Genomic DNA, 55,978 nt, shown 5'->3' on the forward strand with positions numbered 1-55,978 from the left:
GTTCAAGGCGTTAACCTGGGCGTATGCAGGAACTTGATCCCGATGACCCCCGTCCGCCCTACCAGCAGGTTGCGAACGCTCTACGTGCAGCGATCTTGACGCGGACGCTGACCCCAGGCGAGAAGCTTCCCTCTGGAGCGGAGCTGGCGAAGCGCTACAGCGTTGCGCGGATGACCGTGCAGCAGGCGATCCGCATCCTGCGTGACGAGGGGCTAGTGGTTTCTCGGCAAGGGAGTGGCGTCTTCGTCCGAGAGCGCACGGAGCGGCCGATTGGGCTGCGTCCGCACTTGGAGCACGCGTTCGAGCAGGACAACGTCACCCTGGACTTTGCTGGCTTCTCGGGGGAGACGCTGCACGGTGCAATTACTGAGCCCCTCGACAAGATCCGGGTTGGTCGGCTCCGTCCCGATTCGATCCGGGTGCGCCTACTCGTTCCGGATACGGAAATGCCCTGGTCTCTACCTGCGAAGGTTGAAGACCTGTCGGACAGTCCAGCGTTCCGGAAGCGCGCCGCGGGCATCATGCAGCGGCACACGCACGCAATCGTGGAGTCAGTGAACGAGTTGGGCAGGCGCGGGCTGATCGCCGACGCGACCGCCGAACTCCGGGTGTATCCCGCCGTGCCGTTGTTCAAGCTGTACCTGATCAACCAGCTCGAAGCGTTCTTCGGCTACTACCCCGTGCAAGAGCACACGGTCCCGCTAGACGGCGAGGACACGCCAATGTGGGATCTGATGGGTAAGGACGCCACGCTGTTGCACTACGCAACTGAGCCTGGCGACGAGTCGCTGAGTGGGATCTTCGTGCAGCAATCGCAGATGTGGTTCGACAGCGTGTGGAGCACGGTCGGCCGAGAGGTTTCGCCGTGACCGCCGCCGGGATTCTCGCAGGCTGTCGACACGTGCTGTTGGACTTCGACGGCCCCGTCTGCGCCGTGTTTGGAGGGTTGCCGGACCGAGTTGTAGCCGACGAGTTGCGAGGGTTCCTTGACGGGGAGCTTCCTGGGTCGGTCGCCCAGAGTCGAGACCCGTTCGACGTCCTCAAGCATGCAGCCGAGCAGGACGACCAGCCCGCACTAGTCGAAGGCAAGTTGCGGGAGCTGGAAGTTCGAGCCATCGCCAGCGCTCCGGCCACGCCGGGAGTAGAAGCCCTTTTACGGACTCTGCGAGAACGGGAGCAGCGAGTGTTCATCGTGTCGAACAACTCGCAGGCGGCGGTTTTGGCATACCTCGACATGTACGAGATGCGCCCACTTGTCGAGGGCATCAGTGCCCGCGAGGGTGCAGACCCGGCGCTCTTGAAGCCTCATCCGTTCTTGCTGAACCAGGCGTTGACCGCGATGGAAGCGCGCCTCGGCGACACGGTCATGATCGGAGATTCGCTGACGGATGTTTTCGCGGCTCAAGCGGTCGGCATTCCAGTGATCGCTTATGCGAACAAGCGCGGCAAGCGGGAGCTACTGGAAGCACACCAGCCCACTGCCGTCATCGAGCACATGAGCGAACTCAGGAGCTAGCACGCGGGCTTCGGCTGGATACGGCGAGCGGTGTTTCACCCATCTTCTTGCTCGCGGTGCGCCCGCAGATCCAGGCGAAGCCTTTCCGTGTCCCAACGGGCATGACCGCCAGCCGTCACCACCGGCGGCTTGACCAGGCCGCGCTGCCACCAGCGGACCAGCGTCGCTCGATCCACGCCGATCTCTTTCGCTGCCACACCCGTAGGCACAAGCCTGCCTGCCACGCAGCAACGATGACCCACAAACGCCCCGCTTGCCCTCGATCGGCCACGCTTGTATACGGACGCATCGAATGCAACGATTGTCCGATGGAGACTAGGGCGATCAGCGTGCTAGCGCGCCAGATGCAATGGGCGCTTGATCAGGCGGCGTTCGACCTCGGCGCAGGCGAGATGACGGCGGCGGAGCGGAACGCGCTCGCCGAGGATTTGATCAATCTCGCCCACGCTTTACGGGTTCAGGGCGATGCGCCACTCATCATCGACGCGAGCGAGTAGCCGTCGCGGTCTCAGCGTTCGTGTGAGGAGTTTCTTTTCTTCATCAAGGGCGGCCCCTTCGGGGCCGCCTGCCTGCTGTTTTGCTGGGCCGCGCAAGCGGGCACGCCGGGCGTGCGGCCTCCGGCCGGTCCCGGCGACCCGCGCGCGGCCCAAAGGCGGAAGGCAGGCGGCCAGGGGCGCGTGAAGGGGCCTCAGAAGCTGATATCGCCGTCGATGCGCCCGGTCTGGATGCTGGGTCCGCTCACGTGGCCGGTGTTGACGTTGTGCACCGAGCCGTGGAGCCCCGCGCGGATCAGTTCGAGCACTACGTCTTCGATCTCCCTGCCGTCGCTGTGAGCGCGATTGTGGAGCGCTTCGCGGTCAGCGGCTGTGAGGTCATCCAAGTTGATCGTTACTCGTTCCATGCCGGGATGATCGCGCCTGGTGAGGAGGTCGGCCTCTCGATCAATCGCGGTGTGGTCGCGTGGACATGGTGGTCGTCTGGCCAGTTCCTACGGGCGGCCTCGTCTCGCCGGGCGTAGTGGGTTGCCTGGCTGTGGTCCCCTTCAAGGAGTGCTGACCAGGGGTTTTCTGCCGGTGGGATTTATGCCGGCATTAGGGCTGAACGCGGACCACGGATGCCCTCGCCGGGCGGCAGGCCAACAGGGTGAGGGGCGGATGCGGTAGCCCGCGGTTCAGGGGGATGCTGGCGTGCCCTCACCCCATCGACCTCCACACGGGCTATCAGGACGCGTCAAGGGGGCCGCCCCCGAGCTACCGGTACGGTGAAGCTCAGAGGTGGCCCCCTTGACACGACCTGATCGGGCTGAAGCCAGGTCGACGGGGTGAGGGCAGCGGGCAGGTGGTGCGACGTGATCATTCGTCAGCCGCTCGTCAGGACGCCAAAAACGGCCGCCAAACGTTGATAAGTTGCAGACAACGTCTGAGCAGGTCAGGGCAGCTATCGCGGATGTTTTCGCTGGTAGCGCGTCCGCGCAAATTCGTTCCGCTTCAACGTGTGACCGGCGGCGTTGCTCCTGAGGGTTGCGTCGGGGCGGGGTCAGCGGTGGGTGAGCACGTTGATGACGTTGCCGCCGGGGTCGCGGAAGAAGAAGCGCCGAACGCCCCACTCCTCGTCGGTCAGCGGGTGGACGACCTCGAAGCCCTGGCGCACGACCTCGTCGTGCGCGGAGTCGACGTCGGCGACGTCCAGCGACGCGACGGGGTTGCAGGGGGCGGTGCGGTCGGTGGTCATGAGGCTGAACTGGGCCGTGCCGCCGCTGCCCAAGGTGGCGATCCAGCCGTGGTCCATCAGCACGTCCAACCCCAGCACTCGCTGGTACGCCGCGACGGCGGTGGGCAGCTCGGGCACGGTCAGGATCGGCACGGCTCGTTTGAGGTCCACCGCCGGAGTATGCGGCGGTCGCCGACGTCGTGGCCAGTGCCGCCGGGTTCCGCGCGAACGGTGATCACGGCCGCGCGCGCGAGTTGCGCATGGCCCTCGTGAGGGTGATCGGTGCGCCCGAGTCGGCGCTTCGCCGGCCGGAGGTGAACTCCGCGTACTCCGGGCCGTCCACGGCGTACAAGGCCAGGCGGCCGCGGGCGTCGGCGTGGATGCCCCAGCCGTAGCGCTTGCCGAGCTGGGAGGAACGCAGGCACGGCTGGCTGCGCGCGAAGAACTCGAGGCGGGCGTGGACCCGATCTTCGTCCGGGATGCCCTGCCGATCCGCGAAGACGGTGAACAGGACGTCGCCGGACGTGAACTCGTACGGATGCCCCGCGATCAGCGCGTAGGTGCGCGCGGAGACAGAAGGATCATCGCCCTTGGCCGGGGGCACCGTTCCCGTCTTCGCCGGGCAGTCCTCGGCCACGGCGATGAACGTGTCCACGTAATCCACCCGCTCCATGGCGCAACTTTACTGCCTGTCTTCGACCTCGGTTTTGCGTAGCGGGTCGCTCAGCGGAACCTCAGCGGCTTCCTCGCTGCCCTTTTGCCGGTGTGATCGCGATTTCTGATGTATGCCGTGCACGGCGAAATCGCTGTCCTCGCGAGGAAGCCGCTGAGAACCCGCCGGTGGTCTTGTTGCTCAGGCTGGTCACTGCTCAGCGGCTTCGCCGCTGACAGGACAAACGACCACGAACGCCGCTCACCTGGAAATACAAGATCAAAGATGGGCGGTCAGTCCTGGGTGACTGCCGCGGCGAGGAATCCGCAGGTAGATCGGGTTCAAGTTGACGGCGTACCGGGGAGGAGCGCGGAAGCCGGTGCGATTCGGGAAGCCGGTCTCGGGTTGGCCGGAGAACGGGCCGCGATGCGTTCGAGCGGAGGTGCCGGGAAACGATTGCTGTCGTTGTCGATCGGTTGACCCCTGATCGGGGGTCGGGGTGCGGCTCACGCGGAATTCTCCGGAGTGCCGAATGCGGATCCGGCACATTCGGGTGAAACGTTGCGAGGTGCCGGTAGCTGAGCGCTGGTGCCGCTCAGCTGCTGGTAGAAGCGCCGGGTGTCATGATTCGCATGGCGTTACCGGCCGCTTTAAGTTGTGCCCATGCAGCTCATCACCTCGATCTGCGGGGACTGCAACGGCAAGGGTTGCGGTAACTGTGGTGACACCGGAACGATCACCATTCTTGAGGACTAGCAGGCGAAATCCGCGATTTCGCGGGATAGCCCGCCGCGCGCGATGCGGCGGGCGCCGCCGCCCACCCCGCACCGTTCGAGCACTGCTCCCGCCCCGCCGTCGACGGGGTGACGGCCACCGTCCGCCCGCGCCCGTCGAAGCGGGCCGTGCGCAGCGGGCATCGCTGCTAGCGTGCCGAAGATGGCTACCACCGAGCCCGTCCTGGTCATCGGTGCCGGAGTGACCGGTCTCAGCACCGCCGTCACCCTCGCCGAAGCCGGTGTCCCGGTGCGCATCCGCACCGACGAACGGCCCGCCGAGACCACCTCGGCCGTCGCCGGGGCGATGTGGGGGCCGGCGCTGCTGCAACCCGCCGACCGCGTTCAGGGCTGGGTCGCCCGCACCTACCACCGCCTCGTCGAACTCGCCGCCGACGACACCAGCGGCGTGCACCTCGCCGCCGGGCGGATGGCGGCCCGCGTCGACCTCGGCGACCAGCTGCCGCCCGAGGCGCTGCTGCTGCCCGACCTGCGCCGTTGCGCACCCGACGAGCTACCGGACGGGTTCGTCAGCGGCTACCGGGCGACCGCGCCGCTGATCGACATGCCGCGCTACCTCGACCACCTCACCGAGCGGTTCCGGGCCGCCGGTGGGGAACTGCTGCTCAGCCCGGTGTCCTCGCTGGTCGAAGCGGTCGAGGAAGCGGGCAGGGTCGTGAACTGCACCGGAGTGGGCGCGCACGAACTCGTCGGCGATCCCGGAGTGCGTCCCGTGCGGGGCCAGCACGTCGTCGTGCGCAACCCCGGTGTCACCGAGTACTTCGTGGAGATCGGAGCCGGCCCCGAGTTCACCGCGTACATGCCGCACGGCGACCACGTGGTGCTCGGCGGTACCGCGGTCGACCAGGACTGGTCGCGCATCCCCGGACGCGAAGCGGGCGCCGCCATCCTGCGGCGCTGCGCGCACGTCGAACCGCTGCTCGCCGGAGCCGACGTGCTCGGCGAGACCGTGGGACTCCGCCCCGGACGGGACGCGGTCAGGCTGGAGGTCGAGCGGTTCGGCGGCGGCACCGTCGTGCACAACTACGGGCACTCCGGGTGCGGCGTCGCGCTGTCCTGGGGCTGCGCCGCGGAAGCCGCCGAGCTGGTGCTGACCGGCTGAGGTCAGGACAGGGCGTCGACGACCCCGTCGATCTCCTCCGCCAGCGTGACGTCCTTCGCCGTGATGCCGCCCTGCGAATGCGTCGACAGCGAGAACGTGACCTTGCGCCAGCGGATGTCGATGTCCGGGTGGTGGTTCTCGCTCTCGGCGATCTCCGCGATCCGGTTCACGCCCTGGATGGCCTGCGGGAAGCTCGCGAACTCCACCGTCCGCGTGATCGTGGTTCCGTCCTGGGCCCACTCCGGCAGTCCGGCGAGCGCTTCGGCGACCTGGGTGTCGTTCAGCAGTTCGGTCATGGCTCCATGGTGGTGGTCGACCGGCCGGATTGCGACCGTCGGCCCCACCCGGAGCGGTGACACGTAGACTGCCGTCGCCACGGGAGTCCAGCGCGCTGGGCTGAGAGGAGGGGCGAATCCCCTCGACCGTCCGCACCTGAACCGGATCATGCCGGCGCAGGGAGGTGTCGCGATCAGCTCGACGTTGCACACGTGGCCGTTGCCGTGTGCTGCTCGGGAGGACCGTTGAACCGTTACCTGCGCTGGGTCGCCGCCCTTGCGGTCGCCTCGCTCACCACCGGGTGCTCGCTCATCGGGAGCTCCGGCCCGGAGCCCGCCGCGCGCACCGTCACGCTCGTCGCGCACGATTCGTTCGTCGCCGACCCCGCCGTGCTCGCCGACTTCGAACGGCGCAGCGGCATCCACCTGGAAGTCCGCAACAGCGGTGACGCGGGCGAGCTGACGAACAAGCTGGTGCTGTCCCGAGCCGCGCCGCTCGGCGACGTCGCCTACGGCGTCGACTCGACGTTCGCGTCCCGCGCGCTCGGCGCAGGCGTGTTCGCGCCGCACCGGTCCGCCGCGGCCGAACGCGGACCGCAGCGGTACGCGCAGGACCAGGAGCAGCGGCTCACCGCGATCGACGTCGCCGACGTGTGCCTGAACATCGACACCGGCTGGTTCGCGCAGCACCGGGTGCCGGAGCCCGCGACGTTGCGCGACCTCACCGACCCCCGCTACCGCGGGCTGATCGCGTTACCGGACCCGACGACGTCCTCACCCGGGCTCGCGTTCCTGCTCGGCACCGTCGCCGCCTTCGGCGATCCCGGCTGGCAGGACTACTGGCGGGACCTGACCGCGAACGACGTGAAGCTCTCCGCCGGGTGGGAAGAGGCCTACAACCAGGACTTCTCCGGAGCCACCGGGCAGGGGCCGCGGCCGATCGTGCTGTCCTACGCCTCCTCGCCCGCAGCGGAGGTCGACGAGACCGGTCGGCCCCGGACTCGGGCACTGCTCGACACCTGCTACCGGCAGGTCGAGTACGCCGGTGTGCTGGCCGGGGCGAAGGACCCGCAGGCCGCCGGTGAAGTCGTCGACTTCCTGCTCTCACCTGAATTCCAAGCGCAGGTGCCGGACCAGATGTACGTGTACCCCGCGGTCGACGGGGTCGCGCTGCCTCCGGGCTGGGCGGAGAGCGCGCCGCTGCCGCAGGACCCGGCGGAGCTGCCCGCCGCCGAGGTGGAACGCAACCGGGACCGCTGGGTGGAGCAGTGGCGGACGCTGGTGCGGGGATGAACCACGGCCTCCGCCGGCGGTTGCCCGTGGCGCTCGCCGCGGTGATCGTGCTCGGTTTCCTCGGGCTGTTCTTCGCCTGGCCCGTCGCGGCGATCGTCGGGCTGGGACTGCGCGGTGAAGCCGGGGCGGTGCTGGTCGAGCCGTCGACGTGGCGGCTCGTGGGCTTCACGCTCGGGCAAGCCGCCGCGTCCACCGCCGTCGCGTTGCTGGCGGGACTGCCGCTGGCCTACGTGCTGGCCCGGCTCGCGGTCCCCGGCCGCGGGCTGCTGCGGGTCGCGGTGACCGTGCCGTTCGTGCTGCCGACGATCGTGGTGGGCATGGCGTTCCGGGCGTTGTTCGGCGCCGATGCCGGGGTGCTCGCGATCGTGCTGGCCAACGCGTTCTTCAACGTCGCCGTCGTCGCGCGCACCGTGAGCGGGCTGTGGAGCCACCTCGACCGGCGGATGGAGGACGCTGCCCGATCGCTCGGCGCGAGCCGGTTGCGCGCGTTCACCTCGGTGACGCTGCCCGCGCTGCTGCCCGCACTGGGATCGGCCGCCTCGGTCGTGTTCCTGTTCAGCGCCACCAGCTTCGGCGTGGTGCTGGTGCTCGGGGGTGGTGAGCTGCGGACGCTGGAGACGGAGATCTACCTGCGCACCGTGCAGCTGCTGGACCTCCCCGGCGCGGCGGCGCTGTCGCTGCTGCAGCTCGCGGCCGTCGTCGCCGCGCTGCTGGTCGCGACCGTCGCGCGACGACGCCGGGAAACGGCGCTGCGGCTGCGCGCGCCGTCCGACACCGCGCGGCGTCCGCAGGGAGCGGAGTGGTGGGTCGTCGGGCTCGCCGGGCTGGTGCTGTGCGGGCTCGGCACGCCGATCGTGACCTTGCTGCTGCGATCGGTGTCCACCAGGGACGGGTGGGGGCTCGCGGGGTACCGGGCGCTGCTGGGCACCGGGCAGAACGGGACGTTGGAGGTCACCGGGCTCGAAGCGGCGCTCAACTCGGTGCGCACCGCCGTCGACGCGACCTGGATGGCGCTGCTGTTCGGGCTGCTGGCGTCTTTCGTGCTCGTCGCGATCCGGCGCCGGGCCGTCGCCGAAAGCCTCGACCTGGCCCTGATGCTGCCGCTGGGCGTGTCCGCGGTGACCGTCGGCTTCGGGTACCTGATCACGCTCGGTTCGCTGCCGGGAGATCTGCGGACCTCGCCGCTGCTGGTGCCGTTCGCGCAAGCGCTGGTGGTGACACCGCTGGTGATCCGCATGGTGCTGCCGGTGCTGCGGGCCATCGACGAACGACTGCGCCAGGCCGCCGCGACGTTGGGCGCCGGGCCGTGGCGGGTCCGGCGCGAGATCGACGTTCCGCTCGCCGCGCGAACCGTGCTGGCCGCGGCGGGTTTCGGATTCGTCATCGCGCTCGGCGAGTTCGGTGCCACCGGCTTCCTCGCCCGGCCCGACGCGCCGACCCTGCCCGTGGCCATCGCCCGGCTGCTCGGCAGGCCCGGCGAGCTCAATTCGCAACTCGCCTACGCCGCGTGCACGTTGCTGATGATCGTCACCGTGCTCGGCGTCGTGCTCATCGAGCGGCTCCGAGGACGTACCGACGCCGTGGAGGAATTCTGATGGGGCTGGAAGTGCACGGGCTCACCGTCCGCTTCGGCGAGACGACGGCGGTGCGAGAGGTGGATCTGTCCGTGCTGGACGGCGAGGTCCTGGCGCTGCTCGGGCCGTCCGGTTGCGGCAAGTCCACCCTGCTGCGGACCGTCGCCGGGCTGGAACGGCCCACGGCGGGAGCGGTGCGCTGGAACGGGCGCGACCTCGACGCGGTCCCGGTGCACCAGCGCAGGTTCGGGATGGTCTTCCAGGACGGGCAGCTGTTCCCGCACCGCGACGTGGCGGGCAACGTCGGCTTCGGGCCGCGGATGCGCGGCGTCGGCGGGGCCGCCCGAGCCGCGCGCGTCGCGGAACTGCTGGAGCTGGTCGGCCTCGCCGGATACGGCGCGCGCCGGGTCACCGACCTATCCGGCGGCGAAGCCCAGCGGGTCGCGCTCGCCCGCGCGCTCGCCGCCGACCCGGAACTGCTGCTGCTGGACGAACCGCTGTCCGCGCTCGACCGGATGCTCCGGGAACGGCTCGCCGTCGACCTCGCCGCGCTGCTCGGGCAGGGCCCGTCGACCGCGCTGGTCGTCACGCACGACCACGACGAGGCGTTCACCCTCGCCGATCGGGTCGCCGTCATGGCGCGGGGCGCGGTCCTGCAGGCCGACACGCCCGCACTGCTGTGGCGGCACCCCGCCGACGACGAAGTGGCCGAATTCCTCGGCTGCACCACGTTCCTACCGGCGACCGTCCGCGACGGAACGGCGACCTGCGCGCTGGGGACCGTCGAGGTGACCGCGAAGGACGGCGACGCGCGGCTCGGCCTGCGCGCCGCCGGAGTGCGCGCCGAGCGGGCCCGGCCCGACGTCCCCGGCGGAGCCGAACCGGTCGGCACCGTGCGGGAACGCGTCCACCGGCACGATCACGTGCGGCTCGCGGTGAACGTGCCCGAGTTCGGCCGGGTGGAGGCGGTCGCGCACATCGCCGACGCGCCCGCGATCGAAGACGAGGTGCGGCTGAGGCTGGACCCCGACGGAATCGCGCTCGTCGGCGGGGACTGAACGGCCGCTCAGCCGGACGGTCGTTCCAGGAAATCCGAGTCGGGCGCCGCGAATCCGAACCGCTCGTACAGGCCGTGCGCGTCCGCCGTGTGCAGCATCCACCGGAAGTCCCGGCCCGGCCCGTCCTCGATCATGGCCCGCACCAGCTCGACGCCCACCCCGTGCCCGCGCGCGGCGGGCAGGACGAACACGTCCGCGAGGTACGCGCTGAGCACTCCGTCCGAGAAGGCTCGGGCGAAGCCGAGCAACCGGCCGTCCTGCTTCCGGTAGGCGGCGACGATGCGCCACGCGCCGTCGACTTGGCGGTCGAACGCTTCCCTGGTCCGGTTGCGGCCCCAGTACGCCTCGGTGGACAGGAACTCCCACACGGCGTCGCGATCGACGCGTCGCGGGTCGTCATCGACTTCGAATTCCACCCCCGCAGCCTAGGGGCCCGCTCGCTGCGGCTGTCGTCGATTTTCCGGGGGGCGGCGATCGACGCGTTGTCCGGGCTGCGGTGGCGTCCCGCTGCACCGGGTCACAGGGTTACGGCCCGCCTGAGCTTCCGCGGTCCGCGGATGCTCAGGCGGGCACGGGGTCACGCGTCTCGGGTGACCATGCGCAACACCGTCGCGGACAGGCCGATGACCAGGTAGCAACCGGCTCGCAGCAGGCCCGTGGACAAGGTGTCCGTGAAGATCGGATCCCGCAGCACGTCGATCACGGCGGACCAGTCGGTGGTGATCAGCAGCGGACGCAGCCACTCCAGCGACGGCACCGTCCCCAGCACGCCGAACACGATGAGCGCCGCCATCGTCCCGGCCATCACCACGAGCGGGTGCTCGGTCAGCGAGGACAGCGCCAGCGCCACCGCGCCGATCGCCGCCATCTGCGCCGCGCACCAGAGCACTGCCAGCGCGATCCTGCCCAGCGCGGCGCCCAGCGACAGCGTCGTCCCGGACAACGTCACCAAGCCGTCCCCGCCGACGATGATCAAACCGGTGAGCAGGCCGCTCACGGCGAGCACCAGCACCGACAGCAGGACCATCAGCAGGACGCCCGCGGACTTGACGCCCACCAGGCGAACCCGGCCGAGCGGCGCGATCAGCAGACCGCGCAGCGTGCCGTGGGACGCCTCGCCCGCGATCGCGTCCGCCGCGACCATCGCCACCACCAGCGGCAGCAGCATCGATTGCGCCAGCAGGATGCTCGCCACCGGCAGCACCAGGCCGTTGCCCGCGACCGAGCTCAGCAGCCCCGGGCCCCCGCCGCTGCCCGGTCCACCGGTCAGCGCGATCCCCACCCCGATCAGGACCGGCAGTCCCGCCAGCATCAGCAGCGCGAGCAGGTTGCGCGGGCGGCGCAGCACCCAGCGGAACTCGGCCAGCAGCACCCGCGCCAGCGGCGCCGATCGGCGCCCGGCGGGTGCCGGGGAAACCTCGGCGGACACGGTCGCGGTCATGACTCCTCCTCGGTGAGCCGGGCGAACAGGTCCTCGAGGCCCGCGCGCCCGCGCCGCGCCTCGTGCACCCCGACGTCGGCGCGCACCAGCGTCGCCAGCACCTCCGGAGCGTCCACTTCGGACAGATCCACGCGCAGGGCCTGCTGTTCCACGCGAGCGGAGATCCCGTTGTCCCGCAACGCGTCCAAGCCGGCGGTGAGGTCCGACGTGGAGATCATCAGGTGCGGGCCGCCCGACTCGAGCAGCTCCGCCAGCCCTCCCTGCGCGACCAGCGTGCCGCGGTGCATCACGGCCACGTGGGTGCAGGTCGCCTCGACCTCGGCCAGCAGGTGCGAGGAGACCAGCACCGTCGTGCCCACCGCGTGCAGTTCGGCGATGATCTGCCGGATCTCCCTGGTGCCCGCCGGGTCCAGACCGTTCGTGGGCTCGTCGAGCACCACGAGCTCGCGCGGTACCAGCAGCGCCGCGGCCAACCCCAGCCGCTGCTTCATGCCCAGCGAGTAGCCGCGGAACCGGCGGTCGGCGGCAGCGGTGAGCCCCACCCGCCGCAACGCCTCGTCCACCGCCGAGCGGATGTCCTGGCTCGCCAGGTTCGGCTCCATCGCCGCGCAGCGCAGCAGGTTCTCCCGGCCGGACAGGAACGGGTGGAACCCCGGCCCCTCCACCAGCGCGCCCACCTTCGGCAGCACTCGGTCCGCCTCGTCGGGCAACGCGTGACCGAGCAGCTCCACCGAACCGGCCGTCGGCCTGATCAAGCCCAGCAGCATCCGGATCGTGGTGGTCTTGCCGGATCCGTTCGGCCCTAGCACCCCGACCACGGCGCCGCGCGGGACCGCGAGATCGATTCCGGCCACCGCGGCCGTGTCGCCGTAGGTCTTGCGCAACCCGGAGGTGCGCGCGGCGTACACCTCGACCGGGGTGGGGGCGGCGGCGACCGCCCCCACCTGTTCGGCCTGGTCGGCCACTTCGGTCATCACGGAGTCCCGACAGCGGCGGTGAGCACCTGCTCCGGCACCGCGCCGGCTGCGACCCGGCCATCGGCGGTCACCAATGCGGAACCGACCTTCGTGCTGATCAGCCAGCCCTCACCCCACGGGCCGTTGACGGGCTTGCCGAGCTGCTGCGCCAGCGCCTGCGGGGTCGTCCGCTCGCCACCCCGCTCCGGGGCGAAGCCGGGGCGTCCCGACTGCTCGCCCGGGGGCTGCTCGCCGTGGGACTGCGTGGTCTGCGGCAGGCGCGTGACGACCACCGTGTCCCAGCCGTCGCCGACCACGGTCGGGTGCTGACCGGCCGGGTGCTGCGGGCGGTCCGCCGGGGACCGGTCGCCGGTGGGGTGTTCCTCGACCTTCGCGCCGTCCGGCGGGGTGAAGCGGAACATCGCCGGGTCCGGCGGGGACAGGTCGAGGTCGGAGAAGCCCGCGCGCAACGCCGGGTCGTCCGAGCCGTTGGTCAGGACGGTGACCTCCAGCGGCGACCGCGTCTGCGCGTCCACCGCCAGCCGGACCTCGCGCAGCACGGTGCGCTCGGCGGGCTTCGGCGTCAGCACCAGCTCGTAGGCGTCCCGGCCCGCGACCCGCGCGGTGCCGTCCACCGCCACGTCGCTGGTCCGCCGCAGCTGCCCGACGATCTCGCGGGACAACGTCGCCGGGTCCTGCACCGCGGCGTCCGGGCCGCGGCCGTCCGGGCCGCCGGCGTGCGTTCCCGGACCGTGCTGCTGCTTGTCGCCCTTGGTGGCGGTGCGGGACTCGGAGTCCCACTTCCAGATCGCGGAGCCGTCGTCGACGACGGTCACCTCGCCGGAGGCCGACGGGATCGAAGCCCGCTTGTGGCCCTGTCCGTCGTTCCACACCCGAAGCGTGCTGGTTCCGTCGGCGAGCATCGAAGCGGCGCCGCCGTCGGCGCCGGGCAGCGACGGCAGCCCCAACGCGTTGTCCACTCGAACCGTTCCGGACAACGCCGGGGGAGTCGCCGTCAGCACCGATTCGACCAGCTGCTCCGGGGCGACCGGGGGCAGCTGCGGGTCCTCGTCAGCACCGGCGGGCAGGGTGAGCACGGTCAAGCCGAGCAGTCCGGCCAGCCCACCGGCCGACGCGGCGAACACGACATTCCTGCGTTTCATGCGGTCCTCCTGGTTTCGATCCGCTGCCGTGAGCGTGGCCCTGCCGAACTGAGATGGACCTGAGAACGGGCCGGGGAAGCTGAGAGGGATCTCAGGGCTCGGTGCGTGAGCGGGTTCGGCCACGGCATGCTGAGCAGATGCAGCCGCGGGTGTTGGTGGTCGATGACGAACCGGGTGTCCGGACGGCGTTGCGCCGTGGCCTGACCGCCGAAGGCATGGAGGTCACGGTGGCCGTCGAAGGAACCGAGGCGCTGCGGCTCGCCTCGACCGGTTCCTTCGACGTGGTGGTGCTGGACGTGATGCTGCCCGGCCTGTCGGGCTACCGGGTGCTGGAGCGCCTCCGCGGCCAAGGGGTGAGCACGCCGGTGCTGCTGCTCTCGGCGAAGGACGGTGAAGTCGACCAGGCCGACGGCCTCGACCTCGGTGCCGACGGCTACCTCGTCAAACCCTTCTCCTTCCTGGTGCTGACCGCGCAGGTGCGCGCCTTGGCGCGACGTGGTGAGAGCTCAGTGCGCCACGACGTGCTGCGGGTGGGCGAGCTGGAGATCGATCGCGACGGCCGCGAGGTCACCTGGTCCGGATCGACGGTGACGCTGTCCCCGCGGGAGTACGGGCTGCTCGTTGCACTGGCCGGTCGGCCGGGCACGGTGGTGCCGAAGGAAGACCTGCTGCGGCTCGTCTGGGGAGCGGACCAGTTCGTGACCCGCAACGTCGTCGAGGTCTACATCGGTTACCTGCGCCGTAAGCTCGCCGCGGTCGGTGCCGAGCACCTGGTGCGCACGGTCCGCGGGCACGGCTACCAGATCAGCGCCGAGCAGCTGCCTGACGAGGAACCGGGGGCCGATCCCGCGAAGCTCACCCGCGATGGGGGCTCGTCCGCGTGAGGTGGTGGCCGTTGCGGCAGCTGCGCGCGTGGTGGGCGCGCCGCACCCTCCAGTTCCGGACCAGCGCGGTGGCGACCTTGGTCGCGCTCGTCGGACTCGGAGTGCTGGCGCACATCAGCGTCGGGCTGATCAGCTGGCTGCTGATCGAATCGGTCGACACCGAGCTGCGCACGAAGGTGGGCACCACCGCGCGCCAGGTGGCGGCAGGTGCCGTGCCGAACCGGCTCGCGGGCGGCGAGATCCGGATCTTGGACACTGCGGGCGCCCCCGTCGATGGGCTGCCGCCTCCGGAACTGACCTCGTGGGAGGTCAGCGCGCTCAAGAGCGGCGAAGGCCTCCTCGATTCGTCCTCGTACGGCGTGGACCAGGGCCTGTACCGCTGGGTGGGCATGGTCGTGCCCGACCCGGCGGGCAGTCCGCGGCTGGTGCTGGGAGCCGCGCACCTGGTGGGGCACGGCGACGCGCTGCGCACCGCGGGACGTGCCCTGACCCTCGGCCCGATCCTCGCCGCCGGGGCCGTCGGGATCGCGACCTGGCTCGTCGTGCGCAGATCGCTGCGACCCGTCGAACGGATGCGGCTCGCCGCGGTGAGCCTGCCGGAAGGACACCGGTTGCCGGTCTCCGACGCCGACGACGAACTGCGCGCGCTCGCCGTGGCGCTCAACGAGATGCTGGCCCGCCGGGACGGGGACACCGAGTGGTTGCGGCGGTTCACCGGGGACGCCGCGCACGAGCTGCGCAACCCGGTTGCCTCCATCCGCGCGCAGGCCGAGGTGGCGGTCGTGCACCCCGATCCGGAACTCGCGCACGAGACCTTGCAGGACATCGCCGCCGAAGCGCGGCGGCTGTCCGACCTGGTCGACGGCCTGCTCGCGCTCGCGCGGGCCGAGTCGGGTTCGCAGCCGCAGCACCAGCCGATCGAGCTCGTCAGCGCCGTGCGCGCCGCGGCGGACCGGGCCAACCTGCGCGGGTCCGGCCCCAGGGTGCGGGTCACCGCACCGACCGGAACCGTGGTGATCCTCGCGGGCGAGGCGGAAGTGGGGCGGGTGCTGGACAACCTGATCACCAACGCGCTGCGGTACGCGCGGGCGCTGGTGCGGGTGTCGTTGCTGCCCGCGGCCGAGTCCGTCCGGCTGGTCGTCGACGACGACGGCCCCGGCATCCCCGCCGCGCACCGCGGCCTGGTCTTCGACCGGTTCCACCGGGTGCAGCCCGATCGGGCTCGTGGCACCGGAGGGTCCGGGCTCGGGCTCGCGTTGGTCGCGGAGGCCGTGCGCGGGCGCGGTGGTTCGGTGCAGGCGGCGGAATCGCCGGAGGGCGGCGCCCGGATCGAGGTCCGCTGGCCGCTGCCCGGCCCGCTCCGGCCGGTGCCCCGTCAGCAGTGAGGTCGCCGCTGCGAACGCGGTGCGCAGCGTCCGGCTCGAGCGCGATCCCGCCGCAGGAGCGCTCGGCAGCGAGCGCGCCACCTCGGCGGCGGCCGTCCTGCCGGGCGGTCGCGCTCGCTGTGCGAGGGGCGCCTTGAACCGCTCGGCGAGCGACTTCGCGAACCGGAACCACCCCGGAGACCGCCGCGCGGGGTGTGGGGCAGGATGTTCGCCCGTGTCGGTGTTGCGAAGCACAGGTTTGATAGCGGCCCCGTTGACCACGGTCGGAGCGGCGCTGCGCCACACCCGCACCGCGGAGGACGGCTTGCGGGCGCTGGGGATCCAGGGCCGGGCGCTCACGCCCACCGCGGAACTCCTCGTTCCCGGCGACGACCTCGCCTTCCGGGTGCGGAAAGCCGGGCTGGCGAGGCTGCGCACCCGCATCGTGCGGGCCGACGCCGGGCGGCTGGAATCGGTGCTCATCGCTGGTCCTCTCTCGGAGTTGCGGCATGAATCAGTGCTGGCCGAAGCCGGTGGTCACACGCTGCTGACCGACTCGCTGCGGTGGACGACCCCGTTCGGGCCGCTCGGGCGGCTGGCCGACGTCGTGCTGGGCCGGCGGGTGGTGCTGGCGGTGCTGGCGAGCCGGTTGCGCGCGGTCGGCGAGCTCGCCGAGGAGTGGGCGGGCAGGCCCGTGGTGGTCGGGACCGCCATCACGCGCGGCGGACGCCTGCTGGTGCAGCAACGGCACTTCCCGGCGCGGGACGCGGGGAAGTGGGAGTTGCCCGGTGGCCGGGTCGAGGCCGGGGAGAGCGAGCAGGACGCCGTCATCCGGGAGTGCAAGGAGGAACTCGGCGTCGACGTGGTGCCGGGTGGACGGGTCGGTACGGACGTGCCGCTGCACAACGGGATGCTGCTGCGGGTGCACACCGCGGAACTCGCCGACCCCGAAGCGGAGCCGACGGCGGTCGAACACCGCGCGGTGCACTGGGCGCCCGCGGCCGAGCTCGGCGCGTTCGACTGGCTGGAGGCCGATCGCGTGCTGGTGCACTCGCTGCGCGACCTGCTGGCCTGACGATCCGCTCGGCGCCCGCGCGTGCTGCGGGGCGAGTGCTGGTCCGGGTGGTGTTCGCGGTGGTCATGAGCCCAGATTGCCGACGTCGATCAGGTGTTCGCCACCTTTTCGGCCGAGTGCACTCGAACTGGTGAACGAACGGGTCGGCCGCGCGGCTGGGCGTCCGACCCGTTCGCGCGCCTAGCGCAGTCCGGCCAGCCGCAACGCGGCGTCCAGCCTCGGCCGGGCCCGCTCCGCCGCGCGCCCGGCCCCCTTCTGCCTGGTCCGGTCCAGCTCGGCCGGATCGTCGAGCAGCTCCCGGGCGCCTTCCCGGACCGGTCGCAGCTGCTCGATCACGGCCTCCGCGACGGCGTCCTTGAGCTCGGAGTAGGTGCTCGCCGCCTCCGCCGCCGCGTACGGGCTCACGTCCCCGCACGCCCCGAGGATCTCCAGCAGGTTCGCCACCGCGGGCTGCTCGTCGGGGGCGTAGCGGACGGTGCCGAGGTCATCGGTCACCGCGCGGCGGAACTTGCGCCGCACCACGTCCGGCTCGTCCAGGGCGAACACGACGCCCGCGTGCTGCTGCGCGGACTTGGCCATCTTGCGCGCCGGGTCCGACAGGTTCCGCACCGCCGCGGCGGTGCGCGGCACCACCGCCCGGGGGATCGCGAACACCTCGCCGTAGGTGCCGTTGAACCGCCGCGCCAAGGTGCGCGCCAGCTCCACGTGCTGGTTCTGGTCGACGCCCACCGGGACTTCCGTCGTGCCCTGCAGCAGGATGTCCGCGGCCATCAGCACCGGGTAGGTGAGCAGGCCGAGCCGGGCGGTGTCCTGGCCGGCGCCCTTCTCCTTGAACTGGATCATCCGGGCGGCTTCGCCGTAGCCGCAAGCGCACTCCAGCACCCAGTTCAGCGCGCCCAGCTCGCCCGCCAGGTCGGATTGCACGAACACCGTCTCCGGCGCGATGCCGCCGGCCAGCAGCACGGCCAGGTTCTCCCTGGTGAGGGCGCGCAGGCGTTCCGGCCGGTAGGGCATGGTCATCGCGTGCAGGTCCGAGATGAAGTACAGGTCGTCGGGCCCGCCCTCGGTCGCCCAGCGGCGCAGCGCGCCGAGGTGGTTGCCCAAGTGGACGTGGCCGGACGGGGTGATGCCGGACAAACGGGTCACGATCTCTCCTGCTGATCGGAGCCGCTCACCAGTCCGGTCCTCGCACCGCTCGGCCGCCTGGTGGCGACCGATGTGCGTGCGGGTTCAGTGCACGACGAGCCGGGGCCGCCCTCGGGCGGCCCACCACATGCTCAGGCGCGGATGCGACATTTCGTGCACGGCGCGCACTTTAGCAGAGAGATATAGGCATTCGCGGTGCGGGAGGACTATCGTGGAATCATGTTCGTCGTATTGCTGAACTACACCGCTCCGCAATCAGACATCGACGGCGCATTGGTGGATCACTATGAGTGGGTGACTCGACATTACGAGGCCGGTGACTTCATCACGACCGGTCATCGAACTCCGGAACCGGGAAGACCGTTGACCGGCGGCGTGCTCATAGCCCGTTCCATGACTCGGGGAAGGCTGGAGGCCATCCTCGCCACCGATCCCTTCGAGCTGCGAAAACTCGCGCGGCACGAGGTGATCGAATTCCAGGCGCTGCGCACGGTGCCGGAGATGGCGAAGTACGCGGACCAGCTCGTCCCCGCAACCGAATAGGCGTACGACATCGATCCGCGCCTGGGTTGACGCCGAGGTGCGGATCAGTGCGACTTCTTTCCCTTTGAGTCTTTCTTAGACTTCTTTTGCGCTTTCTTGACTTCGTGCTCTTTTGCGTCCTTCAACGCTTCGCGCAACACCACGATCGGGCACTTCTTGCACGGTGGGCGCGAATGGCAGCACTTTCGCTTGACCTTGATCGTTTTCTTGCTCACGCTGGGCTTCCCGCTGCCGGAGACGTCCGCTGGGGACCGGACGCCGTCAGCGTAGGGCCGGTGGGCCGCCCGTTGCGAACTCGATGCGGCCTGCGCGGGTGTTGCGCTCAACACCTGTCGTCGGGCCCGGCCGTCAAGTGCTCTACGCTGGAAGAGGCCGCGTGTCGACAACGCACCGAAGCCTTAGCAGTGTCGGGCCCGTGACGTGTCGGGCCCCGCCGTCCGTGATCGGTCGCCTTTCTTCGATGGGCGGACCGTGCCGGAACAACGGGGTCCCCGGAGCGCGGGTCCGCGCCGGGGCCGCGAGTTCCGCAGCGGCGGCAGCGGAGCCGTGGCAGCCCAGGTCGACAAGCGCCGCCGCCATGCCAGACCCGATCTTTGTCTTCCAACTCATGGAGTGCTCGCGTGCCCGCCACCAGCGTCGCCGAACCGAACCAGCGGATCCGTACCGATCTGCGCAACGTCGCGATCGTCGCGCACGTCGACCACGGTAAGACCACCCTGGTGGACGCCATGCTGCGGCAATCCGGCGCCTTCTCCGAACGTGCCGAGCTCGTCGACCGGGTCATGGACTCCAATGACCTGGAGCGGGAAAAGGGCATCACGATCCTGGCCAAGAACACGGCCATCCGGCGGGTGACCGAAGACGGCCCCGTCACCATCAACGTGATCGACACCCCCGGCCACGCCGACTTCGGCGGTGAGGTCGAGCGCGGCCTGTCCATGGCCGACGGCGTGGTGCTGCTGGTCGACGCCAGCGAGGGGCCGCTGCCCCAGACGCGGTTCGTGCTGCGCAAGGCGCTGGCCGCCAAGCTCCCGGTGATCCTGGTCGTGAACAAGGTCGACCGCCCCGACGCGCGGTGCTCCGAGGTCGTCGAAGAGGCCCACGACCTGCTGCTGGACCTCGCCTCCGAGCTCGACGACGGTGAGGGCTCGGTGGACATGGACGCCGTGCTGAACCTCCCGGTGATCTACGCCTCCGCCCGTGCGGGCCGCGCCAGCCGCACGCAGCCGACCGACGGCGACCTCCCCGAGGACGAAGACCTCACCGCGCTGTTCGACACCCTGATGGAGCACGTGCCCGCTCCGCTCGGCGACCACGAAGCGCCGCTGCGGGCGCTGGTGACGAACCTCGACGCGTCCTCCTTCCTGGGCCGGATCGCGCTGTGCCGCATCCACGCGGGCACGTTGAGCAAGGGCCAGACCGTCGGCTGGTGCCGCGAGGACGGCACCGTCGAGAAGGTGCGGCTCACCGAGCTGCTCATCACCGAGAACCTCGACCGCGTCTCCACCACCGAGGCCTACGCCGGTGACCTGGTGGCGATCGCGGGCATCCCGGACATCACCATCGGTGACACCCTGGCCGACCCGGACGACCCGCAGCCGCTGCCGCGGATCACCGTGGACGACCCGGCGATCTCGATGACCATCGGTGTGAACACCTCGCCGATGACCGGCCGCAACGGCGGCACCAAGGTCACCGCGCGGTTCGTGAAGAACCGCCTCGACGCCGAACTGATCGGCAACGTCAGCATCAAGGTCGTGCCGACCGAGCGCCCCGACACCTGGGAGGTCCAGGGACGTGGCGAGCTGGCGCTGGCGGTGCTGGTGGAGACCATGCGGCGGGAGGGCTTCGAGCTCACCGTCGGCAAGCCGCAGGTGGTCACCAAGACCATCGACGGCAAGCTCTCCGAGCCGTTCGAGCGGCTGACGATCGACGCCCCCGAGGAGCACCTGGGCGCGATCACGCAGCTGCTGGCCGGCCGCAAGGGCAAGATGGAGACGATGGACGGGCACGGCACCGGCCGGATCAAGCTGGACTACGTGATCCCGTCGCGCGGCCTGATCGGCTTCCGCACCGAGTTCCTCACCGAGACCCGCGGCACCGGCATCGCCAACCACGTCTTCGAGGGCTACTTCCCGTGGGTCGGCGAGCTGCGCACGCGGCACACCGGTTCGCTGGTCGCGGACCGCACCGGCCCGGTCACCAGCTACGCGATGATGCAGCTGGCGGACCGCGGCACGTTCTTCGTGGAGCCCGGCGCCGAGGTGTACGAGGGCATGGTCGTGGGCGAGAACCCGCGCGCCGAGGACCTCGACATCAACGTCACCAAGGAGAAGAAGCTCACCAACATGCGCTCCGCCACCGGCGACGAGCTGGAGCGGCTGGCCCGCCCCCGCACGCTGGGCCTGGAGGAGGCGCTGGAGTTCTGCTCCGGCGACGAGTGCGTCGAGGTCGGTCCGGACGCGATCCGGGTGCGCAAGATGGTGCTCGACAGCACGACCCGCGGCCGGGAGCGCTCGCGGGCGAAGGCTCGCGACAACGGCTGAGCTCCCCGTTCCACCTGAGCGGAAGCTGAGCGTTTCCACCCCGGTGTGCAGTGTTGAAAGGACGCGCGGAACCATGAGGGTTTCCGCGCGTCCTTCTTTGGGGGGACATCGCGCCCGCCTGGATTCGGCAACCGGGGACAAAGGGGAGGTTCGGCAGCGTGCACCAGGGTCGACGTCCGTTCACCGTGGTCAGCTTGCTGGTCACCATCGGGAGCTTGGTGGTGGCCTGCACCGACGCGCCGCCGCCCCCGCTGGTCGAGCCGCCTGAGCCCAGTCCGCAGACGGCTCCCTCGACGCAACCGATGCCGACCGAGGTCGTCGTCGGCGTCGACTCGCTGGAGGGCGGGTTCAACCCGCACACGCTGGCCGACCTGTCGCCGACGAGTTCGGCGCTGTCGAGCCTGATGCTGCCCTCGGTGTTCCGGCCCGCGCCGGACGGCACGCGGACGCTGGACACGACGCTGATGGAGTCGGCGGAGGTGCTGCCGGAGGCCGAGCGGTTCACGGTGCACTACCGGATCCGCAAGGAAGCGGCTTGGTCGGACGGTGCGCCGATCGCCGCCGAGGACTTCGTCTACCTGTGGGAGCAGTTGCGCTCCCAACCGGGCGTGTCGGATCCGGCCGGGTACCAGCTGATCGACGACGTGCAGTCCCGGGAGGGCGGCAAAGCCGTCGAGGTGACCTTCGAACGGCCCTACCCGGGCTGGCAGAGCCTGTTCACGAACCTGCTTCCCGCGCACCTGCTGCGGGACGCGCCGCGAGGCTGGACGACGGCGCTGGACAGCGGCTACCCGGCCTCGGGCGGGCCGTTCGCGATCCGGCAGGTCGACCTGCAGCGCGGCGAGATCATCCTGGAACGCAACGACCGGTTCTGGGGTCCGCCCGCGGTCTCCGACCGCATCGTGCTGCGCGCCAGCGACCAGGCCGGCCAGGTCGAGGCGCTGCGCAGCGGCGACAGCCACCTGGCGGTGTTCGGCGCCGACCGCTCGACGATGGCGGCGCTGCGCGAGCTCGGTTCCTCGGTGCAGGTCAGCACGGTGCCCCGGCCGGCCACGATGCAGGTGCTGCTGCGGCCGACCAGCGCCCAGCTCGCCGACGCGCGAGTGCGCAACGCGGTCGTGGCCGGGCTCGACCGGCAGGCGCTGATCGACGCGGGAAGCGGCGGCGGCCCCGGCGACCAGCTGCACGCGCACAGCCAGGTGCTGGCGCCGTCGGAACGCGGCTACACGCCCACCGAACCTCCCGGCGAGGACGGGCCGTCTCCGGAACGGGTGCGCCGACTGCTCACCGAAGCCGGATACCGGCACGAAGCGGGCGCCTGGACGAAGGACGGTCGCACGCTGAACCTGGTGATCGCGGCTCCGTTCGAGCACGAGCAGTACATCCGCATCGCCGAAGCCGCCGCGAAGCAGCTGCGGGCGCAGGACGTGCACGCCACCGTGGTCACGCCGACCAGCGATCAGATGTTCGGCGAGATGCTGCCGACGAACCCGCTGTCCGAGGAGCCCGGCGCGTCGAGCTCCGTCGACATGGCGATCGCGCCGCGGCCCGCCGACGGGGACCCCGCGGCGATGATGGCGGCCTCCTACGGCTGCCCCGGCGTCGACTCCGACGACCAGCCGTTCCCGTTCACCGCAACCGGGTTCTGCGACCAGCTGCTGCAACCGACGATCGACGCGGCCCTCAGCGGAGCGCTGCCGTTCGAAGAGGCCTCGGCGAAGGTCGAATCGGTGCTGTGGTCGCAGGCCGTGGCGCTGCCGCTGTACCAGCAGGCGCAGGTGCTGGCGTTCGGCCGCGAAGTGCGCGGCGTGCAGCGCGGCAACGGGCTCGCAGGCCCGTTCTCCACGGCAGCTCAATGGCAGGGCACCCCCAGCGACAACGACGGGTACTGAGGACTGGGCCCGTTCTGCTCGGGTGTGGCCCAGGGGATGTTGAGTGTTGCCTTCGGCGGCGGGGCTGTGGGGCTCCGCTGCCGGTCAGCAGGTGGGCCGGGGTGTCCTCGGCTCGCCGGGGATCGGAGGAGAAGTGGTGGAGACGGGGCGTTTGCAGCAGGTCGGGGTCTTCCACATGCGGCAGCGCATGACGTTGATGGTGAACCGGTACGAGATCCGCGCCGACGACGGGCAGGGCGGGGAAGGCGAACTGGTCGCGTTCGCGCAGCAGAAGCGGGTCGCGTTCAAGGAGCAGGTCACGCTCTACACCGACTCCGACAAGTCCGAGGTGCTGGCCGGGTTCCGGGCGCGCAAGGCGCTGGACCTCGCCTCCGGCTACGACGTGACCGACGCGGCGGGTGCGCCGATCGGGCTGTTCCGCAAGGACTTCCGCAAGTCCCTGACCCGTTCGACGTGGCACCTGGAGCAGCCGGGGCGCCCCGTCTGCACCGGCCACGAGCGGAGCAAGCCGATCGCGGTGCTGCGCAGGCTGTGGGAGTTCATCCCGCTGCTGGAGAACATCCCGTTCTTCTTCCCGTACCACTTCGACTTCGCCGTGGACGGCGAGAACGCGGTGTCGGTGGAGCGGAAGGTCTCCCTGCGGGACCGCTACGTGATCAAGATCGAGGACGAGCGGCTGGACCGCAGGCTGGTGTTCGCCCAGGCGATCGCGCTGGACGCGTTGCAGGGACGGTGATCCGTCCGGGCGGTTCGGTCCACCGGCACGGGTGAAGTTGATCCGCGCTGGTTGACAGGGCGCCTCCGCAGCCGCTCGACCACCGCGTGGAGGTGGAGACCGTTCCGATTAGGCTGGCCCGGTGACGCTGACGGCTCCACCCCGGCTGCTGCTGGTACACGCGCATCCGGACGACGAGACCCTCTGGACCGGCGGGACGATCGCGCGCTACGCGGCGCGCGGAGTGCAGGTCACCGTGGTGACCTGCACGCTCGGCGAAGAGGGCGAGGTCATCCCGGAGAGCCTGCGCGGACTGGCCGCGGACCAGGCCGATCAGCTCGGCGGCTACCGCGTCGGCGAGCTGCGGTCGGCCTGCGCGGCGCTGCGGGTGGCCGACCACCGCTTCCTCGGCGGGATCGGCCGCTGGCGGGACTCCGGGATGCTGTGGGAGGAACCGGGCCGAGCCGGGGCACTGCCCGCCGCCCACCCGCGCGCGTTCGCCGTCGGCGACCTCGCGGAGCAGACCGAGGCGCTCGCCGCCGTCCTGCGCGAGGTGCGGCCCCAGGTCGTGGTCACCTACGCCGCCGACGGCGGGTACGGCCACCCCGATCACGTGCGGGCCCACGACGTCACGATGGCCGCCGCGGCCGAGGTCGCGGACGTGCTCCGGGTGTTCCACGTCGTGCCGTCCCGCGACCGGCTCCGCGAAGGCCTGGCCGCGCTGGCCACGGCCGAGGCGCTGCCCTTCGACCTCCCCGGCGTCGACGACCTGCCGAGCGTGGCCGACGAGTCGATCACCACGGTGATCGACATCGCGGACCACCTGTCCGGCAAGATCCGCGCGCTGCGGGCGCACGGCACGCAGGTGCGGGTGTGGGTCGACGAGTGGAACAACGGCGAGGGCGTCGGCGCCTACGCGTTGTCGAACGACGTGGCGCAGCCCCTCTCGGACACCGAGCACTACGTGCTGGCCACGGGCGACCCGGCGGGTGGCGAGCACGACCTGTTCGGCGGGCTCGGCGTGAGCGGGACCGAACCGGTGGCGCCGCGGTGACGGGCTACGACCGGCTGGTGTTCGGATTCCTGCTGCTCGACGCCGTGGTGCTGGCGCTGGTCGAGCTGCTGTTCCTGCCGCTGTGGATCGGCAGCGTGCCGTTCCCGATCACCACGGCCGTCGCCGCCGTGACGACTCCGCTGCTGGTCTCGGCCGCGGGACGGCTCTCGGCGAGCAGGCGGGTCGCGGGCGCGCCGCTGGTGGTGTGGTTCGCGACGATCTTCGTGTTCGGCCTCTTCGGTCCCGGCGGCGACGTCATGCTGCTGGGCAACGATTGGCGGACGCTGTTGCTGATCGGTGCGGGAACGCTGCCGTCGGCGATGATGCTCGGGATCGTCCTGGGCAGGCCTGCGGGGAAGTAGCGAGGTGCGGTCGTGGCCGAGGTGTTGACCGATGAACGCGTCGCGGTGGTGCTGCGCCCGTTCGTGCGCGCCACCACGCCGCTGCTGGACGTGCTGCGGCAGTCCGACCCGTTCCGGCTGCGCGGCCGGTTCGAGGACACGGCGGCCGAGGTCCAGGCCGAAGGCGCCGCCCCGGCCGGCGAGGCGACGACGGGCGATGACCAGCCGCAGCGGAGTTCACCGCACGATGCCGGAGCAGCCGACGGCCCGGGCGAAGGCGCCGGATCAGCCGAGCGTGCCGGTGCAGGCGACAGCGCAGGAGCAGCCGACGGCGCAGGAACAACCGCCGGTGGCGCCGGGGTGGCCGACGGCGCCGACGCGGACGGCGGGCGCGCGGGAACCGAGCACGAGCCGGACAAGGGACCGGGCCTGCTGCAGAAGATGCTGCGGCAGCTCGACGGCATGCGGCTGCCGGGCAGCTCGACCTGGGACGCGATGGGCGTGGACGAGCGCTGCGATTGGTGGGCGCAACGAGTGGGGCGGCTGGTCGCGGTCGTCGCGGGCCTGCCCCGGTTCGGTGGCGCGCTCACCTCGCGGCTGCCGATCCGCAACGCGCTCGGCTTGGCGGGCCAAGGCCTGGTCCTGTCGGCCATCGCGGCCGAGCACGGCGTCACCGACCACCCCACGCGGGTGCGGCTGATCGCGAAGGTGCTGCTGGACCGCGACCTCGCCGAGGACGTCGCCTCCGGGGCGCGCGGCGGAGCGCAGGCCGAGGAGGACGCGAAGACCGCGGAGCTGACCGAGGAGCTCGACGCCGCGGAGCGCTCCGGCGGCTCCCGGCTGAAGGCGGTCGTGCGCACGGTGTGGCGAATGGCACGTGCGCTCTGGGTGATCGACTCGGAGTTGGACAAACGCCCGCAGGGCCGCTTCTACCACGAGTGGCTCGGCAACGTACCGATCGTCGGTGTCGTAGGTGGTTACCTGGGCGAACGTTCCGCGCTGCGGCGCATCGGCAAGCTCGGCGCGAAGTGGTTGCGGGCCGAAGGCCACGCGGTGACGCGTCGGTGATCTAGGGGTTTACGGCGTTTACCGTCGTGGGCGGGCCGTCGTATGGTCGAATCGGGTCCCGTGCGGCGGGACCACCTTGGCCCGCCGCGCCGGGGCCGGGGGATACTGTCATCGGCCGGGTAGCGGAAGCCTGGTCCGGATCGAAAACAAGCAGGAGAGCAACCGTGACCTACGTGATCGCCGAGCCCTGCGTCGACGTGCTCGACAAGGCATGCATCGAGGAATGCCCTGTCGACTGCATCTACGAAGGCGGGCGGATGCTCTACATCCACCCCGATGAGTGCGTCGACTGCGGTGCTTGCGAGCCGGTCTGCCCGGTGGAGGCCATCTACTACGAGGACGACGTCCCCGACGAGTGGGGCGCCTACACCAAGGCGAACGTGGACTTCTTCGACGAGCTCGGCTCGCCCGGCGGCGCGGCCAAGGTCGGCAAGGTCGAGAAGGACGTCGAGCCCGTGACCAGCCTGCCGCCGCAGGGAGAATGACCTCCGAGACGCATCCCGTGGACGGGGCGCACGCGCTGCGCGGCCCGCGACTGCCGGATTTCCCCTGGGATTCCTTGGCGGAGCAGACCGCGACGGCACGTGCGCATCCCGACGGGTTGGTGAACCTCTCGGTCGGCACGCCGGTCGATCCGGTGCCGGAGCCGTTGCGCGCGGCGCTGGCTTCGGTCTCCGACATCCCCGGCTATCCGGCCACGCACGGCACCCCAGAGCTGCGGGCCGCCGCGGTGGACGCCCTGCTGCGCAGGCACGGCGTGACCGTCGATCCCGCGGCGGTGCTGCCCACGATCGGTTCCAAGGAACTGGTCGCGTGGCTGCCGACGCTGCTGGGGGTGCGACCGGGCGACGTCGTCGCCATCCCGGACCTGGCCTACCCGACCTACGAGGTCGGCGCGAAGCTCGTCGGTGCCGAGGTGGTGCGGCTCGCCCCGGGCGAGACCCCGCCAGCCGGAACCGCGCTGGTCTGGCTCAACTCGCCGTCCAACCCGACCGGCCGGGTGCTCGACGCCGCCGAACTGGCGGCGTCGGTGCGGGCGGCGCGCGAAGCCGGGGCCGTGGTGGCCTCGGACGAGTGCTACCTGGAGCTCGGCTGGGAAGCCGAACCGGTGTCGGTGCTGCACCCCTCGGTGACCGCGGACCCCACCGGGATCTTGGCGGTGTACTCGCTGTCGAAGTCGTCGAACCTCGCGGGGTACCGCGCCGGGTTCGTCACCGGTGACCCCGACCTGGTCGGGCGCCTGCTGGAACTGCGCAAGCACGCGGGCATGATCATGCCGCGACCGGTGCAGCAGGCCATGACCGCCGCGCTGGCCGACGACGAGCACGTGGGCGTGCAGCGCGACCTGTACGCGGCTCGCCGCGCGGTCCTGCGGCCCGTGCTGGAAGCGGCCGGGTTCACCATCGAGCACTCGCACGGCGGCCTGTACCTGTGGGCGACGCGCGGAGCGGACGCCTGGGACACGGTGGGCTGGCTGGCGCAGCGCGGGATCCTCGTCGCGCCCGGCACGTTCTACGGCCCGGCCGGGCAGCGGCACGTCCGGATCGCGCTGACCGCCACCGACGAGCGGATCCAGGCGGCGGCGGACCGCTTGAGCTGAGCGCTCACACCTTCGCGGCAGTACCGCGCAGCTCCCGCCAGCTCTCGTGCCACTGCTCCCGGTGGGCGAGCCGGCGGGAGCGCTCGCGCTCGACCAGGCGACCGGCCACGAACGCGATCGCCGGGTCGGGAGCGGGGCCCCGGGCGGCGAGCAGGTCCAGCACCCGCCGTTCGGCGAGGCAGGCGTCCCGGTGTTCGCCGAGGACGTCCTGGAAGCGCTTCGCCGCGCCCAGCAGCTGCCGCATCGGTTTGCCGAGCACCGGTTCGGCGAGTTCCGCGGTGTAGCGCAGCCGTTTGCCGAGGATGCGCAGTTCGTGCAGCTCCGCGTCGGTCGGGTCGGTGCCGATCTCGTCGACGGTGCGCCGCACCCGCCGGTACTGCTTGGCGACCAGCGCGCGGAGCTCGCGCGGCCCGCAGTGCTCGACGTCCGAGGCGGGCAGCGGGCGTTGCACGGCGTCGACGAGCGCGTCGATCAGCGCTCGGTGGCGTTGCCCGTCCAGCGCGATCACCAGCGACTCCCGGGCGGCCCGGTGCTCGATCTCCAGCGGGCCGAACAGCAGGGCCGCGGATTCCCGTTGCGCCGCCTCGAAATCCGAGGCCTCGCCGCGCAGCCGGCCCAGCAGCACGTCCAGGTCGCGGACCTCGCCGAGTTCGCGGCCGAGCCAGCCCAGTTCCTCACGCAGCGGTTCCGACCAGCGCTGGTCGAGGAACGGTCCGGCGGACTTGAGCACCGCTCGCATCCGGCGGACCGAGACGCGCATCTGGTGCAGCCGCTCGGGTTCCTCGCCGCTTCGCGCGCCGGGCTCGTGCTCCAGCAGCGTGCGCAGCCGGGCGTCCAGCGCGGCGCGGACGTGCTGGGCGATCGGGTCGGTCCGGCCCGCCACCACGGGTTCTGGTGGCAGGCCGGACGTGCCGAAGGGGCGGTTCATACCACCAGTGTCACCGATTCCGGACCGGTGAACCCCCGTCGTTCGGTGGTCGAATCGAGCCGCGCGGCCGGTCAGTCGTTCGCGTGCAGCGCCGCGTTCAGCTCGACCTTGCCGCCGGAGCGCGGCCGGACCTCCACGGCGCCGGTGCCGGAGTTGCGCAGGAACAGCAGGCCGTTCGAACCGGAGAGCTCGCGAGCCTTGGTCAGCGTGCCGTCCGGCAGCGAGACCTTGGTGCCCGCGGTGACGTACAGCCCGGCCTCCACGACGCAGTCGTCGCCGAGGGTGATGCCGACGCCGCCGTTGGCGCCGATCAAGCAGCGCTCGCCGATGGAGATGATCTCCTTGCCGCCGCCGGAGAGGGTGCCCATCACCGAGGCGCCGCCGCCGATGTCGGAGCCGTCCCCGACGACCACGCCTGCCGAGACGCGGCCCTCGATCATGGAGGCGCCGAGCGTGCCCGCGTTGAAGTTCACGAAGCCCTCGTGCATCACGGTGCTGCCGCTGGCCAGGTGCGCGCCGAGCCGAACCCGGTCGGCGTCGCCGATGCGCACGCCGGAGGGCATCACGTAGTCGACCATGCGGGGGAACTTGTCCACGCTGTAGACGGTGACCGGGCCGCGCGCCCGCAGGCTCATCCGGGTGGCCTCGAACCCTTCGACCGGGCAGGGGCCGTGGTTGGTCCACACGACGTTGGACAGCAGCCCGAACATGCCGTCCAGGCTCTGCCCGTGCGGGCGGACCAGGCGGTGCGAGAGCAGGTGCAGGCGCAGGTAGAGGTCGTGGGTGTCGGCGGGCTGGTCGGAGAGCCTGCCGATCTCGGTGCGCACGGCGACGACGTCCACGCCGCGGGCGTCGTCGCGGCCGAGCAGCGCGGCCCCGGCCGCGCCCAGGGAGTTCGCCGCTTCCTCGGCGCTGAGCCGGGTGCTGCGGGATTCGCCGGGCTCGCCGAGCTTGACGGTGGGGAACCACGTGTCCAGCACGGTGCCGTCATCGGTGACGGTGGCCAGGCCGACGCCGTGGGCGCCGGTGGTCTGCGGGTCGGGTGTCTGCGCGCTCATGCGAAAAACGGTAATCGGCGCATTCCGGCACCGCCCTCCAGGGGTCGGCTCGTCCGGGCGCTCGTGCACTGTTCGTGATCGTGCGATTGCCCACCGCAGCGGCGAATTCCGCCGCGACCAGTGTCCATCGTGGACTTCCGGAGTGGCGTTGATCACTCCTGTGTCGCGGCGGCGGGCCGGACCGGCGGCCGGGTAGCCTGCCTGGGGTGACCGCGCCCTTGGATCTCCGTGCCGAGCCCGTCGAGCTGACCGCCGCGCTGGTGGACATTCCCAGCGTCTCCGGTGACGAGCGGCGCATCGCCGACGCCGTCGAGCACGCGCTGCGCACCCAGGCCCCGCACCTGGAGGTCGTGCGCAGCGGTGAAGCCGTGCTCGCCCGCACCCACCTGGGGCGGGACTCGCGGGTGCTGCTCGCCGGGCACCTCGACACGGTGCCGATCAACGACAACCTGCCGTCGCGCCGCACCGGCTCCGGCGACGACGAAGTGCTGCACGGGTGCGGAACCGTGGACATGAAGGGCGGCGACGCCGTCCTGCTGCACGTGGCGGCGACCCTGCCGGAACCGCGCCACGACCTCACGTTCCTGTTCTACGACTGCGAGGAGATCGCGGCCGAGCGCAACGGGCTCAACCGGATCGAACGGGACCTGCCGGACTGGCTGCAGGGCGACCTTGCCATCGTCGGCGAACCCTCCAACGCCACCATCGAAGCCGGCTGCCAGGGGACGCTGCGCGTGGAGATCCGCACCAGCGGCACCCGCGCGCACACGGCGCGCGCGTGGATGGGCGACAACGCCATCCACGCCGCCGAGCCGATCCTGCGGCGGCTGCTCGACTACACCCCGCGCGAACCGGTGATCGACGGCCTGCAGTACCACGAGGGGCTGCAGGCGGTCCGGATCGAAGGCGGTGTGGCGGGCAACGTCGTTCCGGACTCGTGCGTGGTGGCGGTCAACCACCGCTTCGCCCCGGACAAGTCCCTGGCCGAGGCGGAAGCCCACGTCCGCGAGGTGTTCGACGGCTTCGACGTGACCGTCGTCGACGCCTCCGGGGGTGCGTTGCCCGGCTTGGGGTCGCCCGCTGCCGCGGAGCTCGTCGCCGCGGCCGGTGGGGAACCGGTGGCGAAGCTGGGCTGGACCGATGTCGCGAGGTTCGCCGCGCGGGGACTGCCCGCGGTGAACTTCGGCCCCGGTTCGCCGACTCTGGCGCACACCCAGCAGGAGAACGTGCCCACCGCCGACATCCGCCACTGCGCCGACGTCCTCACCCGCTTCCTGCGCTGAGGCCGCCCCGCCGGGTCAGCGGCCGCTCGGTGAGCCGAGGTCCTGCGCGGGAGCTCCGGGCAGGATCCTGGCGTCGTGCACCGCAGGCATCCCCTCGACGTCCGGTACGCCCGCCGGTTCGGGGACCTGGGCGATCGCGTCCGGGGCCGTGTCCGGGGCTGCGGGCTCGTCCTGCGCCGTCGTGGCCTGCTGCGAGCCCTGGACGTGCTCGACGAAGCGGAGCAGCTCCACCGGGAACGGCAGGACCAGCGTCGAGTTCTTCTCCGCCGCGACCTCCACCACCGTCTCCAGCAGGCGCAGCTGGAGCGCGGCGGGCGCATCGGCCATGACCCCGGCGGCGTCGGAGAGCTTGCGCGAAGCCTGGTACTCGCCGTCGGCGGCGATGATCCGGGAGCGCCGTTCCCGCTCCGCCTCCGCCTGCCGGGCGATGGAGCGCTTCATCGACTCCGGCAACGACACGTCCTTGATCTCCACCCGGTCGATGTGCACGCCCCAGTGCAGCGCCGGACTGTCGATCATGACTTCGAGGCCCTCGTTGAGCCGCTCCCGGTTGGAGAGCAGGTCGTCGAGGTCGCTCTTGCCGATGATCGAACGCAGCGAGGACTGGGCGACCTGGCCCATCGCGAACAGGTAGTTTTCGACGTTCACCACGGCCCGAGCCGGGTCGGTGACGTTGAAGTACACCACCGCGTCCACCCGCACCGTGATGTTGTCGCGGGTGATGCCCTCCTGCGCGGGCACCGGCATGGTGATGATCTGCAGGTTCACCTTCCGCAGCCGGTCCACCACCGGAACGATGAAGGTGAGGCCCGGCCCGCGCACGGACTCCTGCAGCCGGCCGAAGCGGAACACGACTCCGCGCTCGTACTGCGTAATGATCTTCGCGGCGGAACCGGCGCAGAGCACGGCGATGGCCAGAACGATGACGAGCAGCTCGATGAGCATGGCGGCCCCCAACCTGGATCCGCGGCCTCGGTGCCGCCGACCTGCGCCGGACGGGCACCAGTCGGGTCGTCGTACTGCTCACGGTACGCCTCGGGTCCACCCCGGTCCGAGCGTTCCGCCGCAGGTCGGCGGGGCCATGGCCGCTCGGCGCGGCGAGTCCCGCGCCGACACGGCACCACGTGGTCACCGGCGCGGAACCCGGAGTTCTCCCGCAGGTGCTTACCCTCGTTCCATGACCATCGAGGGCTCACCCAACGGCGCGGAGCGCCCGCAGGAGAAACGACGCGGACCGGTCGTGCTGCGCCGCTCCCGGCTGCACGAATCGACGACCACCGACCAGCGCCTGCTGGACTCGCGCGGCCCGACCGACTGGGTGCACACCGACCCCTGGCGGGTGATGCGCATCCAATCCGAGTTCGTGGAGGGGTTCGGCGCGCTGGCCGAGGTGCCGCGCGCCGTGACGGTCTTCGGTTCCGCCCGCACCCCGCGCGAGCACCCGGAGTACGAGATCGGCAGGCGGCTCGGCGCGGCGATGGCCGACATCGGGTGCGCCGTCATCACCGGCGGCGGCCCCGGCACCATGGAAGCCGTCAACCGCGGCGCCTCCGAAGCGGGCGGGCTCTCGGTCGGACTCGGCATCGAGCTGCCCTTCGAGCAGGGGCTCAACCCGTGGGTTGATCTCGGGGTGAACTTCCGATACTTCTTCGCCCGGAAGACGATGTTCATCAAGTACGCCCAGGGCTTCATCTGCCTGCCGGGCGGCTTCGGCACGATGGACGAGCTGTTCGAGGCCCTCACCCTGGTGCAGACCAAGAAGGTCACCAAGTTCCCCGTCGTGCTGTTCGGACGTTCCTACTGGCAGGGCCTCTACGACTGGGTCCGGGACACCATGCTGGCGTCCGGCAAGGTCGGCGAGAAGGACCTGGCCCTGCTGCACCTGACCGACGACGTGGAGGATGCCGTGCGCATCGTGGAAGAGGCATATCAAGCATGGGAGGACGCGCATTGAGCGAGCAGGAGACCACCGGGGCAGCGGTGTGCGTGTACTGCGCATCCGGGCCGGTGGACCAGCGCTACCTCGACCTCGCGGCGGAGGTCGGCAGCGGCATCGCCAAGCGCGGCTGGACGCTCGTCTCCGGTGGTGGCCGGGTGTCCATGATGGGTGAGGTGGCCAGGGCGACCCGCGCTGGCGGCGGCCGTTCCGTCGGGGTCATCCCGCGCGCTCTGGTGGACCTGGAGGTCGCCGACGACGACGCGGACGAACTGCTCGTCGTCGACACGATGCGGGAGCGCAAGGGCCTGATGGACGCGCACGCCTCGGCGTTCCTCGCGCTGCCCGGCGGCATCGGCACCTGCGAGGAGCTGTTCGAGGTGTGGACCTCCCGCTACATCGGCATGCACAGCAAGCCGGTGGTGATCCTCGACCCCGACGGGCACTACCGCGGGATGCTGGACTGGGTGCGCGGCCTCGTCGCCGACGGGTTCGCCTCGCAGCGCTCGCTCGACGCGCTGACGATAGTCACCGAGGTGGACGCGGCACTCGACGCGTGCGCCTGACCGGCTGTCTTCGATCTCGAAGTGAGGTCGTCGTCTTGTCAGCGGCGGAGCCGCTGAGCAGTGACCACCAATGCAAGAAGACCAACCGCTGAGGTTCCGCTGAACGACCCGCTGCTCAAGCCGAGATCGAACACGGGCAGTACGGCGGCGTGCCAGGATCGGGGCATGACGTCTCAGCCCGCGATGCGGTTCGGTGACAAGGACGTGGCCGCGGACCGCGCGCTGGTCATGGCGATCGTCAACCGCACCCGCGACTCGTTCTTCGACCGCGGCGCCACCTTCGCCGCCGAGGCCGCGCTGGCCGCCGTGGACGCCGCGGTCGAGGACGGCGCCGACATCGTCGACATCGGCGGCGTCCGCGCCGGAGCGCAGGGCGAACGGGTCGACGCCGACGAGGAGTCCCGCCGGGTCGTGCCGTTCGTGGCCGCGGTTCGGCAACGGCATCCCGAGCTGGTCATCAGCGTCGACACCTGGCGCGGCGAGGTCGCCCGGCGGGTGTGCGAGGCGGGCGCCGACCTGCTCAACGACACCTGGGCCGGGGCGGACCCTGAGGTGGCGCGGGTCGCCGCCGAGTTCGGCGTGGGCGTCGTGTGCTCGCACACCGGAGGGCTGCCGCCGCGCACCGACCCGTACCGGGCGCGCTACTCGGACGTGGTCGCGCAGGTCGCCGCGGAACTGGTTGAACGCGCCGAGCTCGCCGTCTCGCTCGGGGTGCCGCGCGCCGGGGTGCTGATCGACCCGACGCACGACTTCGGCAAGAACACCTGGCACGGGCTGGAACTGGTCCGGCGGATCGGTGAGCTCGTCGACACCGGGTGGCCGGTGCTGATGGCGTTGTCGAACAAGGACTTCATCGGCGAGACCCTCGACGTCGAGGTCTCCGAGCGGCTGGAGGGCACGCTGGCGGCGACCGCCGTCGCGGCCTGGTCCGGCGCGCGAGTGTTCCGCGCGCACCAGGTCGCGGCGACCCGGCGCGTGGTGGACATGGTCGCCGCCGTCGCCGGGACCCGGCCGCCGAGCCAGGTGCTGCGCGCCCTGGCCTGACCGCGCCGGAGGGTCAGAAGGCGTCGTCGATCATGCGGCCGGTCGCGGCCACCGGCAGCGCCGCGTCGAGCTCGCGCAGCAGCGGTGCGAGCCGCAGCCAGCGGGACCGCACCCGCGGCCGGCTCGGGTACGGGCGGTTGATCTCCTGGGCGAGCTCGTCGATGCGCCACTGCGCCTCGTCGAGTTCGAGTCCGGTGGCGGGCAGCTGGTGCACCGCCTCGACCAGCGCGGCGATCCGCACCCGCAGATCTTCGAGGCCGGACCGGACGGACAGGGCGCTCTGCGGCGCCGGGTCGGCGTCGGGCTGGTTCCTGGGAGACGGCAGGATGACCTCCCGTTCGTCGATCGAACCGGGAGCGTGTCGTTCGCTGTCGTCGCGCACGCCGACCTCCTGCCTGCTCGTCGGCACGCGCCCGCGGGGGCGCGCCTGGTGATCCGCAGTGTGGGCCGCCGAACCGCCGCGATGAGTCCCTTGTGAATCGATCCACTCGTTCGGCCGAGCAATGCCCCACGAACGGGGCCGTGGTTCACCGCGGCCGATCACGAACCGCGATCTCCCGCGCCACCTCTTCGGACCATCGGCGCAGCATTCGTCCGAGGAGGCCGCCCGCCATGCGGGTGAGTGATCCAATTCACGCCTGGGAGAATCGGGAAAGGACCAACGGCCCCTTGTGCCCGGACGGTGACAGTGGTGGGAAATGACCGTAGAGTCGCTACCTGTGAAGGCTGATGCGCTCCGCGGCCACCTTGATGCCCTGCTGCTCGCCACGCTCGATGGCAGACAGCTGCACGGCTACGCGATCATCGAGGCGTTGCAGCAGCGCAGCGGTGGTGCACTGGACCTGCCGACGGGCACCGTCTACCCCGCGCTGCGCCGGTTGGAGCGCGCGGGCTACGTGAGCAGCGCGTGGAGCACGGTCGGCGGCAGGCAGCGCCGTACCTACCGCCTCACCCAGTCCGGAGTCGAGACGCTGCACTCGGAGCGCCGGGCGTGGCGCGAGTTCACCTCCGCCATCGAGGGCGTGCTCGAAGGCAAGGTCATCCCTTCCCAGGCCTCCGCCAAGACCTGACGCCAGCGCACGGACGGGTGATGCGACCGAGTCCGCGCACATCGAGGTCTGCTGCCGCCGAGCACGGGCGCCGTGCCACGATCGGAGCGTGGCTAGTGCGCTGATCTACCTGTTCGTCGTGCTCGTGGTCGCCGCGGTGATCTACCTGCTCGCTGCCCTGGTCTTCGGGCGGGGGGAGCAGCTGGAGGCGCTACCGCCCGGCGCGACGCCGACCAGATTGCCCGCCGTCGACGTCGAAGGCGCCGATGTGCGCTCGCTGCGGTTTCAACAGGTCGTGCGCGGGTATAAGGCTGCCGAGGTGGACTGGGCGCTGGAGCGGCTGGCCAACGAGGTCGACGACCTGCGCGGCCAGGTCGCCGTCCTGCAGCGGCAGCTGGACGTCGCGGGCGAGCAGCTGCAGCGGGCCCGGGCGGTGGACCGGGAGGAGTGAGTCGGGTGGGCAACGCGCAGCTACGGCTGGAGGTGCCGGTGCGCGCCGCACCGGAGCAGGTGTGGGCGGCGGCGACGGACTGGCCGCGGCAGGGCGAGTGGATGCTGGGCACCACGGTGCACGTGGTCAGCGGTGACGGTGGTCGCGGTACGACGCTGGCCGCGTTCACCGGACTGCGCGGCGTCGGCTTCCTGGACACGATGGAGATCATCGAGATGCGGGTGCCGCTGTGCTGCCGGGTGCGCCACACGGGGGCGTTGGTCTCCGGTGAGGGCGGCTTCCGGGTGATCGCGCGCGGCGAGTCGGACGAGTCGACGTTCGTGTGGTGGGAGGACCTCGCGACGCCTGCCGGGACCGGGATGATGTGGCCGGTGGTGCGGCCCGCCTTCACCTGGGGGCTGCGGCGGTCGCTGGACCGGTTCGCCGAGTTCTGCGCGGAGTACCCGGCTCTCGCCCGGTGAGCGAGGGCCGTCCGCCGCCGTCGAGCGGGGCGAACGGCCCTGGAAGGCTCAGTGGCCGGTGAAGTTCGGCTTGCGCTTCGCGACGAAGGCCGCCACCGCTTCGCGGTGATCGGCGGTCTGGCCCGCCTCGATCTGCGCGCCCGCCTCCACGTCGAGGGCCTCGTCGAGCCCCTCCGCCGCTGCGGCGCGCATCGTTTCCTTGATCCGCGCGTAGGCGCTGGTGGGGCCGGTGGCCATGCGTCCGGCGAGTTCCATCGCCGCCTCGGTGGCGTGGCCCGCGTCGACGACCCTGTTGACCATGCCGATGCGCAGGGCCTCCTCGGCCGCGACCGGCTCCGCGAGCAGCATCAGCTCCATCGCCCGCCCGTAGCCGATCAGGCGCGGCAGCGTCCAGGACGCGCCGGAATCCGAGGACAGGCCCACGTTGGCGAAGGCCATCAGGAACTTGGCGTCCGCGGCGGCGATGCGCAGGTCGCAGGCGAACGCCAGCGAGGCGCCCGCGCCCGCGGCGCTGCCGTTGACCGCGGCGATGATCGGCTTCGGCATGGTCGCCACCGCGCGGATCAGCGGGTTGTAGTGCTCCTCGACCGTCCGCAGTGGAGTGGGATCGTCCGACTCCAGCATCGCGATGTGCTCTTTGAGGTCCTGGCCCGCGCAGAAGGAACGTCCCGCACCGGTGACCACCACCGCCCGCACCGCGTCGTCGGCCGCGGCCTCGCGCAGCGCCGCGGTCAGCGCGAGCTTGAGCTCCACGGTGAGCGCGTTGAACGACTCCGGCCGGTTCAGCGTGATCAGCCGCACGCCACCGGTGTCCTGGGTCAGCAGTACATCCGACACTTCTCGCCCTTTCGTCGCTTGAGGTGTGCGGGCCGCGGGCACTCTGACCAGCGCATCCACAGTGGACTGCGCACGGGGAGTGCCGGCGCGATCACGGTGCGCATCTCGGGAACGGTCCTGATGGGACGGTCGACCGGAAATGCAGCAATGGCAGCACGACGCTCGCACGAATGGCCGTGCTGCGAGCCGAAAAGTCCCGAACATGCCCGCACGAAGGCTGAGTCTGCCACCCGCCGCCGGTATTCGACCAGCGCAAGAGCGACACGAGTTGATCGGTTCGGTTTCGCGGCTGCGTCCGGATGGGGGAGAATGGAACCGGACCCGACTGATTGTGGGCGATCAGCGGGTGGGAAGAGTTCACGGAGGGAGCACGCTATGGCGGCCATGAAGCCCCGGACCGGTGACGGTCCCCTCGAGGTGACGAAGGAGGGTCGCGGAATCGTAATGCGCGTCCCCCTTGAGGGCGGTGGGCGGCTCGTCGTCGAGATGTCGGTGGAGGAGGCAACGAACCTGGGCGAGGCCCTGGAATCTGTCACCGGCTGAGGCCGCTGCGCAAGCGATCGGCGTGCACCCGATCGTCGCCGGCCCTGGCATCCGAGGTCGATGCCGGGGCCGGTATCCGTGGAGTGGCCGAGACGGCCTTTTCTTTGAGTGCGGGAAGGATTTCAATCCGTGTCCGATTCCTCGGTGTTCGGCTCGTCGCGGACCCCGGAGCACGCGGTGCTCCCGGTGATCCCGACGGCACTGGTCGAAGTGGACGTGGTCTCGCGGTGGCGGGACGGCGTTCCGGCGGCGGTGCCGGTGTTCGACGGGGCCTCCGGGCCTGACCTGGCCGCGGCCGCCGAACCGTGGGGCGTGGACCCCTCGCTGCTGGAGGCGCTGGGCGTCACGGCCACCGTGGGCGATGTGCGCACGGTTCCGCTGCCGGACGGGCGTTTCGGCTGGGTGGTCGGCGCCGGTTCCGGCGTCGGCCGGTGGCGTTCCATCGGCGCGTCGATCGCGCGGGCGGCGCGCGCCCGGCTCGGCGAGGGCATCGCGGAGGACGACGCCGACCCGGCGGACCTCGGCGACGCGGCGGAAGCGGAGTACGTCCAGGTGCGGTTGCCCGCGGACGCCGATGCCGAGCTCGTCTCGGCGTTGACGCTCGGGTTGTCGCTGGGCGACTACCGGTTCCGGGTGTCGGCCGAACCGGCCGCGCCGCGGATGCGCAAGGCTTTATTGGTGGTGCCCGACGGGGTCGACCCGGCGGAGCTGCGCGCCGCCGCGGCCCGCGCGCACGAGTGGGCCGCGGCGACCTCGTTGGCCAGGGACCTGGCCAACGCACCTTCGAACGTGAAGAACCCGGTGTGGCTCGCCGGCGCGGGCACCGAACTCGCGGGACCGCTGCCGGGTGTCACGGCGACGGTCCGCGACGAGAAGTGGTTGGCGGACAAGGGCTTCGGCGGTGTGCTCGCGGTCGGCGGCGGCTCGGTGAGCCCGCCGCGGCTGCTGGAGCTGACCTGGCGGCCGGAGGGCGTGAAGTCCGGCCCGCACCTGGTGCTGGTGGGCAAGGGGATCACGTTCGACACCGGCGGGATCTCGATCAAGCCCGCCGACGGGATGCACTTGATGCGCACCGACATGGCCGGTGGCGGCGCGGTGCTCAGCGCACTGCTGTCCATCGCCCGGCTGCGGTTGCCGGTGCGGGTGACGGCGCTGGTGCCGTCCGCGGAGAATCACGTCTCCGGCAGCAGCTACCGGCCGGGCGACGTGGTGCGCCACTACGGCGGCAAGACCACCGAGGTCGCCAACACCGACGCCGAAGGCCGGATGGTGCTCGCGGACGCGCTGGCCTACGCGGTGCAGCGCCACGAGCCGGACTTCATCGTCGACGTCGCCACGCTGACCGGGGCGATGAAGGTCGCGCTGGGGCTGCGCACCGGTGGACTGTTCGCCACCGACGAGAAGCTGGAGCGCGCGCTGCGCGAGGCCGGCGAGCGCGTCGGCGAGTCCTGGTGGCGGATGCCGCTGCTGGAGGACCACGCCGCGGACGTGCAGGGCGAGCTCGCCGACGTGCGCCAGGCGCCGCAAGGACCGGGTGGCATCACGGCCGCGTTGTTCCTGCGCGAGTTCGTCGGCGCGGTGCCGTGGGCGCACCTGGACATCGCCGGGCCGGGGCGTGCGGACAAGGCCTACGACGACGTCGTCCCGGGCGCGACGGGATTCGCGGCCAGGACCCTCGTGGAGCTCGCCGCCTCGCTGGCCGAGTGACACCGCTGATGTCCGAGTGATCCCGTGGCGGGCGTGATCCGCCGCGGGATCATTCGCATCCGGCCGGTGGGTCTCCGCGGGTGATCGCGTGCTCGCGGAAGGCGTGCACGGCGGGAGGCGGGGTGCGGTGGGCCGGCCAGGCGATGCCGACGGTGCGGTGCGCGGCCGGGCTCAACGAGATCTCCGCGGTGCCCGCCACCGCACCGCCCAGCGCCCTGGGCAGCACGGTGACGCCGAGACCCGCCGCGACCAGTCCGCGCACGGTGTCGACCTCCTCGCCCTCCCACGCGGTCCGCAGCGCCACGCCCGCCGCGCCGGCCAGTTCGGTGACGATGCGCCGCAGCCCGTAGCCGGAGCTCAGCAGCGCGAAGTCCTCACCCGCGAGGTCGGCCAGCCGGACGCTCGTGCGCCCGGCGAGGCGGTGGTCGGTGTGCACGACCGCGACCAGTTCGTCGCGCGTCACCGGGCTCGCCTCCCACTCCGGGCCGGACGGCATCGGCGAGACCAGGCAGAGATCGAGCCTGCCGTCCCGCGCCCCGGTCAGCAGCTCGTCGCGCGCACCTTGGACCAACCGGAACCGCACTCCGGGATGGTCGGTCCGGAAGCTCCTGATGAGTTCGGGAACGAGGGCGCCGCCCATGGTGTGCTGGAAGCCGAGTGCCACCCGTCCCCGGTCCGGATCGAGTTCTTCCACGACTTCGCGGCACCGGTCGGCCAGTTCGCGGTAGGCGTCGTCGGCGGCGGCAGCCAGCTTCGCCCCGGTGCGGGTGAGCCGCACGCCGCGCCCGTCTCGCGTCACGATCTCGGTCCCGAGGCGATCGGCGAGCCGGGCGAGGGTGCGGCTTACGGTGGGTTGCGGGATGCCGAGCCGGTGGGCCGCCCGTGTGAGATGCCCCTCCGCCGCGACGGTGCGCAGCAGGTTCAACGTCGGGGCCAGATCCGCGGTGAGCTGGGCGGCGTCCAGCGATCCATCTGATTCATGCGTCACGGCATGGATTGTCGATGTTCGATGAATTGGACGCATTAGTTAGCGTTGCTTACCGTCGCCCACGTGCTCACCGATGACCTGAACCGGATCCGGCGCATCCGGCTCGCACTGCTGGCAGGCGCCCTGGCCTTGTTCGCGCTGCTGTACGCGCCGCAGCCGGTGCTGCCGCAGTTCGCCGAGTCGTTCGCGCTGGCCCCTGGCACCACGGCGCTGCTGGTCTCCGCGGGCACGCTGGGCCTGGCGGTGGCCGCGATCCCGCTCGGCACGCTGTCCGAGGTGTTCGGCAGGCGGCGGATCATGGTGTGCTCGCTGCTGCTGGCGGAGGCCATCGGGCTGCTGTTGCCCTTCGTGGCCCACTTCCCGCTGCTGGTGGCGTTGCGCCTGGTGCAGGGAGCCGCGGTCGCGGGCATCGCGGCCGTCGCCGCCGCCTACCTCGCCGACGAGACCGGCGGCCGGGACCTCGGGACCACGATGGGCCTCTACGTCGCGGGCACCACGATCGGCGGCATGTCCGGGAGGTTGCTCGGCGGCATCGCCGGTGACTTCGCGGGCTGGACCGGCGGGCTCGCGGCGGTCGCCGCGCTGGCCGGGATCTGCACGGTCGCGTTCGTCCTGCTGCTGCCTCGGGAGCGCCACCAGCGGCGCCAGGAACTGCGCTGGACACCGCTGCTGACCGGGGTGCGCGCCGCCGCGACCGATCCGGCCCTGCGGCCCCCGTTCCTGGTCGCCGCGCTCGGCATGGGGTCGTTCGTCGCGGTCTACAACGTGCTGGGCTTCCGGCTCGTCGAGCCGCCGCTGTCGGTGCCGCCCGCGCTGGCCGCTCTCGCGTTCCTGGCGTACGCCGCGGGCACCGTCACCTCGGCGCTGGCCGGGCGGCTCGCGGACCGCTGGGGGCGGCGCCCGGTGCTGCTGGCCGGACTGGGCACGGCGGTCCTGGGGCTGCTGCTGATGCTCGGCGGGAACCTGGTGGTGATCCTGACCGGGCTCGTGGTGTTCACCGGCGGGTTCTTCGCCGCCCACTCGGTGGCCAGCGGCTGGGTCGGACTGCTCGCGTCACCTTCGGCGCGCGGGCAGGCCTCCGCGATGTACCAGCTCGCCTACTACGGCGGCAGCAGCGTCGGCGGGGTGCTCGGCGGCGTGGCCTACGCGGCGTGGGGCTGGGCGGGCATGACCGCCGTGCTCGGTTGCTGGCTGGTCCTCGCCGCGGTGCCGGTGCTGCGCAGTCGGCGAGCTCGGACGGTGGGCGCCGCCGCGCCGGAACCCGAGGCTCAGGTGGCGTCCGAGTCGTAAGGCGGCCGTTCCCCCGGAGCGAGCGGTGTCTGCGGCTGGGACTGCGGCTTGGGCGGAGTGGAAGTCGACCCGTTGTTGCCGTTGCTGCCGTTGTTGCCGTTCAGCGGCGGGTTCAGCGGGTTCTCGCCGTCCAGCAGGTGCTTGGTCACCGCCGTGCGGGGGTTGAAGTCGCGGATGCCGCGCAGGTCTTCGAGGGGCTTGCGGAGGTCGTCGAACTCCGGTCCCAGCTCGGAGCGCAGCTGATCGCGCGCGCCCGTCGCGTACTCCTTGACCTGGCGGATCGTGCGGCCCAGCCACGCTGCGCCCTCCGGCAACCGGTCCGGGCCGAGGATGAACAGACCGGCGACGATGAGGACCAGGATCTCACCCCAGCCGATGCTGTCGAACACCTCGGATCACCTTTCACTCCATGCCGTGCGCGTCGCGCTCCGCCAGCCTACCCACCCGGACGGACCTTGCGGAAACGCCACTTTTCCCAACTGGATGCGCATTCAGCGCAGCGCCACGTCCAACACCAGCTCACGGCCCTGCCGCACCACGGTCACCGGGACCGTTCTGCCCACGGGATAGCGGTCCACGGCCACCACGAGCTCGTCCGCGGTGCTGACCTTCCGGTCGCCCACCCGGATGATCACGTCGCCCTCGGCGATGCCCGCCGCCGCCGCGGAGCCGTTGTCCCGCACGTTGAGCACCTGGGCGCCGTCGGTCGTGCCGTCGTTGACGGACTTGGCGTTGACCCCGAGGTCGGCGTGCACGGCCCTGCCACCGCGGATCAGCTCCTGGGAGATGCGCCGCACGTCGTCGATGGGGATGGCGAACCCGAGGCCGATCGAGCCGCCCTCACCGCCGGAGCCGATGGTGCGGATGCCGCTGTTGATGCCGACCACCGCACCGTTGCCGTCGACCAGCGCACCACCCGAGTTGCCGGGGTTGATCGCCGCGTCGGTCTGGATCGCGTCCACCACCGCGTTGGTGTCGGTGCCTTCCCCGGCCAGCCGCACCGGCCGGTTCACCGAGCTGACGATGCCGGTGGTCACGGTGCTCGCCAGCCCCAGCGGGGAGCCCACGGCGATCACCTGGTCGCCCACGGCCAGATCGGCGGAGCGCCCCAGCTGCGCGACGGTCGGGTTGGCCACCTCGACCTTGATCACCGCGAGGTCGGTCTTCACGTCCCGCCCCACGATCCGGGCGGGCACCCGGCTGCCGTCGCTGAAGACCGTGGAGACCCTGGCGCCCGGGGTGTCCGCGGCCATCGACACGACGTGGTTGTTGGTGACGATGTAGCCGTTGCCGTCGATCACCACGCCGGAGCCGCTGCCGCCCTGCGCGCCGACGTGCACTTCCACCGAGACCACGGCGGGCACGATGCGGTGGGCGACGCCCGCGACGCCGCCGCTGGGGCGTTCCATGCCGGGTTCGACCTCGGCCAGCGTCACGTCCGGGTTGGTCAGCGGGTTGCCCTCCTCGGCGGTGATGCGGCCGACGAAGCCGCCGACACCGGCCAGCAGCACCGCGACTCCGGCGAGCGCGGCGAGCGAGCGGGGGCGCACCCGGCGCCCGAACAGGACCTCGCGGGCGCTCAGCAGCGGGCCGGGGCCGGGTTCGGCGTCGGGTTCGGCGGCCTCCTCGGGCAGCGCGGGCGGCCCGATCACGGAGCTCGCCGAGGGGTTGCGCCACGGGTCCCGGTCGCCGCGGTCGTTCCAGAACGTCGCGGGCTGCTCGGTGGTGGTCGCGGGCGGGGTCTCGCCGGGCTCGCGCTGCAGCGAATCGGGCGTGCCCTGGGGGCGGCCGAAGGCCTTGGTCAGCGCGTCCGGCGGTGGTGGTGCCTGCTCGACGCCCGAGCCCGGCCGTCGGGAGGCGTCGGGGTGGAAGCTGCCGGACACGCCGCTGGGCCTGCCGAACGTCCGGGCCTGCGCGGGGTCGACGTCGGGGCGCTGCGTCGGGCGTGCCCCGAGGCGCTGCGGGTCGTCCTGCTGAGCGGCGGCGGGCTGGTGCCCCGGTCCGGCGGGGCCCGCCGGGTTCGGCGGCGAGGTCTCGTGCGGTTCGGAAGGCCCGTTGCCGGTCCGCGCCACAGGCCGCTCGCCGCCGGTGCCGGGGCGCTGGAAGTCTTCGGCGGGGACCCCGCGCGCGGGCGCTGCGGAGCCCTGCTGCCACGGGTGCAGCGCCTGCTCGCGCGGCGCGCCGCCGGTGGGGAAGGTGCCGTCCTGGTCGCCGTGCGGACGGGTCCGATCAGGCCGCACCGGGTCGGATCCCTGCGCGGGTTTCCTCGGTTGCTCGCTCATCGCTCCCCGGACCTGCGAAGTCGTCGACACATCGGCATGCGAGTGGATCACATGAAGGTGGCGTCCCGCGCACCGGTACCGGTGGTGGGCGTCCACCGCACATCCTGCCCAGCATCAGGTGAAGTCCGCGTAGGTGCCCGCTCGCACACCGGATTCGCCCGGGGCGAGGTGGTTCAGGGCTGGACGGAGGCCGAGATCAGCGGCGAGCCCGACGGCGTCGCCGGAGCGTCCGAGCTGGGGAAGGCCGCCGATTCGGACGGCGGAGGCGGGGCCGGGGCGTCGCGCGGCGGCTCGCTCAGCCGGGCGGAGGCCGGGATCATCGCCGAGTCGTAGGCCTCGCCGGGGTGCGGCATCGGGCCCGCGTCGGTCGGGGGGAGCTGCTCGTCGGGAACGCTCACCAGGGCCAGCGCACCGAGCACCAGCCCGGAGAACACCACGCCCGCACCCGTTCGCCTACCGCGCCCGGCGCGCTGGTCCGGCGACGTCGCGCCGAGCGGGGTGCTCGTGCCCATCGGCTGCTGGCCGCCGCCGAGCGGAGTGGTGGAGCCGAGGGCGGCTCCGGAACCGAACCGGCCGGGTCGTGCTCCCGGGTTGACCGCGACGAGCTGCCCGTCCTCGGTCAGCGCCAGCCCGTCGGGCTGGGCGGGCAGCTCAGCGCTCGACGGTATCGCCTGGAGGGCCTGGAGCAGGCCCGCCGAGACGGAAGGGGCGGGTGCGGAGCGCACCGCCGTGCGCGCCTGCCGTTGCGCCGCGGCGTCCGCCGCGCAGGCCGGACACCGGGCGAGGTGGGCGGCGGCGCGGTCGTGGGCGTTGGCGGTGAGCTCTCCGTCCACGAATGCCACGAGCGCGTCCAGCGCGAGGTGCTGTTCGGACAGCCCCCACCCTCGCCGAGCCGTCATGCCGACTCCTCCCGAGCCTGTTCCCGCCGAGCTTCCAACGTGGCCTTCAACATCTGCCTGCCGCGGTGGATCCTGCTGCGCACAGTACCGAGCTTCACCCCGAGGGTGGTTCCGATCTCCTCGTAGGAGAGTCCTTCGACGTCGCAGAGCACGACGGCCGCGCGGAACTCCGGCGGCACCTCGTCCAGCGCGGCCTGCAGGTCCGGGTCGAGGTGCGTCTCGTAGAACACCTGCTCCGGGCTGGGGCCGGTGCTCGGCAGCCGGTCGGTGTCCTCGGGCAGGCCTTCCATCCGCAACCGCGAACGGCGGCGGGCCATGTCGAGGAAGAGGTTCGTGGTGATCCGGTGCAGCCAGCCCTCGAACGTCCCCGGCTTGTAGGACGCCAGCGAGCGGAAGACGCGGATGAACGTCTCCTGCGTGAGGTCCTCGGCGTCGTGCTGGTTGCCGCTGAGCCGGTACGCGAGCCGGTAGACCCGGTCGGCGTGCTCGCGGACGACCTCGTCCCAGGACGGTGGCGTCCACTCCGCATCCGAGACGGGTGCGGCGGCGACGGTGTTCTGGTCCGCTCGAACGGCCGGACTCATCGACTGTGTTGGCATCGGACGTGGAGCCACCTCCTGCGGCTGGTGCACAAGGGGAACGAACTCGCCCGCCGCTTTGTTCCCGGTGAAGGTCCGGAGCGGGTGGTGCGCAGCGCGTTCCGCGGTGTCGCCGCTATCGCTGAGGGCGTGGTCCGCCCTCGATTCGCCCTCCACTCTCGCGCGCGCTCGTGAGGGACGGATGAAAGAGCGCTGAGAGCAGCCTGAGAACCTGACTTTCACCTGATCGGCGCAAGACCGGCGGGTTCACGGAAACAGGCGTCTAACGATGTGCCGAAACAGGACAACCGAACCGGCCCGCGAAGATAATCTTGCGACTCGTGATACCCGAGACGTCGATCGGCACCGGTCCGCTGGACCGGCCGGGCAGCATGCTCGGCGACGCCCGCGGATCCATCGGGCCCGTGACCGACCCAGCGCACGACACCATCGATGCGTCCGTCGGCGCCGCGCTGCGGTTCCTGGCGACCGTGCTGCGCGCCAAATCCGTCGTCGAGGTGGGCTCCGGCACGGGCGCCTCGGCGAGCTGGCTGCTCAGCGGCATGGTGCCCGAGGGCGTGCTGACCTCCATCGACGTCGACGCGTCGGCCCAGCACATCGCCCGCGAGGCGTTGGCCGCGCAGGGCGTGGCGCGCGGTCGCACCCGGTTCATCGCCGGGCTGGCCGAGCGGGTGCTGCCGAAGCTCACCGAGGACGCCTACGACCTGGTGTTCGTCGACGCCATGCCCAGCCGGTACCCGATGTTCCTGGAGCTCGGCGCGCCGCTGCTGCGGCCGGGCGGAGCGATCGTGTTCGCCGGTCCGGTCGATGCGACCCAGCACCAGGAGCCCCGCGCGCAGGCGGTGCGGGAGCTGATCAGGGCCGTGCGGGCCGACGAGTCGCTGGTGCCGGTGGCGCTGCCCGTCGGCGACGGCCTGCTGGCCATCGCGCGCTCCTGACGGTCGCGGCGCGCTCACCTGACGCCTCCACGAGCAGCGGTCCCGGTCCGCGCCGGGACCGCCTCGTGGTGCCGGCTCAGGCGGGGGAGACGGACAGCAGCTGACCGGCCAACCCGCGGGCGCGGGTGGACAGGCGCTTCGCCACGTCGTTGAGCACCTGGGCCGCCGGGGAGTCCGGCGCCTCGATGACCAGCGGCGTGCCGCTGTCGCCCGCTTCGCGCAGCCGGGTGTCCAGCGGCACCTGGCCCAGCAGCGGGACCTCCGAGCCCACCGCTCGGGTCAGCGAGTCGGCCACGATCCGGCCGCCGCCGCTGCCGAAGACCTCCATGCGCTGACCGTCGGGCAGCTCCATCCAGGACATGTTCTCCACGACGCCCGCCAGCCGCTGCCGGGTCTGCATCGCGATGGCGCCCGCGCGCTCGGCGACCTCCGCCGCGGCCTGCTGCGGCGTGGTCACGACCAGGATCTCCGCGTTGGGGATGAGCTGGGCGGTGGACAGCGCGACGTCGCCGGTGCCGGGCGGCAGGTCCAGCAGCAGCACGTCCAGGTCGCCCCAGAACACGTCTGACAGGAATTGCTGCAGCGCGCGGTGCAGCATCGGCCCGCGCCACACGACCGGCGTGTTGCCGGGGGTGAACATGCCGATGGAGATGACCTTCACGCCGTGCGCCTGCGGCGGCAGGATCATCTTCTCGACCTGGGTGGGCTTGCCGCTGGAACCGAGCATCCGGGGCACCGAGTGGCCGTAGATGTCGGCGTCGACGACGCCGACCGACAGGCCGCGCTTGGCCATCGAGGCGGCCAGGTTCACCGTGACGCTGGACTTGCCGACGCCGCCCTTGCCGGAGGCCACGCAGTACACCCGCGTCATCGAGCCGGGTTCGGCGAACGGGATGCGCGGCTCCTCGGAGTTGCCGCGCAGCTTCTTGCGGAGTTCGGAGCGCTGCTCGTCGCTCATCACGTCGAGCTCGACGGTCACGGCCCGGACGCCGTCGACGGCACCGACCGCGGCGTCGACCCGCTGGGTGATCGTCTCCTTCATCGGGCAGCCCTGCACCGTCAGGTACACCTCGACGGTGACCTGGCCTTCCTCGCCGATCGTCACGGCTTTGACCATGCCGAGCTCGGTGATCGGCTTGTGGATCTCCGGGTCCTCGACCTTGGTGAGGGCCTGGCGAACGGCCTCTTCCGTGGGAGCGGAGTGCGTGCTGGTCACGGTTGCGGTGACACCGACCCTTCCTGCGGCTGTGCTTGCCCTCGATGCTACGGACCGACCCTCGATGTTACGGGCCGGTAGCCCCGGAATCGCAGGCGAGGTGCGCAGCGGGTGACGACGGGGGTCTCCGCGCCGGGTGCCGCTCGGGTGCGCGGAAGCCGGTTGCGCGGGGCTGTGCGCTGGATTATTCCAAGCACCGGGTCCGACGTGCTCGCATCGTGAAATCCGGGGGCGCTTCGCAATCGTGTGACTGCCCTCCGTAGTATCACTCATCGTGACCGAGACGGGTCTTGATCGATTACCCACTCGTGGCGAGCTGCTGGCCTATCGAACCTTCCTGCGTGCGCACGCCCGCGTCACGCGCTGCCTGGAAGGGGATCTGATCGCCGAGCAGCGGCTGACGCTGGCCGCCTACGACGTGCTGCACGCGCTGTTCGAGGCGCCCGAGCGCAGACTGCGCATGACCGAGCTCGCGGACACCGTGCTGCTGTCCAGATCCGGGGTGACCCGGCTGGTCGACCGGTTGGAGCGGATCGGTCTGGTCAGTCGCGTCCGGGTCGATTCGGACGGCAGGGGAGTACTCGCAGTGATCACCGAGGCCGGCGAGGGGCGGTTGCGCACCGCATCCAGCACGCACCTCGGTGGAGTGACCCAGTACTTCCTTTCGGTGACCGAGCCGCGGGAGCTCGAAGAGTTCGCCCGCACCTGCGAAAAGCTCGCCGCGGGCGGGGTTCCGGCACCGCCGGGCCAACGCGCCCAAGCCTGAGCGCCGCAGCCGCGCGCGGATAATCCGATTAACGTCGGCCCGTGCCTGCGCGCCGGGTGGAGCGGCCCCGTCCAGGAACCCTCAGCGGTGGCCCTCCTCGTTGCCGTCGCCCGAGCCCTGGCGCCGCCGGCGCGCGCCCGCGCTCTCCGTGCCGGGCAGCTCGTCGCGCAGCCGGTCCAGCTCGACCCGCAGGTAATCGCGGGTCGCGACCTCACCGATGGCCAGCCGCAACGCGGCCAGCTCCCGCGCCAAGTACTCGGTGTCGGCCTTCGTCTGCTCGGCGCGCGCCCGGTCCTCCTCCAGCGAGACCCGGTCGCGGTCGTCCTGCCTGTTCTGCGCGAGCAGGATCAGCGGCGCCGCGTACGACGCTTGGGTGGAGAACGCGAGGTTCAGCAGGATGAACGGGTACGGATCCCACCGCAGCCCCACCGCGAACAGGTTCATCCCGATCCAGCTGATCACGAACACCGTCATCCAGAACAGGAACTTCCCGGTGCCGAGGAAGCGGGCGACGCGTTCGGAGACCTGGCCGAACAGCTCCGGGTCGAACTCCACGGCGAACCGGCGCGGCATCCGGGGCTGGTCCAGCCGCCGCCGGGAGAGCAGTTCAGGCATCGTCGCTCGCTTTCGGTGCGTCCGGGGAATGCGCGCCGGGCCGGTCGTCCCGGTCCGGCAAGCCGCTCTCCCGCCAGTTCTCCGGGAGCAGGTGGTCGAGCACGTCGTCCACGGTGACCGCGCCGATCAAGTGCTCCTCGTCGTCGAGCACCGGCCCGCACACCAGGTTGTACGCGGCGAAGTAGCGGGTCACCTCGGCCAGCGCGGCCGTCGGTGGCAAGCTCGCCAGGCTCGTGTCCAGCGCCCCCGCGACCAGCGTCGACGGCGGTTCCCGCAACAGCCGCTGGATGTGCACGCAACCCAAGTAGCGGCCGGTGGGCGTGGCCGACGGCGGGCGGCACACGAAGACCATGCTGGACAGCGCCACCGGCAGCTCCGGATTGCGGACCATCGCGAGCGCCTCGGCGATGGTGGCGTCCGGGCCGACGACGACGGGCTCCGGCGTCATCAACCCGCCCGCCGTGTCCGAGGAGTACTCCAGGAGCCGCTTCACCGGGGCGGACTCGGCGGGCTCCATGAGCTCCAGCAGCCGGTTCTTGTCCACCTCGGGGAGTTCCGCGAGCAGGTCCGCGGCGTCGTCCGGGCTCATCGCCTCCAGCACGTCGGCGGCCCGGTCCTCGCCGAGGTGGCCGATCAGGTCCTTCTGGTCGTCCTCCGGGAGCTCCTCGACGACGTCGGCGAGCCGTTCGTCGTCGAGCGCCTCCGCCACCTCGTAGCGGCGCTTGGCGGGCAGTTCGTGCAGCGTGCTGGCCACGTCGACGGCGCGCATCGTGTCCAGCAGCGCCAGCAGCTGCTCCACGCCCTGCGGCCGGTCGGTGAGCTCGGCGGCGGCGAGCCCGGTGATCTGATCCCACTCCAGCACCTGCACCGGCCCGCGACGGGCGAGCCGCCCGGTGCGCTCGCGCACCGCGAGCCTGCTGATCCGCCAATCGCGGGTGCGAGTCTGCTCCAGAGCGGCGTCCACCAGCACCGCGGACGCGCCGGAAGCGGCGACGGTGACCTTCGCGTCGAGTAGCTGACCGAGCACCAGGACCTCGTTGGGGCGCTGGTGGAACTGCCGGGTGTTGACCGAACCGGTGGCGAGGGTGACCGCGTTGGGTTCGAAGCGCACCACCCGGAGCATCGGCACGAAGATCCGCCGCCGCGCCGCCATCTCCATCACGATGCCCAGCACCCGCGGCGGCTGGTGCGCGGTGCTCAGCCCGGCGACGACGTCGCGGACCTTGCCGATGGACTCGCCGTCCGGCCCGAACACGGCGAGTCCGGCTACTCGTGCCGCGTACACCCTGGTCGCTGCCACGCCGATCAGGCTAGTCGGCTGTAGGTGGTGGGGCAGTTGCGGCGTTGTCGGGGTCGTTTTGGCGTGGGGGTCGGGTGGCGGAACCTCAGTGGCTTCCTCGCGAGGACAGCTTTTCCCTCGCGGAGCCACTCGGGAAAAAGATCCCGCAGCGAGGAAGCCACTGAGAACCCGCGGGTGGTCGGCTTCTTGACGTGGGCCATGTGCTTCGCACATACAGGCACGGCTTCGCCGCAAGGCAGGCTTGCTTCGCAGCCCAACTGCACGGCTTCGCCGCAAAGGCACGGCCTTCGGCCGCTGGGTGAGCGTGGTTTGTTCGTTCTTCGTGGGTTTGCTGCGGCTCTTGGGGGAGCGGGGTCACGGCTGTGGGGGTTGTCGGCGTGGTAGATACCTCTGTGCCCGTTCTATGAGGAGGAACTCGTGGTCGATCGTCGACGTGCCCGCCGTAGCTGTCTGGCCGTGCCCGGCTCCAGCGCGAAGATGATCGACAAGGCGCGCGGGCTGGCGGTGGACTCGTTCTTCCTGGACCTGGAGGACGCGGTCGCGCCGCTGGCGAAGGCCGAGGCGCGCGGCCGGGTGGCTGCGGCGCTCAACGAGGGCGGCTGGGACGGCAAGATCCGTTCCGTACGGGTCAACGACCTCACCTCGGAGTGGACCTACCGGGACGTGGTGGAGGTCGTCGAAGGCGCCGGGGCGAACCTGGACACGATCGTGCTGCCGAAGGTCTCCAGCCCCGACCACGTGCGCTGGCTGGACCTGACGCTGACCCAGATCGAACGCGCCACCGGCCTGGAAGTCGGCCGGATCGGCATCGAAGCGCAGATCGAGGACGCGCGCGGCCTGGTCGAAGTGGACGCGATCGTCGCCGCCTCGCCCCGGATCGAGGCGCTGATCTTCGGCCCGGCCGACTTCATGGCCTCGATCAACATGCGGTCGATGGTCGTCGGCGAGCAACCGCCCGGCTACGACGTGGGCGACGCCTACCACTACGTGCTGATGCGGATGCTGATGGCGGCGCGGGCGCACGACGTGCAGGCCATCGACGGCCCCTACCTGGCGATCAAGGACGTGGACGGGCTGCGCCGGGTCGGCGGCCGGTCGGCGGCGCTGGGCTTCGACGGGAAGTGGGTGCTGCACCCGGCGCAGGTGGACGCGGTCAACGAGCTGTTCTCGCCGCGCCAGGAGGACTACGACCACGCGGAGAACGTGCTGGCCGCCTACGACTGGCACACCTCGGAGGCGGGCGGCAAGCGCGGTGCGGCGATGCTCGGCGACGAGATGATCGACGAGGCGTCCCGGAAGATGGCGCTGGTCATCGCGGGCAAGGGGCGGGCGGCGGGCATGTCCCGCACCGACGAGTGGACGCCGCCCGCCGCCGGTTGAGCCGCCGGGTTCGAGCGGAGCGGCGGGGCGACGCGCCCGGCCCCGGAACACCCGTCGCGGCGGCCTGCCTGGGCACGCGCGTCCTGACGCCCGTGTGGACGATCCCGGAGCCGGTGCGGCGCGGTACGTTCTGATCAAGAGCGATCGTCGGGTTCCTCCGCGGAACGAGCCGTGCCGAGGTCTTTCCCGGCGTGCGAGTCGACCGAGGGGGCGGCGGCATGGCCGACGAGGACCTGACCCGCGGCGACCCCGCCGAGAGCGGGGCGACCGGCGACGGGCGGGCCGGCGGTGGCACCACGGGGGAGGCGGCCGGTCGGCATCGGGCCGAAGGCGGCGGAGCGGGCGCGGACTCCGGCGGCGAACCCGCTTCCGGCGCGGGCGACGCCGAGAACGACCAGGAACTCCGCTTGGCGCTGGCGATGCGCGGCGGGGCCAGCCTCGCGGTGTGGATCGGCGGCGCCGTCGCCGAGATCGACCTGCTGCGCTGCGCGACGTCCGGCACGCCCCCGCCCGGGACGGCGAAGCCGAACCCGGAACCGGACGACGAGCACCCGTGGGCGGCGCTGGCCGGGCTCGCGGGCTACGACTCGGTGTCCGTGGACGTGCTGGCCGGTGCCTCGGCGGGCGGGCTGAACGCGACCCTGCTGTCCGCCTCGATCGTCTACGGCATGCCGTTCGAGGACATGCGCGAGCTGTGGGTGCGCCTGGCGGACCTGGAGGCGATGTGCCGCGCGGTGCCGAAGTTCTGGCAGCGCAGGCCGGATTCCCTGCTGGAGGGCGACGCCTACTTCCGCGCCGAGCTCGCGAGGCTGATCAGCGAGCTGACCCCGGCCCCCGAGGACGCCCGCAACCTGGGCGACCGGCTGGACCTGCTGCTGACCGCGACCCTGCTGGACCCGGTGCTGGAGCGGCACTTCGACGGCAGGTCGGGGCCGCTGACCGAGCAGCGCCGCACCGCCTCGTTCCGCTTCCGGCACCGGGGCCGCTCCGGGCAGCCGCTGTCGGACTTCGGCACCGGCAAGGAATTCCCGGCGACCGCGCTGCGCCTGGCGCAGGCCGCACGCGCCACCTCGTCGTTCCCGTTCGCCTTCGAACCGGCGCAGGTGCACTCCAGCACCGGCGCGCCGCCACCCGGCGAACCGGACATGTTCGGGGTGTTCTCCGAGAACACCGCGGATCCCCGGCCGTTCCGGGTGATCGACGGCGGGGTGCTGGACAACATCCCCGTCACCGCGGCGGTGGAGGCGATGGCCGCGGTGCCCACCGAACGCCCCAGCGCGCGCTGGCTGCTGTACCTGAACCCGGAACCGGAGACCGTCGGCGAAGGCAGGCCGCTGAGCCGCCAGCTGGCGTTGCCGGTGGTGTCCACCGCGATGAGCGCGCGCATGTCGCAGGAGTCGCTGCTGGCCGACATCCACGCGCTCGACGAGCACAACGCCGCCGTGCAGCGCACTGAACTGCGCCGCAGATCGGTGTTCGCGCCGCTGCTGCCCGCGGCCCCGGCGGAGCGGGAAGCGATGCTGTTCTCCCAGGCCGGGCAGGTCGAGGCCGAGTACGCGGTGGTGCGCGCGGAGCTCGACGCCCAAGCGGTGCTGCGGTTGCTGGTGGAGCCGGCGGGCACTGAGGACGGCAGGCTGCTGCCGCCGGTGGTCGGGGACCCGCTGGAGGGCTGGTCGCCGCAGGTCCGCACCGTGCTGGGCAGGCGGCTGGCGGCGGGGCTGGCCGAGCTAGCCGCGGCGGAACCTGATCGGGTCTTCGACGACGTGCGCGGACTGTCGTCCGGGGTGCAGGAATGCTTGGACTGGGCGCGGGACATCGGCCGCTGGGCCAGCCCGGAGCAGCTGCCGTTGATCGGCCGCTGCAAGGCGGCGCTGTACCGGCTGCGCACGTTCGCCGAGGTCCTGGAGGGGCACGCGGACCGCTACTGGATCAACGGCGCCGTCCTGGAACCGATCGTCGAGCTGGGCGAGCTCGCGGACTGGGTGCTGCGGGTCGCCGAGCGCCGCGAGCGGATGCAGCACCGGTTGCCGTCGCCGGTGCGACCGCTGCTGGGCGCGGTGCTCAACGAGGTCGAGCAGGACGGCCGCTTCCAGCGCGCGCTGGAGGAGTTCGCCGCCGAACTCGCGTCCATGGCCGACACCTCGGGCGCCGACGCGGTGCCGTGGGACGAGAACGGGGTGGACGCGGTGGCCGAGGCCCGCGTCGTGCTGCACCGGATCGCGGACCGGATCGCCGCCGCCGCGCCGCCGCGCACCCACGTCGAATCCCCCGCGCAGATCGGCTACGGCCTGCTGGAGCGCACCGAGCGCCGCCCGGCCGTGCTGCGCGCGCTGGTCGTGCTCACCGCGCCGCTGGACGTGGGTCGCTCGCCGGGCGACCGGATCAACTTCCTCCGGGTCGTGGGGGACGCGCCGTCACCGCTGCCGTTCGACGCGCTGCGGGTGGCCCGCGAACTGCGCGTCGAGGACAAGGTGCGCGGCGGCGACCTGGGCAACTTCGGGGCGTTCCTGTCCGCGCGGTGGCGCGCGAACGACTGGATGTGGGGCCGGTTGGACGCGGCGTCGGCGCTGGTCGGACTGCTGCTGGTGCCCGCCCGGCTGCTGCGCCACAGCGCCGGGCTCGGCCCGGAGGGCATCGCGCAGCGGCTGCGCGCCATCGTCACCACCCCGACCCGCGCGGAGCTCGGCGACGTGGCCGGCTCGGAGCGCTGGCAGAGCTTCCTGACGGAGCTGTGGGAGCGGCGGGCCGACCAGGTGCGGGCGGAGCTGGCGGCGATGTTCGCCGACCCCGTCGACGAGCACCCGCTGACCGAGACGAAGGCGCTGGTCGTGGAGCGGCTGCACTGGACGATCGCGGCGCAGGAGCTGCCCTTCGTGGCCACCGTCGCGACCGGCGCCGATCCGGGCGAGCCCCGGCTGCCGGACATCCCGGAGCCGCAGCGGCTCACCCGGGACGTGCGGCGCTACGCGGTGGGGCGCCAGCGCGTCGAGGACCTCGGCGAGCCCCGGCTCGCTTCGGTCGCGACCAGGTCGGCCCTGCTGGCCTACCGGGCGGTCCGACCGGGCACGGCCGGGGTGCTGCGGCTGCTCGGCCGAGTGGCGATGACCGTGGTCAAGCCGGTGCTGCTGCTGGTGGTGCTGGCCGTGGCGGCACCGCGGCGGGTGGCGCTGGTGCTCTTCCTCGGTGCCGGCGCGGTCGTGCTCAGCGGGGTCGCGCCCGTCGGGGCGCCGTACGCGCAGGAGTACTCGCTGACCTGCCCGGCGGGGCGGCCACCACCGGACGCCACGATGTCCTGCCTGCTCAACGAGCCCGCGACGGCGATCGGCGCGCGGATCGCGGTGGTGCCGCCCGACTCCTCGGCGGTGTCGGTGCTGCGGCCGTTCACCTACGACCCGTTCGTGATCAACGTGGGCGTGCTGCTGGCGCTGCTGGTCGCCGCGGTGTCGGCGCTGTGGCTCGGGTTCCGGTTGCTGAGCCGCGGCAAGGGGCTCGCCCGGTGGCTGCCCGCGGTGTTCATCGCCGCGGCGTTGACGGCGGCCCTGCTGTGGACGGCGAGCACCGGGTTCACCCTCGGCCCGCAAGGCCTGGTGGTGGCGGCGGTTGCGCTGACCTGGCTGGGGTCGCTGGGCCTGCGCGCGTGGGGCCGGGCGGTCGCCGCGGCCGTGTCGGCGGTGGTGTTCGCCGGGGCGCTGTGGCTGGCGGAGCCCGCGGTCGGCGCCGTCGCCTGGTTGCTGCCCGCGTCGATCGTCGCCGCCTACGCGCACGTGGTGCTGCTCTCGACGGTGGACCTGCTGCGTCCCCGGCCGCGCCCGCAGCGTTCCGAACCCGGCGGCCGCCCCGGCCCGAGCCCGGATTCCGCCCGATCGGATGCCGCGCGCGCGGCTCCGGCCACGGGCGGGTGAGCACTACGATCCGAGGGGTGAGCGACTTCCCGGCAACGGCGGATCCGACGCCGGAGGGCACCCCGTACCACCTCCTCGCCCGCGATTCCCGGCACCGGTGGTGGACGCCGCTGCTGGCGCTGCTGTTCGGCGCGGTGCTCGCGTTCGTGCTGCTGCTGGTCGCCATGGTGCTGCTGGG

At 71.8% G+C, this 55,978-nt stretch carries 58 protein-coding genes and 1 riboswitch (1 of these 59 only partly in view); of the genes, 34 read left to right on the forward strand and 24 right to left on the reverse strand.

Annotation, left to right across the window (positions count from 1 at the left end):
* Positions 1 to 23 precede the first annotated feature (23 nt).
* The gene (locus tag BJ969_RS02440) at positions 24 to 869 is read left to right on the forward strand and encodes a GntR family transcriptional regulator (RefSeq protein WP_184476898.1); all 846 of its coding nucleotides are present in this window, start codon (positions 24 to 26) and stop codon (positions 867 to 869) included.
* Positions 866 to 1,516: an HAD family hydrolase gene (locus tag BJ969_RS02445; protein ID WP_184476900.1), complete on the forward strand. Its 651-nt coding sequence runs from the start codon at positions 866 to 868 to the stop codon at positions 1,514 to 1,516. Before BJ969_RS02440 ends, BJ969_RS02445 begins: the two co-directional genes overlap by 4 nt.
* A gap of 35 nt (positions 1,517 to 1,551) precedes the next feature.
* Here BJ969_RS02445 and BJ969_RS02450 read toward each other — a convergent pair whose 3' ends face one another.
* Positions 1,552 to 1,758 carry a MerR family transcriptional regulator gene (locus BJ969_RS02450; RefSeq protein WP_343071180.1) on the reverse strand — a complete coding sequence of 69 codons (207 nt, stop codon included), beginning with the start codon at positions 1,756 to 1,758 and terminating at the stop codon, positions 1,552 to 1,554.
* 66 nt (positions 1,759 to 1,824) lie between these two features.
* Between BJ969_RS02450 and BJ969_RS02455 the strand changes: the two genes are divergently transcribed.
* Positions 1,825 to 2,013: a hypothetical protein gene (locus BJ969_RS02455; RefSeq protein ID WP_184476904.1), complete on the forward strand. Its 189-nt coding sequence runs from the start codon at positions 1,825 to 1,827 to the stop codon at positions 2,011 to 2,013.
* A 191-nt stretch (positions 2,014 to 2,204) separates the two neighbouring features.
* On the opposite strand, the gene BJ969_RS02460 is transcribed toward BJ969_RS02455, so the two are convergent.
* The 3 genes from BJ969_RS02460 to BJ969_RS02470 all read right to left on the reverse strand — a co-directional run bounded on the left by BJ969_RS02460 (position 2,205) and on the right by BJ969_RS02470 (position 3,899).
* The gene (locus tag BJ969_RS02460) at positions 2,205 to 2,417 is read right to left on the reverse strand and encodes a hypothetical protein (RefSeq protein WP_184476906.1); all 213 of its coding nucleotides are present in this window, start codon (positions 2,415 to 2,417) and stop codon (positions 2,205 to 2,207) included.
* 635 nt (positions 2,418 to 3,052) lie between these two features.
* Positions 3,053 to 3,397, reverse strand: a complete 345-nt coding sequence (locus BJ969_RS02465; protein WP_184476908.1) for a VOC family protein — start codon at positions 3,395 to 3,397, stop codon at positions 3,053 to 3,055.
* Positions 3,398 to 3,461: 64 nt separating this feature from the next.
* Positions 3,462 to 3,899 (reverse strand): DUF6157 family protein, encoded by a 438-nt coding sequence (locus tag BJ969_RS02470; RefSeq protein WP_184476910.1) that lies wholly within the window; start codon positions 3,897 to 3,899, stop codon positions 3,462 to 3,464.
* A 915-nt stretch (positions 3,900 to 4,814) separates the two neighbouring features.
* Between BJ969_RS02470 and BJ969_RS02475 the strand changes: the two genes are divergently transcribed.
* Positions 4,815 to 5,774 (forward strand): FAD-dependent oxidoreductase, encoded by a 960-nt coding sequence (locus tag BJ969_RS02475; protein WP_184476912.1) that lies wholly within the window; start codon positions 4,815 to 4,817, stop codon positions 5,772 to 5,774.
* A gap of 2 nt (positions 5,775 to 5,776) precedes the next feature.
* On the opposite strand, the gene BJ969_RS02480 is transcribed toward BJ969_RS02475, so the two are convergent.
* On the reverse strand, positions 5,777 to 6,070 hold the full coding sequence (locus tag BJ969_RS02480) for a 4a-hydroxytetrahydrobiopterin dehydratase (protein ID WP_184476914.1): 294 nt from the start codon (positions 6,068 to 6,070) through the stop codon (positions 5,777 to 5,779).
* A gap of 69 nt (positions 6,071 to 6,139) precedes the next feature.
* Positions 6,140 to 6,250: riboswitch (TPP riboswitch) on the forward strand.
* A gap of 45 nt (positions 6,251 to 6,295) precedes the next feature.
* Here BJ969_RS02480 and BJ969_RS02485 point away from each other — a divergent pair.
* The 3 genes from BJ969_RS02485 to BJ969_RS02495 are packed head-to-tail and all read left to right on the forward strand — an operon-like array spanning position 6,296 to position 9,974.
* The gene (locus BJ969_RS02485; protein ID WP_184476916.1) at positions 6,296 to 7,342 is read left to right on the forward strand and encodes a thiamine ABC transporter substrate-binding protein; all 1,047 of its coding nucleotides are present in this window, start codon (positions 6,296 to 6,298) and stop codon (positions 7,340 to 7,342) included.
* A complete protein-coding gene (locus BJ969_RS02490) occupies positions 7,339 to 8,937 on the forward strand; it encodes an ABC transporter permease (RefSeq protein WP_184476918.1) in 1,599 nt (532 codons plus the stop codon). Before BJ969_RS02485 ends, BJ969_RS02490 begins: the two co-directional genes overlap by 4 nt.
* Complete coding sequence (locus BJ969_RS02495; RefSeq protein ID WP_184476920.1) at positions 8,937 to 9,974, forward strand: ABC transporter ATP-binding protein; 1,038 nt, start codon at positions 8,937 to 8,939, stop codon at positions 9,972 to 9,974. Before BJ969_RS02490 ends, BJ969_RS02495 begins: the two co-directional genes overlap by 1 nt.
* A gap of 8 nt (positions 9,975 to 9,982) precedes the next feature.
* On the opposite strand, the gene BJ969_RS02500 is transcribed toward BJ969_RS02495, so the two are convergent.
* The 4 genes from BJ969_RS02500 to BJ969_RS02515 form a co-directional block, all read right to left on the reverse strand.
* A complete protein-coding gene (locus BJ969_RS02500) occupies positions 9,983 to 10,390 on the reverse strand; it encodes a GNAT family N-acetyltransferase (RefSeq protein ID WP_184476922.1) in 408 nt (135 codons plus the stop codon).
* A gap of 161 nt (positions 10,391 to 10,551) precedes the next feature.
* The gene (locus BJ969_RS02505; RefSeq protein WP_184476924.1) at positions 10,552 to 11,415 is read right to left on the reverse strand and encodes an ABC transporter permease; all 864 of its coding nucleotides are present in this window, start codon (positions 11,413 to 11,415) and stop codon (positions 10,552 to 10,554) included.
* On the reverse strand, positions 11,412 to 12,389 hold the full coding sequence (locus tag BJ969_RS02510) for an ABC transporter ATP-binding protein (RefSeq protein WP_184476926.1): 978 nt from the start codon (positions 12,387 to 12,389) through the stop codon (positions 11,412 to 11,414). Before BJ969_RS02510 ends, BJ969_RS02505 begins: the two co-directional genes overlap by 4 nt.
* The gene (locus tag BJ969_RS02515; RefSeq protein WP_184476928.1) at positions 12,389 to 13,534 is read right to left on the reverse strand and encodes a LolA family protein; all 1,146 of its coding nucleotides are present in this window, start codon (positions 13,532 to 13,534) and stop codon (positions 12,389 to 12,391) included. The genes BJ969_RS02510 and BJ969_RS02515 overlap by 1 nt, the downstream gene beginning before the upstream one ends.
* A 137-nt stretch (positions 13,535 to 13,671) precedes the next feature.
* On the opposite strand from BJ969_RS02515, the gene BJ969_RS02520 reads away from it, so the two are divergent.
* From BJ969_RS02520 to BJ969_RS30720, 3 genes are all read left to right on the forward strand, one after another.
* Entirely contained in the window at positions 13,672 to 14,418 is a 747-nt protein-coding gene (locus BJ969_RS02520) for a response regulator transcription factor (protein ID WP_184476930.1), read from the forward strand.
* 11 nt (positions 14,419 to 14,429) lie between these two features.
* Positions 14,430 to 15,803 carry a sensor histidine kinase gene (locus BJ969_RS02525; protein WP_184476932.1) on the forward strand — a complete coding sequence of 458 codons (1,374 nt, stop codon included), beginning with the start codon at positions 14,430 to 14,432 and terminating at the stop codon, positions 15,801 to 15,803.
* A 253-nt stretch (positions 15,804 to 16,056) separates the two neighbouring features.
* Positions 16,057 to 16,857, forward strand: a complete 801-nt coding sequence (locus BJ969_RS30720; protein ID WP_343071181.1) for an NUDIX domain-containing protein — start codon at positions 16,057 to 16,059, stop codon at positions 16,855 to 16,857.
* Between the two features lie 180 nt (positions 16,858 to 17,037).
* On the opposite strand, the gene trpS is transcribed toward BJ969_RS30720, so the two are convergent.
* Positions 17,038 to 18,003: a tryptophan--tRNA ligase gene (trpS, locus tag BJ969_RS02535; RefSeq protein ID WP_184476934.1), complete on the reverse strand. Its 966-nt coding sequence runs from the start codon at positions 18,001 to 18,003 to the stop codon at positions 17,038 to 17,040.
* 219 nt (positions 18,004 to 18,222) lie between these two features.
* On the opposite strand from trpS, the gene BJ969_RS02540 reads away from it, so the two are divergent.
* A complete protein-coding gene (locus tag BJ969_RS02540; RefSeq protein ID WP_184476936.1) occupies positions 18,223 to 18,546 on the forward strand; it encodes a YciI family protein in 324 nt (107 codons plus the stop codon).
* Positions 18,547 to 18,590: 44 nt separating this feature from the next.
* On the opposite strand, the gene BJ969_RS02545 is transcribed toward BJ969_RS02540, so the two are convergent.
* Positions 18,591 to 18,761 (reverse strand): hypothetical protein, encoded by a 171-nt coding sequence (locus BJ969_RS02545; protein ID WP_184486131.1) that lies wholly within the window; start codon positions 18,759 to 18,761, stop codon positions 18,591 to 18,593.
* A gap of 405 nt (positions 18,762 to 19,166) precedes the next feature.
* Between BJ969_RS02545 and typA the strand changes: the two genes are divergently transcribed.
* The 8 genes from typA (at position 19,167) to dapC (ending at position 27,762) form a co-directional block, all read left to right on the forward strand.
* Positions 19,167 to 21,092: a translational GTPase TypA gene (typA, locus tag BJ969_RS02550; protein ID WP_184476938.1), complete on the forward strand. Its 1,926-nt coding sequence runs from the start codon at positions 19,167 to 19,169 to the stop codon at positions 21,090 to 21,092.
* 158 nt (positions 21,093 to 21,250) lie between these two features.
* Entirely contained in the window at positions 21,251 to 22,984 is a 1,734-nt protein-coding gene (locus BJ969_RS02555) for an ABC transporter family substrate-binding protein (RefSeq protein ID WP_343071182.1), read from the forward strand.
* A gap of 136 nt (positions 22,985 to 23,120) precedes the next feature.
* Complete coding sequence (locus BJ969_RS02560; RefSeq protein WP_343071183.1) at positions 23,121 to 23,720, forward strand: LURP-one-related family protein; 600 nt, start codon at positions 23,121 to 23,123, stop codon at positions 23,718 to 23,720.
* Positions 23,721 to 23,841: 121 nt separating this feature from the next.
* Positions 23,842 to 24,753 (forward strand): N-acetyl-1-D-myo-inositol-2-amino-2-deoxy-alpha-D-glucopyranoside deacetylase, encoded by a 912-nt coding sequence (mshB, locus tag BJ969_RS02565; RefSeq protein WP_184476940.1) that lies wholly within the window; start codon positions 23,842 to 23,844, stop codon positions 24,751 to 24,753.
* Positions 24,750 to 25,115: a hypothetical protein gene (locus BJ969_RS02570; RefSeq protein ID WP_184476942.1), complete on the forward strand. Its 366-nt coding sequence runs from the start codon at positions 24,750 to 24,752 to the stop codon at positions 25,113 to 25,115. Before mshB ends, BJ969_RS02570 begins: the two co-directional genes overlap by 4 nt.
* A gap of 12 nt (positions 25,116 to 25,127) precedes the next feature.
* Positions 25,128 to 26,162, forward strand: a complete 1,035-nt coding sequence (locus BJ969_RS02575) for a hypothetical protein (protein ID WP_184476944.1) — start codon at positions 25,128 to 25,130, stop codon at positions 26,160 to 26,162.
* Positions 26,163 to 26,326: 164 nt separating this feature from the next.
* On the forward strand, positions 26,327 to 26,647 hold the full coding sequence (gene fdxA, locus BJ969_RS02580; RefSeq protein ID WP_184476945.1) for a ferredoxin: 321 nt from the start codon (positions 26,327 to 26,329) through the stop codon (positions 26,645 to 26,647).
* Entirely contained in the window at positions 26,644 to 27,762 is a 1,119-nt protein-coding gene (dapC, locus tag BJ969_RS02585; RefSeq protein WP_184476947.1) for a succinyldiaminopimelate transaminase, read from the forward strand. The genes fdxA and dapC overlap by 4 nt, the downstream gene beginning before the upstream one ends.
* 4 nt (positions 27,763 to 27,766) lie before the next feature.
* Here dapC and BJ969_RS02590 read toward each other — a convergent pair whose 3' ends face one another.
* The gene (locus tag BJ969_RS02590; RefSeq protein WP_184476949.1) at positions 27,767 to 28,690 is read right to left on the reverse strand and encodes a CHAD domain-containing protein; all 924 of its coding nucleotides are present in this window, start codon (positions 28,688 to 28,690) and stop codon (positions 27,767 to 27,769) included.
* A gap of 71 nt (positions 28,691 to 28,761) precedes the next feature.
* Positions 28,762 to 29,748, reverse strand: a complete 987-nt coding sequence (gene dapD / locus BJ969_RS02595; protein WP_184476951.1) for a 2,3,4,5-tetrahydropyridine-2,6-dicarboxylate N-succinyltransferase — start codon at positions 29,746 to 29,748, stop codon at positions 28,762 to 28,764.
* Between the two features lie 206 nt (positions 29,749 to 29,954).
* Between dapD and dapE the strand changes: the two genes are divergently transcribed.
* Positions 29,955 to 31,031 carry a succinyl-diaminopimelate desuccinylase gene (gene dapE, locus BJ969_RS02600; RefSeq protein WP_184476953.1) on the forward strand — a complete coding sequence of 359 codons (1,077 nt, stop codon included), beginning with the start codon at positions 29,955 to 29,957 and terminating at the stop codon, positions 31,029 to 31,031.
* A 15-nt stretch (positions 31,032 to 31,046) separates the two neighbouring features.
* Here dapE and BJ969_RS02605 read toward each other — a convergent pair whose 3' ends face one another.
* A complete protein-coding gene (locus BJ969_RS02605) occupies positions 31,047 to 31,976 on the reverse strand; it encodes a slipin family protein (RefSeq protein ID WP_184476955.1) in 930 nt (309 codons plus the stop codon).
* Between the two features lie 232 nt (positions 31,977 to 32,208).
* On the opposite strand from BJ969_RS02605, the gene BJ969_RS02610 reads away from it, so the two are divergent.
* From BJ969_RS02610 to folP, 3 genes are all read left to right on the forward strand, one after another.
* Positions 32,209 to 32,985: an LOG family protein gene (locus BJ969_RS02610; RefSeq protein ID WP_184476957.1), complete on the forward strand. Its 777-nt coding sequence runs from the start codon at positions 32,209 to 32,211 to the stop codon at positions 32,983 to 32,985.
* Positions 32,982 to 33,533, forward strand: a complete 552-nt coding sequence (locus BJ969_RS02615; protein ID WP_246456660.1) for an LOG family protein — start codon at positions 32,982 to 32,984, stop codon at positions 33,531 to 33,533. The genes BJ969_RS02610 and BJ969_RS02615 overlap by 4 nt, the downstream gene beginning before the upstream one ends.
* A 165-nt stretch (positions 33,534 to 33,698) precedes the next feature.
* Complete coding sequence (gene folP / locus BJ969_RS02620; protein WP_246456661.1) at positions 33,699 to 34,577, forward strand: dihydropteroate synthase; 879 nt, start codon at positions 33,699 to 33,701, stop codon at positions 34,575 to 34,577.
* 13 nt (positions 34,578 to 34,590) lie between these two features.
* Here the strand turns inward: folP and BJ969_RS02625 are convergent, their stop codons facing one another.
* Entirely contained in the window at positions 34,591 to 34,959 is a 369-nt protein-coding gene (locus BJ969_RS02625; protein ID WP_184476961.1) for a hypothetical protein, read from the reverse strand.
* 337 nt (positions 34,960 to 35,296) lie between these two features.
* Here BJ969_RS02625 and BJ969_RS02630 point away from each other — a divergent pair, with 337 nt between their 5' ends.
* The 3 genes from BJ969_RS02630 to BJ969_RS02640 all read left to right on the forward strand — a co-directional run bounded on the left by BJ969_RS02630 (position 35,297) and on the right by BJ969_RS02640 (position 36,538).
* Complete coding sequence (locus BJ969_RS02630; protein ID WP_184476963.1) at positions 35,297 to 35,647, forward strand: helix-turn-helix transcriptional regulator; 351 nt, start codon at positions 35,297 to 35,299, stop codon at positions 35,645 to 35,647.
* Positions 35,648 to 35,735: 88 nt separating this feature from the next.
* The gene (locus BJ969_RS02635) at positions 35,736 to 36,077 is read left to right on the forward strand and encodes a DivIVA domain-containing protein (protein WP_184476965.1); all 342 of its coding nucleotides are present in this window, start codon (positions 35,736 to 35,738) and stop codon (positions 36,075 to 36,077) included.
* A 5-nt stretch (positions 36,078 to 36,082) separates the two neighbouring features.
* Complete coding sequence (locus BJ969_RS02640; RefSeq protein ID WP_184476967.1) at positions 36,083 to 36,538, forward strand: SRPBCC family protein; 456 nt, start codon at positions 36,083 to 36,085, stop codon at positions 36,536 to 36,538.
* A gap of 48 nt (positions 36,539 to 36,586) precedes the next feature.
* Here the strand turns inward: BJ969_RS02640 and BJ969_RS02645 are convergent, their stop codons facing one another.
* Positions 36,587 to 37,375: an enoyl-CoA hydratase-related protein gene (locus BJ969_RS02645; protein WP_184476969.1), complete on the reverse strand. Its 789-nt coding sequence runs from the start codon at positions 37,373 to 37,375 to the stop codon at positions 36,587 to 36,589.
* Between the two features lie 375 nt (positions 37,376 to 37,750).
* Here BJ969_RS02645 and BJ969_RS02650 point away from each other — a divergent pair, with 375 nt between their 5' ends.
* A complete protein-coding gene (locus BJ969_RS02650) occupies positions 37,751 to 37,918 on the forward strand; it encodes a DUF3117 domain-containing protein (protein WP_184476971.1) in 168 nt (55 codons plus the stop codon).
* 129 nt (positions 37,919 to 38,047) lie between these two features.
* Positions 38,048 to 39,625: a leucyl aminopeptidase family protein gene (locus tag BJ969_RS02655; protein WP_343071184.1), complete on the forward strand. Its 1,578-nt coding sequence runs from the start codon at positions 38,048 to 38,050 to the stop codon at positions 39,623 to 39,625.
* A gap of 49 nt (positions 39,626 to 39,674) precedes the next feature.
* Here BJ969_RS02655 and BJ969_RS02660 read toward each other — a convergent pair whose 3' ends face one another.
* A complete protein-coding gene (locus BJ969_RS02660; RefSeq protein WP_184476973.1) occupies positions 39,675 to 40,613 on the reverse strand; it encodes a LysR substrate-binding domain-containing protein in 939 nt (312 codons plus the stop codon).
* 63 nt (positions 40,614 to 40,676) lie between these two features.
* Between BJ969_RS02660 and BJ969_RS02665 the strand changes: the two genes are divergently transcribed.
* Positions 40,677 to 41,903 carry an MFS transporter gene (locus BJ969_RS02665; RefSeq protein WP_343071185.1) on the forward strand — a complete coding sequence of 409 codons (1,227 nt, stop codon included), beginning with the start codon at positions 40,677 to 40,679 and terminating at the stop codon, positions 41,901 to 41,903.
* Here BJ969_RS02665 and tatB read toward each other — a convergent pair.
* The 4 genes from tatB to sigE form a co-directional block, all read right to left on the reverse strand.
* Entirely contained in the window at positions 41,882 to 42,292 is a 411-nt protein-coding gene (tatB, locus tag BJ969_RS02670) for a Sec-independent protein translocase protein TatB (protein ID WP_184476975.1), read from the reverse strand. The two genes, BJ969_RS02665 and tatB, sit on opposite strands and share 22 nt — an antisense overlap.
* Before the next feature lie 102 nt (positions 42,293 to 42,394).
* A complete protein-coding gene (locus BJ969_RS02675) occupies positions 42,395 to 44,185 on the reverse strand; it encodes a trypsin-like peptidase domain-containing protein (RefSeq protein WP_184476977.1) in 1,791 nt (596 codons plus the stop codon).
* 173 nt (positions 44,186 to 44,358) lie between these two features.
* Positions 44,359 to 45,084 (reverse strand): zf-HC2 domain-containing protein, encoded by a 726-nt coding sequence (locus BJ969_RS02680; protein WP_184476979.1) that lies wholly within the window; start codon positions 45,082 to 45,084, stop codon positions 44,359 to 44,361.
* Positions 45,081 to 45,668 carry an RNA polymerase sigma factor SigE gene (sigE, locus tag BJ969_RS02685; RefSeq protein ID WP_184484686.1) on the reverse strand — a complete coding sequence of 196 codons (588 nt, stop codon included), beginning with the start codon at positions 45,666 to 45,668 and terminating at the stop codon, positions 45,081 to 45,083. Before sigE ends, BJ969_RS02680 begins: the two co-directional genes overlap by 4 nt.
* Positions 45,669 to 46,003: 335 nt before the next feature.
* On the opposite strand from sigE, the gene BJ969_RS02690 reads away from it, so the two are divergent.
* Positions 46,004 to 46,621 carry an O-methyltransferase gene (locus tag BJ969_RS02690; protein WP_343071186.1) on the forward strand — a complete coding sequence of 206 codons (618 nt, stop codon included), beginning with the start codon at positions 46,004 to 46,006 and terminating at the stop codon, positions 46,619 to 46,621.
* A 76-nt stretch (positions 46,622 to 46,697) separates the two neighbouring features.
* Here BJ969_RS02690 and BJ969_RS02695 read toward each other — a convergent pair whose 3' ends face one another.
* Positions 46,698 to 47,837 carry a P-loop NTPase gene (locus BJ969_RS02695; protein WP_184476981.1) on the reverse strand — a complete coding sequence of 380 codons (1,140 nt, stop codon included), beginning with the start codon at positions 47,835 to 47,837 and terminating at the stop codon, positions 46,698 to 46,700.
* A gap of 274 nt (positions 47,838 to 48,111) precedes the next feature.
* Here BJ969_RS02695 and BJ969_RS02700 point away from each other — a divergent pair, with 274 nt between their 5' ends.
* Complete coding sequence (locus BJ969_RS02700; RefSeq protein WP_184476983.1) at positions 48,112 to 48,603, forward strand: MarR family winged helix-turn-helix transcriptional regulator; 492 nt, start codon at positions 48,112 to 48,114, stop codon at positions 48,601 to 48,603.
* Between the two features lie 81 nt (positions 48,604 to 48,684).
* On the opposite strand, the gene BJ969_RS02705 is transcribed toward BJ969_RS02700, so the two are convergent.
* Both BJ969_RS02705 and BJ969_RS02710 read right to left on the reverse strand, forming a co-directional pair.
* Entirely contained in the window at positions 48,685 to 49,218 is a 534-nt protein-coding gene (locus tag BJ969_RS02705; RefSeq protein WP_184476985.1) for a DUF1003 domain-containing protein, read from the reverse strand.
* On the reverse strand, positions 49,211 to 50,518 hold the full coding sequence (locus tag BJ969_RS02710; protein ID WP_266092339.1) for a magnesium transporter MgtE N-terminal domain-containing protein: 1,308 nt from the start codon (positions 50,516 to 50,518) through the stop codon (positions 49,211 to 49,213). The genes BJ969_RS02705 and BJ969_RS02710 overlap by 8 nt, the downstream gene beginning before the upstream one ends.
* A 417-nt stretch (positions 50,519 to 50,935) precedes the next feature.
* Between BJ969_RS02710 and BJ969_RS02715 the strand changes: the two genes are divergently transcribed.
* The 3 genes from BJ969_RS02715 to BJ969_RS30725 all read left to right on the forward strand — a co-directional run.
* Positions 50,936 to 51,898: an aldolase/citrate lyase family protein gene (locus tag BJ969_RS02715; protein ID WP_184476987.1), complete on the forward strand. Its 963-nt coding sequence runs from the start codon at positions 50,936 to 50,938 to the stop codon at positions 51,896 to 51,898.
* A 191-nt stretch (positions 51,899 to 52,089) separates the two neighbouring features.
* Positions 52,090 to 55,800, forward strand: a complete 3,711-nt coding sequence (locus BJ969_RS02720) for a patatin-like protein (protein WP_343071187.1) — start codon at positions 52,090 to 52,092, stop codon at positions 55,798 to 55,800.
* Positions 55,801 to 55,817: 17 nt separating this feature from the next.
* Positions 55,818 to 55,978, forward strand: partial view of a CPBP family glutamic-type intramembrane protease gene (locus BJ969_RS30725; RefSeq protein ID WP_184476989.1) — the 5' portion only. It continues 856 nt past the right edge of the window; the window shows 161 of its 1,017 coding nt (coding positions 1-161); the start codon lies at positions 55,818 to 55,820; its stop codon lies beyond the right edge, outside the window.

This window comes from Saccharopolyspora gloriosae (genome assembly GCF_014203325.1).
Lineage (GTDB): Bacteria > Actinomycetota > Actinomycetes > Mycobacteriales > Pseudonocardiaceae > Saccharopolyspora_C > Saccharopolyspora_C gloriosae.

Coding starts and splice junctions, on each gene's coding strand:
- folP (WP_246456661.1), top strand. CDS start 33,699: ATGACGTCTCAGCCCGCGATGCGGTTCGGTGACAAGGACGTGGCCGCG.
- BJ969_RS02540 (WP_184476936.1), top strand. CDS start 18,223: ATGTTCGTCGTATTGCTGAACTACACCGCTCCGCAATCAGACATCGAC.
- BJ969_RS02675 (WP_184476977.1), bottom strand. CDS start 44,185: ATGAGCGAGCAACCGAGGAAACCCGCGCAGGGATCCGACCCGGTGCGG.
- BJ969_RS02610 (WP_184476957.1), top strand. CDS start 32,209: ATGACCATCGAGGGCTCACCCAACGGCGCGGAGCGCCCGCAGGAGAAA.
- sigE (WP_184484686.1), bottom strand. CDS start 45,668: ATGAGTCCGGCCGTTCGAGCGGACCAGAACACCGTCGCCGCCGCACCC.
- dapD (WP_184476951.1), bottom strand. CDS start 29,748: ATGAGCGCGCAGACACCCGACCCGCAGACCACCGGCGCCCACGGCGTC.
- BJ969_RS02480 (WP_184476914.1), bottom strand. CDS start 6,070: ATGACCGAACTGCTGAACGACACCCAGGTCGCCGAAGCGCTCGCCGGA.
- BJ969_RS02510 (WP_184476926.1), bottom strand. CDS start 12,389: ATGACCGAAGTGGCCGACCAGGCCGAACAGGTGGGGGCGGTCGCCGCC.
- BJ969_RS02460 (WP_184476906.1), bottom strand. CDS start 2,417: ATGGAACGAGTAACGATCAACTTGGATGACCTCACAGCCGCTGACCGC.
- BJ969_RS02605 (WP_184476955.1), bottom strand. CDS start 31,976: ATGCTCATCGAGCTGCTCGTCATCGTTCTGGCCATCGCCGTGCTCTGC.
- BJ969_RS02490 (WP_184476918.1), top strand. CDS start 7,339: ATGAACCACGGCCTCCGCCGGCGGTTGCCCGTGGCGCTCGCCGCGGTG.
- BJ969_RS02505 (WP_184476924.1), bottom strand. CDS start 11,415: ATGACCGCGACCGTGTCCGCCGAGGTTTCCCCGGCACCCGCCGGGCGC.
- BJ969_RS02650 (WP_184476971.1), top strand. CDS start 37,751: ATGGCGGCCATGAAGCCCCGGACCGGTGACGGTCCCCTCGAGGTGACG.
- BJ969_RS02590 (WP_184476949.1), bottom strand. CDS start 28,690: ATGAACCGCCCCTTCGGCACGTCCGGCCTGCCACCAGAACCCGTGGTG.
- BJ969_RS02680 (WP_184476979.1), bottom strand. CDS start 45,084: ATGACGGCTCGGCGAGGGTGGGGGCTGTCCGAACAGCACCTCGCGCTG.
- BJ969_RS02515 (WP_184476928.1), bottom strand. CDS start 13,534: ATGAAACGCAGGAATGTCGTGTTCGCCGCGTCGGCCGGTGGGCTGGCC.
- dapC (WP_184476947.1), top strand. CDS start 26,644: ATGACCTCCGAGACGCATCCCGTGGACGGGGCGCACGCGCTGCGCGGC.
- BJ969_RS02520 (WP_184476930.1), top strand. CDS start 13,672: ATGCAGCCGCGGGTGTTGGTGGTCGATGACGAACCGGGTGTCCGGACG.
- BJ969_RS02440 (WP_184476898.1), top strand. CDS start 24: ATGCAGGAACTTGATCCCGATGACCCCCGTCCGCCCTACCAGCAGGTT.
- BJ969_RS02470 (WP_184476910.1), bottom strand. CDS start 3,899: ATGGAGCGGGTGGATTACGTGGACACGTTCATCGCCGTGGCCGAGGAC.
- BJ969_RS02475 (WP_184476912.1), top strand. CDS start 4,815: ATGGCTACCACCGAGCCCGTCCTGGTCATCGGTGCCGGAGTGACCGGT.
- BJ969_RS02495 (WP_184476920.1), top strand. CDS start 8,937: ATGGGGCTGGAAGTGCACGGGCTCACCGTCCGCTTCGGCGAGACGACG.
- BJ969_RS02705 (WP_184476985.1), bottom strand. CDS start 49,218: ATGCCTGAACTGCTCTCCCGGCGGCGGCTGGACCAGCCCCGGATGCCG.
- BJ969_RS02455 (WP_184476904.1), top strand. CDS start 1,825: ATGGAGACTAGGGCGATCAGCGTGCTAGCGCGCCAGATGCAATGGGCG.